At 62.5% G+C, this 56,410-nt stretch carries 58 protein-coding genes, 1 tRNA gene and 1 riboswitch (1 of these 60 cut by a window edge); of the genes, 25 read left to right on the top strand and 34 right to left on the bottom strand.

All coding sequences use genetic code 11. From position 1 onward, the window contains the following. Window positions 1-307 carry the 5' portion of a DUF427 domain-containing protein gene (locus ACWTV3_RS00295; protein WP_498476326.1) on the bottom strand. The gene continues 218 nt to the left of window position 1, outside the view, so 307 of the gene's 525 nt are visible here — the first part of the coding sequence; its start codon is at window positions 305-307; its stop codon lies beyond the left edge, outside the window. 79 nt (window positions 308-386) lie between these two features. Between ACWTV3_RS00295 and ACWTV3_RS00290 the strand changes: the two genes are divergently transcribed. Both ACWTV3_RS00290 and ACWTV3_RS00285 read left to right on the top strand, forming a co-directional pair. Then, window positions 387-1,196 (top strand): DUF1206 domain-containing protein, encoded by an 810-nt coding sequence (locus tag ACWTV3_RS00290; RefSeq protein ID WP_498476325.1) that lies wholly within the window; start codon window positions 387-389, stop codon window positions 1,194-1,196. 81 nt (window positions 1,197-1,277) lie between these two features. Beyond that, the gene (locus ACWTV3_RS00285) at window positions 1,278-2,285 is read left to right on the top strand and encodes a diacylglycerol/lipid kinase family protein (protein WP_498476324.1); all 1,008 of its coding nucleotides are present in this window, start codon (window positions 1,278-1,280) and stop codon (window positions 2,283-2,285) included. 12 nt (window positions 2,286-2,297) lie between these two features. Here the strand turns inward: ACWTV3_RS00285 and ACWTV3_RS00280 are convergent, their stop codons facing one another. Together ACWTV3_RS00280 and ACWTV3_RS00275 are read right to left on the bottom strand one after the other, a co-directional pair. Continuing rightward, the gene (locus ACWTV3_RS00280; protein ID WP_498476323.1) at window positions 2,298-3,530 is read right to left on the bottom strand and encodes an FUSC family protein; all 1,233 of its coding nucleotides are present in this window, start codon (window positions 3,528-3,530) and stop codon (window positions 2,298-2,300) included. Further along, entirely contained in the window at window positions 3,527-4,207 is a 681-nt protein-coding gene (locus tag ACWTV3_RS00275; protein ID WP_498476322.1) for a response regulator transcription factor, read from the bottom strand. The genes ACWTV3_RS00280 and ACWTV3_RS00275 overlap by 4 nt, the downstream gene beginning before the upstream one ends. Before the next feature lie 171 nt (window positions 4,208-4,378). Between ACWTV3_RS00275 and ACWTV3_RS00270 the strand changes: the two genes are divergently transcribed. The 3 genes from ACWTV3_RS00270 (at window position 4,379) to ACWTV3_RS00260 (ending at window position 5,102) form a co-directional block, all read left to right on the top strand. Next, a complete protein-coding gene (locus ACWTV3_RS00270; RefSeq protein WP_498476321.1) occupies window positions 4,379-4,552 on the top strand; it encodes a CsbD family protein in 174 nt (57 codons plus the stop codon). Window positions 4,553-4,604: 52 nt separating this feature from the next. Continuing rightward, entirely contained in the window at window positions 4,605-4,766 is a 162-nt protein-coding gene (locus tag ACWTV3_RS00265) for a DUF2207 domain-containing protein (protein WP_145963168.1), read from the top strand. A 135-nt stretch (window positions 4,767-4,901) separates the two neighbouring features. Next, complete coding sequence (locus ACWTV3_RS00260; RefSeq protein WP_498476320.1) at window positions 4,902-5,102, top strand: hypothetical protein; 201 nt, start codon at window positions 4,902-4,904, stop codon at window positions 5,100-5,102. On the opposite strand, the gene ACWTV3_RS00255 is transcribed toward ACWTV3_RS00260, so the two are convergent. Beyond that, window positions 5,103-5,804, bottom strand: a complete 702-nt coding sequence (locus ACWTV3_RS00255; protein ID WP_498476319.1) for a polyamine aminopropyltransferase — start codon at window positions 5,802-5,804, stop codon at window positions 5,103-5,105. A 45-nt stretch (window positions 5,805-5,849) separates the two neighbouring features. Between ACWTV3_RS00255 and ACWTV3_RS00250 the strand changes: the two genes are divergently transcribed. Next, complete coding sequence (locus tag ACWTV3_RS00250) at window positions 5,850-6,575, top strand: tyrosine-protein phosphatase (protein WP_498476318.1); 726 nt, start codon at window positions 5,850-5,852, stop codon at window positions 6,573-6,575. Window positions 6,576-6,606: 31 nt separating this feature from the next. Here ACWTV3_RS00250 and ACWTV3_RS00245 read toward each other — a convergent pair whose 3' ends face one another. The 5 genes from ACWTV3_RS00245 to ACWTV3_RS00225 form a co-directional block, all read right to left on the bottom strand. Further along, on the bottom strand, window positions 6,607-7,593 hold the full coding sequence (locus ACWTV3_RS00245; RefSeq protein WP_498476317.1) for an FHA domain-containing protein: 987 nt from the start codon (window positions 7,591-7,593) through the stop codon (window positions 6,607-6,609). Between the two features lie 2 nt (window positions 7,594-7,595). Then, a complete protein-coding gene (locus ACWTV3_RS00240) occupies window positions 7,596-7,859 on the bottom strand; it encodes a hypothetical protein (protein ID WP_498476316.1) in 264 nt (87 codons plus the stop codon). A gap of 208 nt (window positions 7,860-8,067) precedes the next feature. Beyond that, entirely contained in the window at window positions 8,068-8,634 is a 567-nt protein-coding gene (locus ACWTV3_RS00235) for a DUF4395 domain-containing protein (protein WP_498476315.1), read from the bottom strand. Window positions 8,635-8,701: 67 nt separating this feature from the next. Continuing rightward, entirely contained in the window at window positions 8,702-9,169 is a 468-nt protein-coding gene (locus tag ACWTV3_RS00230; RefSeq protein WP_498476314.1) for a TlpA family protein disulfide reductase, read from the bottom strand. Window positions 9,170-9,352: 183 nt separating this feature from the next. Then, window positions 9,353-10,153 (bottom strand): SDR family NAD(P)-dependent oxidoreductase, encoded by an 801-nt coding sequence (locus ACWTV3_RS00225; protein WP_498476313.1) that lies wholly within the window; start codon window positions 10,151-10,153, stop codon window positions 9,353-9,355. Between the two features lie 225 nt (window positions 10,154-10,378). Between ACWTV3_RS00225 and ACWTV3_RS00220 the strand changes: the two genes are divergently transcribed. From ACWTV3_RS00220 to ACWTV3_RS00175, 10 genes are all read left to right on the top strand, one after another. After that, on the top strand, window positions 10,379-12,109 hold the full coding sequence (locus tag ACWTV3_RS00220; RefSeq protein WP_498476312.1) for a dihydroxyacetone kinase family protein: 1,731 nt from the start codon (window positions 10,379-10,381) through the stop codon (window positions 12,107-12,109). Window positions 12,110-12,156: 47 nt separating this feature from the next. Further along, window positions 12,157-12,618 carry a ribose-5-phosphate isomerase gene (locus tag ACWTV3_RS00215; RefSeq protein WP_498476311.1) on the top strand — a complete coding sequence of 154 codons (462 nt, stop codon included), beginning with the start codon at window positions 12,157-12,159 and terminating at the stop codon, window positions 12,616-12,618. 2 nt (window positions 12,619-12,620) lie between these two features. Beyond that, window positions 12,621-13,439 (top strand): triose-phosphate isomerase family protein, encoded by an 819-nt coding sequence (locus tag ACWTV3_RS00210; protein WP_498476310.1) that lies wholly within the window; start codon window positions 12,621-12,623, stop codon window positions 13,437-13,439. Window positions 13,440-13,450: 11 nt separating this feature from the next. Then, window positions 13,451-14,167, top strand: a complete 717-nt coding sequence (locus tag ACWTV3_RS00205) for a GntR family transcriptional regulator (RefSeq protein WP_498476309.1) — start codon at window positions 13,451-13,453, stop codon at window positions 14,165-14,167. Window positions 14,168-14,356: 189 nt separating this feature from the next. Beyond that, complete coding sequence (locus ACWTV3_RS00200) at window positions 14,357-15,121, top strand: SDR family NAD(P)-dependent oxidoreductase (RefSeq protein WP_498476308.1); 765 nt, start codon at window positions 14,357-14,359, stop codon at window positions 15,119-15,121. Window positions 15,122-15,219: 98 nt separating this feature from the next. Next, entirely contained in the window at window positions 15,220-16,158 is a 939-nt protein-coding gene (locus tag ACWTV3_RS00195) for a sugar phosphate isomerase/epimerase family protein (protein WP_498476307.1), read from the top strand. A 132-nt stretch (window positions 16,159-16,290) separates the two neighbouring features. After that, window positions 16,291-17,271, top strand: coding sequence for an ABC transporter permease (locus tag ACWTV3_RS00190; protein ID WP_498476306.1), 981 nt, complete (start codon window positions 16,291-16,293; stop codon window positions 17,269-17,271). Between the two features lie 46 nt (window positions 17,272-17,317). After that, window positions 17,318-18,319 (top strand): substrate-binding domain-containing protein, encoded by a 1,002-nt coding sequence (locus ACWTV3_RS00185; protein WP_498476305.1) that lies wholly within the window; start codon window positions 17,318-17,320, stop codon window positions 18,317-18,319. A gap of 15 nt (window positions 18,320-18,334) precedes the next feature. Then, window positions 18,335-19,849 (top strand): sugar ABC transporter ATP-binding protein, encoded by a 1,515-nt coding sequence (locus tag ACWTV3_RS00180; protein WP_498476304.1) that lies wholly within the window; start codon window positions 18,335-18,337, stop codon window positions 19,847-19,849. Window positions 19,850-19,878: 29 nt separating this feature from the next. Then, window positions 19,879-20,676 carry a cyclase family protein gene (locus ACWTV3_RS00175; RefSeq protein ID WP_498476303.1) on the top strand — a complete coding sequence of 266 codons (798 nt, stop codon included), beginning with the start codon at window positions 19,879-19,881 and terminating at the stop codon, window positions 20,674-20,676. A gap of 15 nt (window positions 20,677-20,691) precedes the next feature. Here ACWTV3_RS00175 and ACWTV3_RS00170 read toward each other — a convergent pair whose 3' ends face one another. After that, a complete protein-coding gene (locus tag ACWTV3_RS00170) occupies window positions 20,692-22,140 on the bottom strand; it encodes a threonine/serine exporter family protein (RefSeq protein WP_498476302.1) in 1,449 nt (482 codons plus the stop codon). A 124-nt stretch (window positions 22,141-22,264) separates the two neighbouring features. Here ACWTV3_RS00170 and ACWTV3_RS00165 point away from each other — a divergent pair, with 124 nt between their 5' ends. Further along, complete coding sequence (locus ACWTV3_RS00165; RefSeq protein ID WP_498476301.1) at window positions 22,265-23,224, top strand: DUF368 domain-containing protein; 960 nt, start codon at window positions 22,265-22,267, stop codon at window positions 23,222-23,224. Window positions 23,225-23,263: 39 nt separating this feature from the next. On the opposite strand, the gene ACWTV3_RS00160 is transcribed toward ACWTV3_RS00165, so the two are convergent. Continuing rightward, window positions 23,264-24,289 carry a GTP-binding protein gene (locus ACWTV3_RS00160; RefSeq protein WP_498476300.1) on the bottom strand — a complete coding sequence of 342 codons (1,026 nt, stop codon included), beginning with the start codon at window positions 24,287-24,289 and terminating at the stop codon, window positions 23,264-23,266. Between the two features lie 69 nt (window positions 24,290-24,358). Here ACWTV3_RS00160 and ykgO point away from each other — a divergent pair, with 69 nt between their 5' ends. Further along, a complete protein-coding gene (ykgO, locus tag ACWTV3_RS00155) occupies window positions 24,359-24,481 on the top strand; it encodes a type B 50S ribosomal protein L36 (protein WP_197125052.1) in 123 nt (40 codons plus the stop codon). Between the two features lie 65 nt (window positions 24,482-24,546). Here ykgO and ACWTV3_RS00150 read toward each other — a convergent pair whose 3' ends face one another. After that, the gene (locus ACWTV3_RS00150; RefSeq protein WP_498476299.1) at window positions 24,547-25,596 is read right to left on the bottom strand and encodes a CobW family GTP-binding protein; all 1,050 of its coding nucleotides are present in this window, start codon (window positions 25,594-25,596) and stop codon (window positions 24,547-24,549) included. Window positions 25,597-25,685: 89 nt separating this feature from the next. Next, window positions 25,686-26,546 carry an AraC family transcriptional regulator gene (locus tag ACWTV3_RS00145; protein WP_498477918.1) on the bottom strand — a complete coding sequence of 287 codons (861 nt, stop codon included), beginning with the start codon at window positions 26,544-26,546 and terminating at the stop codon, window positions 25,686-25,688. 242 nt (window positions 26,547-26,788) lie between these two features. On the opposite strand from ACWTV3_RS00145, the gene ACWTV3_RS00140 reads away from it, so the two are divergent. From ACWTV3_RS00140 to ACWTV3_RS00115, 6 genes are all read left to right on the top strand, one after another. Beyond that, on the top strand, window positions 26,789-27,739 hold the full coding sequence (locus ACWTV3_RS00140) for an SDR family oxidoreductase (RefSeq protein ID WP_498476298.1): 951 nt from the start codon (window positions 26,789-26,791) through the stop codon (window positions 27,737-27,739). A 129-nt stretch (window positions 27,740-27,868) separates the two neighbouring features. Further along, window positions 27,869-28,891 carry a 3-oxoacyl-ACP synthase III gene (locus tag ACWTV3_RS00135; protein WP_197125069.1) on the top strand — a complete coding sequence of 341 codons (1,023 nt, stop codon included), beginning with the start codon at window positions 27,869-27,871 and terminating at the stop codon, window positions 28,889-28,891. Then, complete coding sequence (locus ACWTV3_RS00130) at window positions 28,885-31,623, top strand: alpha/beta fold hydrolase (RefSeq protein ID WP_498476296.1); 2,739 nt, start codon at window positions 28,885-28,887, stop codon at window positions 31,621-31,623. Before ACWTV3_RS00135 ends, ACWTV3_RS00130 begins: the two co-directional genes overlap by 7 nt. Then, a complete protein-coding gene (locus tag ACWTV3_RS00125; protein WP_498476295.1) occupies window positions 31,620-32,606 on the top strand; it encodes an NAD-dependent epimerase/dehydratase family protein in 987 nt (328 codons plus the stop codon). The genes ACWTV3_RS00130 and ACWTV3_RS00125 overlap by 4 nt, the downstream gene beginning before the upstream one ends. Window positions 32,607-32,649: 43 nt before the next feature. After that, on the top strand, window positions 32,650-33,549 hold the full coding sequence (locus ACWTV3_RS00120; RefSeq protein ID WP_498476294.1) for an oxygenase MpaB family protein: 900 nt from the start codon (window positions 32,650-32,652) through the stop codon (window positions 33,547-33,549). 661 nt (window positions 33,550-34,210) lie between these two features. Further along, entirely contained in the window at window positions 34,211-34,525 is a 315-nt protein-coding gene (locus ACWTV3_RS00115) for an ArsR/SmtB family transcription factor (RefSeq protein ID WP_498476293.1), read from the top strand. 45 nt (window positions 34,526-34,570) lie between these two features. Here the strand turns inward: ACWTV3_RS00115 and ACWTV3_RS00110 are convergent, their stop codons facing one another. The 5 genes from ACWTV3_RS00110 to thiM all read right to left on the bottom strand — a co-directional run bounded on the left by ACWTV3_RS00110 (window position 34,571) and on the right by thiM (window position 38,251). Next, window positions 34,571-34,834: a hypothetical protein gene (locus tag ACWTV3_RS00110; protein ID WP_498476292.1), complete on the bottom strand. Its 264-nt coding sequence runs from the start codon at window positions 34,832-34,834 to the stop codon at window positions 34,571-34,573. A gap of 275 nt (window positions 34,835-35,109) precedes the next feature. After that, window positions 35,110-35,183 (bottom strand) — tRNA-Pro (locus ACWTV3_RS00105). A 76-nt stretch (window positions 35,184-35,259) separates the two neighbouring features. Continuing rightward, complete coding sequence (locus ACWTV3_RS00100) at window positions 35,260-36,753, bottom strand: bifunctional hydroxymethylpyrimidine kinase/phosphomethylpyrimidine kinase (RefSeq protein WP_498476291.1); 1,494 nt, start codon at window positions 36,751-36,753, stop codon at window positions 35,260-35,262. Further along, entirely contained in the window at window positions 36,750-37,445 is a 696-nt protein-coding gene (gene thiE, locus ACWTV3_RS00095) for a thiamine phosphate synthase (RefSeq protein ID WP_498476290.1), read from the bottom strand. Before thiE ends, ACWTV3_RS00100 begins: the two co-directional genes overlap by 4 nt. Beyond that, window positions 37,442-38,251 carry a hydroxyethylthiazole kinase gene (thiM, locus tag ACWTV3_RS00090; RefSeq protein WP_498476289.1) on the bottom strand — a complete coding sequence of 270 codons (810 nt, stop codon included), beginning with the start codon at window positions 38,249-38,251 and terminating at the stop codon, window positions 37,442-37,444. The genes thiE and thiM overlap by 4 nt, the downstream gene beginning before the upstream one ends. Continuing rightward, window positions 38,243-38,334: riboswitch (TPP riboswitch) on the bottom strand. It overlaps the preceding gene by 9 nt. A 265-nt stretch (window positions 38,335-38,599) precedes the next feature. On the opposite strand from thiM, the gene ACWTV3_RS00085 reads away from it, so the two are divergent. Then, entirely contained in the window at window positions 38,600-40,123 is a 1,524-nt protein-coding gene (locus ACWTV3_RS00085; protein ID WP_498476288.1) for an MDR family MFS transporter, read from the top strand. Between the two features lie 155 nt (window positions 40,124-40,278). Here the strand turns inward: ACWTV3_RS00085 and der are convergent, their stop codons facing one another. The 16 genes from der to ACWTV3_RS00005 form a co-directional block, all read right to left on the bottom strand. Next, the gene (der, locus tag ACWTV3_RS00080; RefSeq protein WP_498476287.1) at window positions 40,279-41,799 is read right to left on the bottom strand and encodes a ribosome biogenesis GTPase Der; all 1,521 of its coding nucleotides are present in this window, start codon (window positions 41,797-41,799) and stop codon (window positions 40,279-40,281) included. Between the two features lie 14 nt (window positions 41,800-41,813). Next, a complete protein-coding gene (gene cmk, locus ACWTV3_RS00075; protein WP_498476286.1) occupies window positions 41,814-42,488 on the bottom strand; it encodes a (d)CMP kinase in 675 nt (224 codons plus the stop codon). Further along, window positions 42,485-43,567: a prephenate dehydrogenase gene (locus ACWTV3_RS00070; RefSeq protein WP_498476285.1), complete on the bottom strand. Its 1,083-nt coding sequence runs from the start codon at window positions 43,565-43,567 to the stop codon at window positions 42,485-42,487. Before ACWTV3_RS00070 ends, cmk begins: the two co-directional genes overlap by 4 nt. Continuing rightward, entirely contained in the window at window positions 43,564-44,337 is a 774-nt protein-coding gene (locus tag ACWTV3_RS00065) for a pseudouridine synthase (RefSeq protein ID WP_498476284.1), read from the bottom strand. Before ACWTV3_RS00065 ends, ACWTV3_RS00070 begins: the two co-directional genes overlap by 4 nt. Continuing rightward, window positions 44,324-44,944: an SMC-Scp complex subunit ScpB gene (scpB, locus tag ACWTV3_RS00060; protein WP_498477917.1), complete on the bottom strand. Its 621-nt coding sequence runs from the start codon at window positions 44,942-44,944 to the stop codon at window positions 44,324-44,326. Before scpB ends, ACWTV3_RS00065 begins: the two co-directional genes overlap by 14 nt. Window positions 44,945-44,966: 22 nt before the next feature. Beyond that, the gene (locus tag ACWTV3_RS00055; RefSeq protein WP_498476283.1) at window positions 44,967-45,833 is read right to left on the bottom strand and encodes a segregation and condensation protein A; all 867 of its coding nucleotides are present in this window, start codon (window positions 45,831-45,833) and stop codon (window positions 44,967-44,969) included. Next, on the bottom strand, window positions 45,817-46,704 hold the full coding sequence (locus ACWTV3_RS00050) for a ParA family protein (RefSeq protein ID WP_498476282.1): 888 nt from the start codon (window positions 46,702-46,704) through the stop codon (window positions 45,817-45,819). The genes ACWTV3_RS00055 and ACWTV3_RS00050 overlap by 17 nt, the downstream gene beginning before the upstream one ends. Before the next feature lie 118 nt (window positions 46,705-46,822). After that, window positions 46,823-47,758, bottom strand: coding sequence for a site-specific tyrosine recombinase XerD (locus ACWTV3_RS00045; protein ID WP_498476281.1), 936 nt, complete (start codon window positions 47,756-47,758; stop codon window positions 46,823-46,825). 23 nt (window positions 47,759-47,781) lie between these two features. Continuing rightward, window positions 47,782-48,414: an NUDIX domain-containing protein gene (locus tag ACWTV3_RS00040; RefSeq protein WP_498476280.1), complete on the bottom strand. Its 633-nt coding sequence runs from the start codon at window positions 48,412-48,414 to the stop codon at window positions 47,782-47,784. Then, window positions 48,404-50,104: a CTP synthase gene (gene pyrG / locus ACWTV3_RS00035; protein ID WP_498476279.1), complete on the bottom strand. Its 1,701-nt coding sequence runs from the start codon at window positions 50,102-50,104 to the stop codon at window positions 48,404-48,406. Before pyrG ends, ACWTV3_RS00040 begins: the two co-directional genes overlap by 11 nt. An 83-nt stretch (window positions 50,105-50,187) precedes the next feature. After that, on the bottom strand, window positions 50,188-51,894 hold the full coding sequence (recN, locus tag ACWTV3_RS00030) for a DNA repair protein RecN (RefSeq protein WP_498476278.1): 1,707 nt from the start codon (window positions 51,892-51,894) through the stop codon (window positions 50,188-50,190). Beyond that, complete coding sequence (locus ACWTV3_RS00025) at window positions 51,891-52,835, bottom strand: NAD kinase (RefSeq protein ID WP_100389195.1); 945 nt, start codon at window positions 52,833-52,835, stop codon at window positions 51,891-51,893. Before ACWTV3_RS00025 ends, recN begins: the two co-directional genes overlap by 4 nt. Before the next feature lie 54 nt (window positions 52,836-52,889). Next, window positions 52,890-53,684, bottom strand: coding sequence for a TlyA family RNA methyltransferase (locus ACWTV3_RS00020; RefSeq protein ID WP_498476277.1), 795 nt, complete (start codon window positions 53,682-53,684; stop codon window positions 52,890-52,892). Beyond that, window positions 53,677-53,829: a hypothetical protein gene (locus ACWTV3_RS00015; protein ID WP_169925785.1), complete on the bottom strand. Its 153-nt coding sequence runs from the start codon at window positions 53,827-53,829 to the stop codon at window positions 53,677-53,679. The genes ACWTV3_RS00020 and ACWTV3_RS00015 overlap by 8 nt, the downstream gene beginning before the upstream one ends. Window positions 53,830-53,831: 2 nt before the next feature. Then, window positions 53,832-54,830: an HAD-IIA family hydrolase gene (locus tag ACWTV3_RS00010; protein WP_498476276.1), complete on the bottom strand. Its 999-nt coding sequence runs from the start codon at window positions 54,828-54,830 to the stop codon at window positions 53,832-53,834. After that, entirely contained in the window at window positions 54,820-56,334 is a 1,515-nt protein-coding gene (locus ACWTV3_RS00005) for a tetratricopeptide repeat protein (RefSeq protein WP_498476275.1), read from the bottom strand. Before ACWTV3_RS00005 ends, ACWTV3_RS00010 begins: the two co-directional genes overlap by 11 nt. Window positions 56,335-56,410: the final 76 nt, after the last annotated feature.

The following is a 56,410-nucleotide window of genomic DNA, read 5'->3' as shown; positions in this document are numbered from 1 at the left end:
CCGCGACGACGTCAAAGTAGTGCGCTTCGCCTTTGAACTCGCAAAAGCTGGTGCCGTGCAGCGGCACGAGCACGCCATCGGGGAAGGCCGCGATCGGAACGTAGTAAACCGGCGGATGGCTCGTCTCGAGCACTCGAACGGCATCCGTGGTGTCGACGATCACCTGGCCGCCCAACCGCACCACTACGCGCTGGGGCATGTGCTCTACGCGGGGAGGGCGCGGGTAATCCCAGACAGATTCTTGGCCTGCCTTCGGCTTGATGGGCTTGGGGCGGGGCAAGGAACGGGGATAGCCTGCGGGAGTCATAACTCCATCCTGCATTCGGCTGCTGGGATGCTGCTGCAAACTTATCGAGCGCTCATCTGGTTCACCTACACTTGCTCGCATGAATGACGCTTCCGCCTCTAGCGCTGCGCGCAGTGCCCAGAACAGTTCTGCGCTTCGCATTCTTGCGCGCCTTGGTTTCGCTGTTAATGGTTTGGTGCATATCCTCATCGGTGCCCTCGCCATCGGTATCGCGACGGGCGGCGGCGAGACGGATGCTGATCAGTCGGGGGCGTTTAAGCAACTCGCGTCGACACCTGGCGGTGTTTTCCTGCTGTGGGCGGTCGTTATCGGCATGTTTGCTCTCGGGTTGTGGCTGATAATTTCAGCGTTCCTTATGCAACCCGATGATTCGAAACGCAAGTGGGCTAAGCGCGGCGCTGAAGCCGCCAAGGGAATCACCTACTTCGCCTTGGGCACCACTGCCCTGCAGTTCGCCTTGGGCGGGTCATCAAGTTCGTCGAGCAGCACTAGCAGCCTCAGTGCTGATCTGATGGCAAATCCCATCGGCATCGTCGCGTTGGTCGCGGCGGGGCTCGTCGTCATTGGCGTCGGCGGGTACTTCGTATTCAAAGGCGTAACGAAGAAGTTCACCGAAGACATCTCGGTGCCTAGCGGAACGCTGCGCAAGGCCGTTCTGGGTCTCGGTGTCGCGGGGTACGTTGCGAAGGGGATTGCCATTGGTGTCGCCGGCATTCTGGTCGTAGTGGCGGCCTTTACCCACGACCCAGAGAAGTCCTCGGGGCTCGATGCGGCGCTCACCAGCCTGACCGAATTGCCGTTCGGGATTGTCGTGCTGCTTGTCATCGCGGTCGGACTCCTTGCGTACGGCGTGTATTGCTTCGTTCGCGCCCGATTTGCGCGCTTGTAGAACGCTCTTTCAGGCGATGCTCGGTATTACAATCGAGCCACCACTTCAGGAAGCCATGGAGCATGGCATCGCATAGGGAGCATGATGAACGCGAAGTCTCGCGAGAAAGTGTCACCACCCGGCTCCGCCGCCGTCGTCTACAACCCCGTTAAGGTCGACCTCGACGCGATCAAGGCAATCGTTGCGACCGTCGAGAGCGAGACCGGTTGGAAGCCCACCACTTTCCATGCGACGAGCAAACACGACCCCGGGGTTGGTGCGACGAAAGATGCTCTGGATGCGGGCGCTGACGTCGTCATCGTTGCCGGCGGTGATGGCACGGTTCGTGCTGTCGCGGAGGCCATTCACGACAGCGAAGCCGCGCTCGCGCTCATGCCATCCGGCACGGGCAATCTTTTCGCGCGCAACCTCGGAATCCAGCTCGATGACATCGAGAGCGCAGTGCGAACGGCGTTCACCGGAGTCGACCACTCTGTTGATATCGGCCTTATCGACATCCGAGACGAGAACAACACTCTCTCCAAGCATGCCTTCGTGGTGATGGCAGGTCTGGGTCTCGACGCAAAAATGCTCGCCAACACCGATGATGACCTCAAGAAGCGAATCGGCTGGCTCGCCTACGTGAGCGCGATCGCCAAAGCTATTACCGACAACAGTGAGTTGCGCTTGAAGTACAGCCTCGACTCGCAGCGTTCCCGCTCCGCCCGTGCTCACACCGTGATTGTGGGCAATTGCGGCTCTCTGACGGCCAACGTGCTTCTCCTTCCGGATGCTGCGCCCGACGATGGATTCTTCGACGTCGCCGTTATGCGCCCCCAAGGAGTCATCGGTTGGGTTCAGATTCTCGTGAAGGTGCTGTGGGAAAACGGAGTGCTTCGTCGCATCAAGGGCGGCCACTTCCTCACCACCAAGGACGTTCGCGCGCTGAGCTACGTGAAAGCGAAAGAATTGACCATCCGCCTGAGCAAGCCCGAGCAAATCGAGCTTGACGGAGATGAGTTCGGAAAGGCAATCGCCTTCAAGAGCCGGATCAAAGCGGGCGGGCTCACGGTGCGGATGCCGCAACCTGCAGAAGCGCCGCAGCGCTAGCAGCCCAGTCGACTATTCTTCGTCAGCGATCTCCGCTTCGTCAGACTGCTCCGCCTCGTCAGCCAATTCTGCTTCGTCAGCGTGTTCGGCCTTGTGAGCCTGCTCAGCTTGCTCCGCCTGCTCGAGGCGCACGCTCAACGCGGCCAGGATGCGGGCGATGTCCATCGAGATCGCGGCCGAGGCGCCCATCGCGGTCGCGTTGTCGTCAGCTTTGCGCGCATCTAGTTCGGCCGTCAATGCCGCGAGAGCGTCGGTGGCAAGAGCGTGCGATTCTTCCCGAGCCTCGAGGGAACCCCAGTCGCGCAAGGCCGTCGCGACGGCTCCCAGCGCATCGCTCAGCGCGGGTCGCAATTCGGAGCGTAGTTGCACCTTAATCGGCGTTCCCCACACAGCTCCCGTGAGCACATCGGTGATGTCCCGCACATGGAACGTCACATTTTCCAAGGCCGCGAGGTCTTCGTAGTCGGCTTTCAGATCGCGGCGATAGCGGCGGGCTCGCGGGTTGGCTTTGCGGCTCTCGTCGGCGAACAAAACGGCTTGGCGCACCTCGGCCGATACTGCGACGAGCGAATCTTTGCCCGAGGCCCAGCCGTCACGTTCGGGCGGCCAGCTCTCAGCGAGAGCCTCCGAAATTTCGGCAAGGTGATCGGAGAGAACGGCGCGAAAGTTTGCCAGTTGCTGGTCGACGGCATTGTGGGTGAGCGCCGGAAAGATCAACAGATTGACGAGCAACCCCACCACGATGCCGAGGGTCGCTTGCTCAAGGTAACCGAGCGAGTAGTCGTCCGCATCCGGCCCACCGATGATGAGCACGAAGAGTACCGTGACAGGAATGTATTCCCGGTTGGCGCCGAACCACCCCGTCGCCGCGATCAGGGCCCCAGCCCCAACGGCCAACGCCATCGTGAGCACTGACGGAGAGCTGAAAATGATGACCGCGCCGGCAAGCACGATCGCGACCGCGAGACTGCCCAACGTTTGCGCCGCATTGCGGAGCGAGCCCATGAGGGTCGGATACATCGCAACGATGGCGCCAAGAGGAGCGTAATACGGGTAGTTGTCGGCGACGCCAGGAAGATAGGGCGCGATGGTCCACGCGATCGCGACGGCAAGCCCCGTTTTAGCGGCCTGCAGCATTCGGGTTCGGGTGATGTCTGACCGCATCCGCCCCGCTGTCTTCGCGACAGGCTGCAGCCGCTGCCTCGCTAGCTGGAGCTTCTTGTCGTCGACCTTAAGCCGTTTCATGCGTTGACGGCGACATCCACGCTGCCGGGCGTCGGTTCCGGATGCTCGATCCTGACGCGATCGGGGCGGAAGCCGTGCTCGATCCCCCACAGCACGGCATTTGTGCGGCTGGTAGCCCCAATGGTGCGATAGCAACTGCGAATGTAGGTCTTGATCGAGTTGATCGAGAGATGAGTGCGTTCAGCGATCTCGACATTAGAAAGCCCCTGAGTGATCAGCGCGAGCACTTCTGCTTCACGCTCCGTGAGGCCCTCTTCTCGACCGGGCCAGTCACCCACCGCAACGGATGACACGCTCGCGCCGCCGAGATGAACGCGCTCGCCTCCTGCCCGGATCGCTTCGAGCGCGGCTACCAACTTCGCCGCCGGAAGCCCCTTCGAGATATACCCATTGGCACCGTTGCTCATCACCGTGGCCACGTGGGTGGGGTCAAGGTTCCAGGAGTAGACCACAACAGCGTTGACCCGCGGGTTGGACGCGAGCGAGCGCACTGCTGCCCGATCCCCTTGAGTACCCGCAAAGGTGTCGTAGAGGGCGATATCTACATAGTCATCGACCCGCTTGTTGAGGTCGAGTTCGACGACGCGGATGCGGTTTTGATAGGAGCGCAACATCCCCACCACTCCACGGGCAACCACTTCGTAGTCGTTAACGAGGGCGATTTGAACAGCTGTCATAGAACAACGATAAAGCGGCGAAGGCGTGCGCGGAAGAAAGTTCACCCCTAGGGGTGAAGCCTCACACCTTCCGTTGAGAATACTCTCAGCATGTGGGGTGCTTGCCGCACTACGCCAGCGCTGGCGAGCACCCCACGCCAATACACTCCCCCGACGATGAGGAACTCACCCATGAGCGCATCAGACAAGATCGAGAACGCTGCCGAGGACTTCGCTGGCAAAGCCAAAGAGGCTGCTGGCAAGGCCACCGACAACGAGAAGCTTGAAGCCGAAGGCCAAGCCGATCAGACGAAAGCGAGCCTGAAGAAGGCTGGCGAGAACGTCAAAGACGCGGTTTCCGAGTAGCGCTTACCGCTACTACCGCACCCCACCTACTGCTTTCGAAAGGCACCACTTCATGAACACTCTTCTCATCATCATCGCCGTCATCGCTGTTGCACTGCTCCTCACCGGAGGACTCGTGCAGTCGCTCAACTTCCTCCTCTGGGTAGGAATTGTGTTGGCCGTCATCGCCGTCATCGTCTTCCTCGCTCGCAAGCTCACCGGCGGCAAGGTCTAACGCCAACAGTTTGTAGAGCCAGCTGAAGCAGTTCATCGGCCCTCCCCCCAGAGAACGATGCACTGAACGAGGTGCGCGCAACCCCCTGGTTGCGCGCACCTCATCTTTTAACCCGCATGCCCCTAAGGATCCCGAATGTACAGAGAAACAGGCGCTCCCTTGACGAGTACCCCGCAACCACCCGCGCTGGCTCCTGAACCTCTGTGCGAGGGGGATGCGGAGGAAATCGAGCAGCCATTCCCACCAGTGTCAGCAACCGAGCATGCGGCCCTCAACGTGGACGAGGATCCCATCACTGACTGGATTGAGGAACTGAGCCCCACGATCCAACCGTAGTCAAGCGCCGTTCGTCGCGACGTAGACGGTGTTGGATGACACCCCGCCGGTCAGAGCATTGTCAAAGTGGACCGCATGCGCTGTCGGGTTCTCAAAGACCTGGCCCAGACGCTCCATGAACTCCTCGTCGGCCGGGTCGTCTGACCAGAGCGCAAAAATTCCGCCAGCCGTGAGATGGGCCCGCACACGGCGAAGGCCCTCGACGGTATAGAGGTCAGCATGGCTCGGATCGAGCTGGTGTCGGGGTGAGTGGTCAACATCCAGCAGGATCACGTCGTAGGGCTCCGTCGGTTCAGCCCGCATCACCGCGAAGAAGTCGGCATGCGTGAGCGTCGTGCGGCTATCGCCGGTGAGCTCCGCGGATACCGGAAGCAGGCCGCGATTATGCCAGTCGATTACAGCCGGCAGAGCATCGATCACTTCGAGCGAAGCCACACGGGAATCGGCGAGAGCCGCCACCGCCGTGTAGCCGAGACCGAGACCGCCGTTGACGACGCGCAAGCTGTCGCCAGCAGCAGCAGCGAGCCCTAAGTCGGAGAGCGCAATCTCGGCAACGGTGAACAGGCTCGACATGAGATATTCCTCGCCCAGCTTCACCTCGTACACGTCGACGCCGAGCGTGGGCTCACGCCGACGACGAAGGTTGAGCTCGCCCATCGGGGTGTCTTGAAAGTCGAGTTCTTCGAAGCGGGAAATGGCCATGCGCCGAGCCTACGTGCTTTCACACTCACGACGTATGCTGAGGAAATGACAACATTGGAGTGGGACGGCTATCTCAATGCTCGCGACCTCGGTGGTTTCCCCACCGCCCTCTCCAGCTCTGGCGAGACACGATTCGGGCGCATTGCTCGCGGGCCGCGACGGGAACGCTTGACCGAAACCGGTTGGCAGGAGGCGCGGGCGTGGGGGCTGAGGTCCATCGTTGATCTCCGCTGTGCGCACGAGATCGGGCCAGGCGAGGGCGATCACGTGATTTCCGACGATGTAGTCGCCAGCGTCGCAATCGTCAATGCGCCTACCGAAGATCAGAGCGATCCCGAGTTTTGGGAGACGTGCGCTCCCATTCTCGACTCCCCCGAATACTGGGCTCACAATTGGCGGATGCAACCCCAGCTTGTGCGCGGAGCCCTCGATGCAGTCGCCAGCTCCACCCCAGGCACTCTCGTCCACTGCAGCGCGGGCCGCGACCGCACCGGGATGATCAGCGCCCTGCTTCTGGGCAATGCCGGCGTCGAACCGGATGCCGTCGCGACCGACTACGCAACATCCGTTCACGCTATGGCGCACGTCGCCAAGCTCGCCCCTGACGCGAAACCGCAAGACGTCCGCTCCCCCGACGAAGTCGACGAATGGATGCGCGACAAACTGCCCATCGTTCGCGACACCGCTTCGCGCGCCCGCGAGATCTTTGACCTGCTCGAAGTTTCGATCGCCACTCGCGCAGGGCTGCGCAGGCTCCTCATTGCTGAGTAGCCTGCGCCTGCGCGCGGTGCAGCCCGGACGTTTATCGCGTCTCGGGAACCTCTGGTCCTTCCGGCAGTACGACCGGTTCTGATTCTGCGCGATGCCGACCGGGCTGGGGCTTCTGATGGCCCATTTCTCCGCCGATGCGACCGCCGAACGGGCGACCGTGGTCGGCGTACTCTTCACGGAAGAATCCGATGCGCCACTCGCCCATTTCCATGAGCGCGCCGGTGCGCAGCGTGCGGGAGCCTACTTCTTGACCGGTGAGCGGGCGAGAGCCACCACCGACAGCGCCGAACGAACGCAGAACGTATTCGTCTTCATCGTCGTGGCGAATTTCGGCGTGGATGGGATCGAGACCGGGCAACTGCAAATCTGCAGACGACGATGAACCGATAGTGGTCACATCCGACCGCAGCTCGAACTCGCGCGGCATCTGTCCATTCCAGTTTTCAGAACCCACCACGAAGAACAACCGCGGCCGTCCGGCTCCAGAGGCATAGTGCGTCGTCGTGACCTTGCGACGGATGGTCCGGTCGAAGGTCGGAACGAGAGGAAACAGGGTTCCCGGAGGAAACTGCATCCGCGGCGTCGACGAAGCGGCATCACTACGACGTCGCAGCATCGGCGCAAGCGCTGCACGGCTTCCCAACGCAATGTGGGGCGACCCGGTGAGCACGCGCTGAGCCACCGATGGCTTGATAGCACCAATGCGGGCGATCAGCCCGAGTGGCCCCGAGAGCGAAACGGTGAGCCCGCGCTCCGCCAAGGCCTTTGCCACAATGCGGGCTTCTTTGAGCTTCACCGCCCGTGCTTGCATGAACAGCTCGGGGTTGCTCGAAAACACCTCGATGTCAGTGCCGCTCGCAGAAACGGTACCCGTCATAGTTTCGGTCTCCAACGGTGGCGACGTCGACTCCCCATCGTTAGCGGACTCGCCATTCGCATCGTCAAGGATTGGTTCGACGAGCGAGAACGCCAGATCAATGTCGAGCCTCGTTGAGGCGCTCGTCGTTGAGGTACTCATCGTTACGGGGCGGTCGGTTCGGAGCCGGATCCCTCGCTGGTGGTCACTCTCAGGGTGCCGTTGAGTTTCCACGTTGCACGGGGCGCGTCCTGACCAACGTCACGGGGAACTTCGACCGTCATGTCGATGAAGCTGTAGTCAATGACGGCACTTCGGCCGGTGAGGTACGACCACATTTCTTTACCAAGATCTGTCCAGTCCTGGATGTTGTGGGCGTCGGGGCCAGCAGCGTTGTCAGAGGCGGCGGGGTTAGTGAGATCAGACATGGTTTCGTCCTTTTCGCTCGCATTGAGAGATTGGGCAACCATCGTGATCGGTAGCCGCCCACTGTAATGCCACGATAATCGCGCACCCCAGACGGGGGAAGAGATGCGGCAGTTGTCACGGCATTCTCACTGGAAGCGTCGCTGACGACGAGGATGAGGGGGTCGGATGCTCCCGCTCCCGTCCGCTCAATGCGGAGATTAAGGCGCGCTACGCTGCGGAGCGGCTGCGTCCGATCAGACCGGCGCGCACGAGCAGCATGTACAACTGGCAGCCGAGGCAGTAGTCGAAAACCGAGTTAAGGAACGCCGCAATGAACGCGAATCCCGCGGCAACCACGAGGGCGTAGGGAATCGCGGCGAGGTGCAGCACGACGCCGATGACCGTGACGAAAAGGCCGACGCCCTGCGAGAACGTGGGCGGAGCGGGGTTTTCGAGGTGACTCGGTGCGCCCAAGCGCGGGCGAATCGCGGCCTTGAAGAACAGACCGTAGGGGTGACGCTGGATGCCCGCGAAAGCGCCCCAGGCGAACAGTGCCGTGATGGCGCTCAGGAGAAGGAACGCTGGCTGAGCGGCACGTTCGGCGAGCGTGGTGGGAAGCGACGCTGCGGTATCCAGACCCAGGCCGATCACCGTGAGCAGCAGCACGGCGGTGATCGCTGCGCCGAAACGAGGGCCACGTGGATCGATGCCTGCCTGGCCGGGCTTCGCCGCGAGGGCAGCTTTCGACGCGGAGAGCTCAGCCGCTCCGGCGGCGTTCGTGTGGGGCGTAGTCATAGGAGGTGCTCTCTGGTGCGGGCGAGGCGGGGGCTGGCGTGCGGTGGAAGGGTGGGGTGGCTCGTCGTTAGACGAGCTCGGGGGTCAGCATCCGGTGCAGCTCTGCACGGACGTCGGTGATCTTGGGGGCTCCGCCGATGCGGGCCTGCAGCACACCGTTGCCGTCGAGGATGAACGTTGTGGGCGACTGCAACAGGTTGAAGCGGCTGGCGAGCTCGGGGCGTGAAGTGACGTCGACCTCGACGTGAACGACTGAGCCGGTTCCGTCATCGAGTTCGCCGGCGAGGGCGCTCAGCTGGGTGTGGACCGTGGGGCAGATTGCGCAGGCTGCGGTGGAGAACTGGAGCAGGGTGACGCGGCTACCGAACGGGGCGACACCGTCGATCACGATGCGGTTCGCTTCGGATGCGGCGGCAGAGGCGGCGGTCGAACCGGCAGTGTGCGTTCGCTTGATACGGCCGGTGCGGTCACGCCAGAACAGGCCGAGCACAGTGGCGAATGCCACGAGGCCGACCAGCACAAACAGGGTTTCCACAGCGTTCACCTTTCGAGGTTATGGGGAGTTGGGGAGCTTCGGCGTTGTGTGACGCGAGGTTACTGACCTCACGCGCCACAGAGACGGGAAAAGCCCCACACGACTTGGTACTCACATAACAAGTCGAATGGGGCTTCAGATATTCCGAGGACGCCACAATCGCGGCGCCCTCGAAGGGGAGTGCTAGATGCTGTTGTGGTCCTTCACAGCAGCTTCCATGTCGGCTAGGCCGGGAGCCATCGCAGCGTCGACGGCGAGCGGGTCAGAAGCGTTGAGTTCCTGCATTCCACGGCCGTCGGGTGCTGAGGCATTGATCTCGTGCTCGTCGGCGGCAAGACCGGTCATGATCTGGGCGACGACGTCGGAGACGGGGCGGCGCGTCCAGTCGGCGTTCTGGCTGCTCATCATTTCGGTGTCCGTGGCGCCCGGGTAAACCGTTGCCACGTGCACGCCGGTGCCGTGCAGCTCGCGACGCATCGCTTCGCCGAATGCAGCGACACCTGACTTGGTGGCCGCGTAGACCGCGTAGAACGGCATCGCGACGAGAGCGATCTCGCTCGAGATGTTGAGGAGCAGGCTTCCGCCCGCTGCGCCGCTCGCACGCAGTTGCGGCAGCAGTGCCTGTGTGAGCAGCACAGGCGCGGTGAGGTTGAGGTCAATCATCGCGGTGGCTTGCTCCGCGGTCGCATCTTCGAGGCGACCAGCGCGCACGTTACCGGCGTTGTTCACGAGAAGGTCGACGGTCTCCCACGACTTCACGGCGTCGGCGACGTTCTGGGCACCATCCGCCTGACGCAAGTCTTGAACCAGAATTTCGGATGTTCCCCCTGCGTCTGTGACGAGGTCAGCGGTCTTCTGCAGCGTGGCTTCGGTGCGCCCGACGAGCAGCAGGTGTGCTCCCTTCGCGGCAAATTCGAGGGCGATGGCCTGGCCGATTCCTTGGCCAGCTCCGGTGATGATTCCGCGGCGGTTAGTGAGGTCCATTGCGGGGATCCTTCCTGATGTGGGGACGGATCGCGGTAGCGACCCGGAAGCGAACTCGCGTTCTGTACCGGACGGTAGCACGCCATTCTGGTATTTGCTACCAAAAGGTTCCATATTCCCTCACGCGAGAAAGCTGCATCGACCTGGCGTCACTTCCTATTTCCTATAGTATCTTTGAATGCGCGCCTGCGTAAAAATGCAGCTCAACGATGAGGAGCGAGAACTATGACCCGTTTGTGGAATGAACCAGCGAACTTTGCCGATGAAATGGTCGACGGATTCGTCCGCGCGAACACTCAATGGGTTCGAAAGACCTCCGGCGGCGTGGCTCGCTCCACCCGCTCCGAGACGCCCGAAGTTGCTGTGGTGATCGGCGGCGGCTCTGGCCATTACCCCGCATTCGCCGGACTTGTCGGCCCCGGTCTCGCCCACGGCGCCGCGATGGGTAACCTCTTTGCCTCCCCCTCAGCTCGCCAAGTGGAATCGGTTATCCAGGCCGCTCAACAGGGCCGCGGTGTGCTCCTGAGCTACGGCAACTACGCCGGCGACGTCATGCACTTCTCCACCGCACAAGCCGCGGCTCGCGCCGCCGGCATCGAGTGCCGCTCCGTTGTCGTGACCGATGACATCTTCAGCGCTCCGCCCACCCACAAAGAAAAGCGGCGAGGTATCGCTGGCGACCTTACGGTCTTCAAAGTTGCGGGCGCTGCCGCAGCGGCCGGGCACGATCTTGACCACGTTGAGCGCGTTGCCCTTCTCGCCAACGAACGAACCCGCACCATGGGCGTTGCGTTCTCAGGCTGCACGCTGCCCGGCGCATCAGAGCCACTGTTCTCCGTGCCAGAAGGGCGCATGGCTATCGGCCTCGGCATCCACGGCGAACCTGGTCTCGAAGAAACCGATGTGCCCACTGCGAACGAACTCTCAGAACTTTTCGTTGAGCGCCTGTTGGCCGACGCTGAGATTCCTGACGGTGTCATCCCCCGGGGTGCGCGCGTGGTTCCGGTGCTCAACGGTTTGGGGTCAGTGAAGAATGAAGAACTGTTCGTTCTCTTTTCTCGGATCGCCGAGCTGCTCGAAACCGCCGGCATCACGATCGTCGATCCGCAGATCGGAGAGTTCTGCACAAGCTTCGACATGGCTGGCGTCTCCCTGACCCTGTTTTGGCTCGATAACGAACTCGAAGACTTGTGGAATGCACCCGCGAATACTCCCGCCTTTCGCACCGGCTCCTCGCCGGCCGCAAACGTGGTCGCCGTCGAAGACGACAATGCCGCAGCAGCCGACACTTACATCGGTGAATCGAGCCCGGAGTCACAAGCGGCCGCAGTAAGGATCGCCCAGATGCTCTCGGCAATAAGCACCCTCATTGACGAGAACGCTGATGAACTCGGGCGATTGGATGCCGTTGCCGGCGATGGTGACCACGGCATCGGCATGCAGCGAGGCGCTCACGCCGCAGCCGAAGCAGCAGCCAAGGCGGCCGAGCTCGGCGCCGGCGCGCAGACTCTTCTGAATCGCGCGGCTGACGAGTGGTCAGATCGGGCCGGCGGAACCTCAGGTGCCCTGTGGGCCGTCATCCTCAAGAACGTGGGCGAACATTTCGGCGACACCGCCGAAATCACGTCGAGTGCCGTCAGCGCTGGAGTGAGCGCGGCGAGTGACGCCGTGATGGCGTACGGCGGAGCTTCCGTGGGCGACAAGACGTTAGTGGATGCCCTCGTGCCGTTCGCTGATTCGTTGCACGATCGGGTAGCCGCCGGCGATTCTCTCACGACTGCTTGGGTTCAGGCGGCGCAGCAGGCAACTCTCGCTACCGAGCGCACGAGCGACATGATGCCCGGGCTTGGGCGCGCTCGCTCGCACGGCGAAAAGTCTCTCGGCACTCCCGACCCTGGCGCGGTCTCGCTGTCGCTGATCGTGACAATGCTCGGCGCCCAACTCGCCGACGCGTAATCCCTCTCGTTGTTTCCCCATCCACTGCAAAGAAAGTAGAAAACACTATGTCCACGACGTGGCGCGTTGTTATCGGCTCAGATGAAGCCGGATTCGACTACAAAGAGATCATCAAGCGCGATCTCGAGAACAATCCCCTCGTATCCTCGGTCGTCGATGTCGGAGTCTCGGCTGATGCCTCGAAGAACTACCCCGGCGTAGCAATTTCTGCCGCCGAGATCGTGGCCGATGGAGACGCCGACCGCGCGATCCTCGTCTGCGGAACCGGCCTCGGCGTCGCGATTGCCGCGAACAAGGTTGCGGGCATCCGTGCAGTCACCGCTCATGATTCGTTCTCGGTGGAGCGCAGCATCCTCTCGAACGACGCTCAGATCTTATGCATGGGTCAGCGCGTGGTGGGCATTGAGCTTGCGCGCCGCAATGTACGCGAGTGGCTCACCTACGAATTCGACACAATGAGCGCGTCGAACGACAAGGTGCGCGAGATCTCCGCCTACGAGAACGCCTAACGATGACTAGTCTCGGCAGCGCCCCACCCGTGCAGGTGGGCGTGAGCTTGAAGATGTACTTCAGCCATGCGCGCACGGTCGAGTGGTGCACCGCGGTCGCAGAGATCGCCCGCACTCACAGCACTGTGCTCTCGGGCGCTGCCGAGCTATTCGTCACTCCCACCTTTCCTTCTATCCCGGCCGCACAGCAGATTTTGGATGGGCTTGCTCGCGTGGGAGCTCAAAATCTCAGCAGCGAAGATGGAGGCGCCTTCACCGGCGAAGTGAGCGGCAGCGTGCTTGCCGAAGTGGGCTGCACCGTGGTGGAGGTGGGGCATGCGGAACGACGCAGCCTCTTCGGAGAAACCGATGCAGTGGTTCGCGCTAAAACGGCAGCGGCGCTGCGCAACGGACTGCGCCCCGTTCTCTGTATCGGCGAAGCTACTCCACTATCGCCCGCCGAAGCCGCCGCTGAGTGCATCCGCCAACTCGACGATGCGCTGCGGGAAGCGGATGCCGACGATCATCGGGGCCCCATCACCGTGGCCTACGAGCCGCACTGGGCGATTGGCGCCCCCGAGCCTGCCTCGTCCGCTCACATTCAGGGTGTCTGCACTCGACTGCGGGCCTATGCCCACGCTCTCGAGCTCCGCGCTGGCTCGACCGTGATTTACGGCGGCAGTGCTGGGCCCGGGTTGCTCACTGCCTTAGAGGGCAGCGTCGACGGCCTTTTCTTGGGGAGATTCGCGCATGATCCGGCAGCCATCCGATCGATCCTCGATGAAATAGGTAGAATCGCTTCCGATCGCACATCCGACCGCCCCACCGTGGCCGGTCACTAGGGAAGGCTCCAATGACGAACGATTCGCTGTTCACATCGAACTCGTCACCGTCCATCGAGCGCCGCGGACTGCGCGATCACGTGTACGACCGCGTGCTCGATGTGTTGCTGGGGCCGGGCGTCGAGCCAGGTTCTCGCCTTTCGATCGACACTATCGCGCGCGACCTCGGCGTCTCACCGACTCCCGTGCGGGAGGCACTCGTGCAGCTGGAACGCACCGGACTCGTGACGCGAGTCGCCAACAAGGGCTACACGGTGGCCGAACCGCTCGCAGCCGACCAGCTCGAGTCGCTGTTCGATGCTCGGCTCGTGCTGGAATCAGGGTCTGCCGCGCTGGCTGCGCGCAGCCCGGAGAAGCTCCTGCCTGCCCTGGAGAAGGCCCTCGCCGAGCATGTCAAGCTCACGGCAGCCGTCCATGAGGCGTCGCTAGCCGGAGAAATCCCGCTCGAGTTGCTGCGTAACTATTTCGCCGCCGACTGGAACTTCCACCATCTCATTTTCGAACACACGCACAATCCATTCTTGATCGACATGTCCGAGGCAATCTCGACACGCGTTCACCGGATGCGTCAAACGGTCGCCACCGGCGTCAGCGATGCCGAGGAGGCCACGGTCGAACACCGCGCCATCCTCGACGCGTTCGCTCACGGCCCCGACGCAGTCGAAGAGGCCATGCGCAGTCACATTCTCAAGGTGCGCGATCGCGCCCGTGACGATTCGGTTCGCTAGAAAGCACCGATCACCGCAGAGCCAATAGTCGATTAGCGGCACCGCACAGGCGGTGCCGCTTTTGTGTGTTCGCTGACAAATCGCAATCCCGAGATTGTTTACCTTGCGCGCGATTCGAAAGATGCTATATGATCTACGATTAGATGAATCGGGCGAAAAGGCCCGTAATTCAACAAAGGAGTTGGCACAATGGATTTCCCCACCGAACGCACCGTGATCGTCACCGGAGCAGTTTCTCCCCGCGGCATTGGCCGCTACACGGCGTCGTATCTCGCTGAGCGCGGTTGGAACATCGGTGTCATCGACGTCGACCACGACGCCTCCGTTGCAGTAGCCGAGGAACTCACCTCCACTTACGGCGTCAAGGCCCTCGGTTATGGCGCAAATGTCACCGACCCTGAGTCAGTTGATGCCGCCATTACGTCCTTCGAAGCCGGCCTCCCTCAGATCGTAGCCTTGGCCAACGTCGCGGGCGTCAGCTCCCCCGTTCCTTACCTTGAGGTCACCCCTTCGGAGTGGTCGCGAGTGATGTCCATCAACCTCGACGGCGTTCACAACGTTTCGCAGCGCGTCGCACGGGTGCTGGTAGCTAACCGCATCGGCCGCATCGTCAACATTTCTTCCGTCTCCGCTCAGCGCGGTGGCGGCACGTTCAGTAAGACCCCGTACTCGGCATCGAAGGCGGGCGTGATCGGCCTTACTCGTGCTGTCGCTCGCGAACTCGGTGAATTCAACATCACCGTAAACGCGATCTCCCCCGGCCCCATCGACACCGACATCATGGGGGGCACGCTCTCCGATGCTCGCAAAGACGAGCTCACGCAAGATCTGCTTACGAGCCGCATCGGTACGCCGCGTGACATCGCGGCCGCCATCCACTTCCTCATCGGCGAAGAGACTGGCTACATCACCGGCCAGACGCTCAACGTCGACGGCGGGCTCTACCTTCACTAAAGATCGGGCGTAGCCCGGCAATCGCCGGGCTCACCGCTTCTTCTGTCTTTTGCTCTTTTGCCCGACTACGGTCGCGCCATAAACGTTAGGACGATGACGTGTCCACTTATACCGCCGAAAACTGGCCCATCACGAGCTGCATGCTGGGATTGGCCACCACAACGCGCGACGGCATCTCTGCCCAGCTTGCTGGTCCTGAGTTCTGGAAAAAAGAACTCACCAAGATCGCTAACCAGGGCTTCACCAACGTTGAACTGTCTGATGCGTGGCTCAAGCCGGCCCTTCTCAGCACCAGCGAACGTGCTGAGCTCGTTTCGATCGCGGCTGACCTCGGAATGAAGATTCCGTCGGTGCACATTCAACGCGTGAGTGTGATCGAGCCGGGCAAGGAAGCCGAAAACTTGGCGTACCAGCATGCTTCTATCGAGGCTGCTGCCGAGATGGGCATCGGCGTGTACTCCACCGGTTTGCACCAGCCGTTCAACAAAGCTCAGCGCGAGGCGCTGTGGTTTTGGAACGGCCAGGGGCCAATGGACCCGGTCGGCGATGTAGAGGTGTGGAACACCGCTGTCACCCGCATCCGCGAGCTTGCTCGTCACGCTCAGGATCTGGGCATGATCACTTCTCTCGAAATGTATGAAGACACGTACATCGGCAGCTCCGACAGCGCGATTCGTTTCGTCGAAGACGTCGGCACTGACCTCGTGGGCATCAACCCCGATGTCGGAAACTTGGTGCGTCTCCACCGCGAAGTCGAAGACTGGCGCGAGACCTATGCCAAGACACTCCCCTATGCCAACTACTGGCATCTCAAGAACTACACGCGTGATGAAGCGGCCGACCACTCGTACTACGCGACGGCACCGAGCACACTCCGCGACGGAGTCATCAATTACCGCGACGTCGTCGAACTCGCTGTTTCGCTGGGATACAGCGGAATTCTTACATGTGAGCACTATGGTGGCGATTCGATCAGCGTGTGTGGCGAAAATCAACGCCACCTACGCGGCCTGCTCGCCGAAACCTTGGCCAGCTAACCCGCTGGTCTCCCGACCCAATCACGCTCGACCCTCGACTTTAGAGAACCGGCGAATCCGTCAGCGGATGCTCGCCACAAACCAGGAGGCAATGATGACTCTCAGCATCTACCGAACCATCGGAGAGCTCGCGTGACCGCGACCGTAGCCGAGCGGCGCGTACCACGCTCGGGGTGGAGCAAATTTGTCTCCACCTATCGCATTGAGGCAGCGATGCTGGGTGCACTGGTCGTGCTTGCCGTTGTTCTGACAATCATCGAACCTCGCTTCTTGTCGTCGGCCAATATGCAAAATATCCTGTCGCAAGTAATGGTGCTGGGCATCATCGCGATCGGGCAAACTCTCGTCGTTCTTACGGGTGGCATCGACCTCTCGGTCGGTGGGATCGCTGCGGTATCGATCGTGGTGGGAGGCATGGTGATGCCCACAGCGGGCGTCGCCGTTGGCGTGAGTGTGATGTTGCTCGTGGGACTCCTTGCGGGTCTTATCAACGGCATCCTCGTGGCATACGTAAAACTCGCCCCCTTTATTGTGACGCTCGGCATGATGTCAATCACCGCATCATTGGCCTACGTCATCTCTGATGGCCGCTCGATCTTCAACCTGCCGGAGGCCTTCGCGTTCTTCGGAAAGGGAAACATTGCCGGAGTGAAGCTCTACGTCATCATCTTTGTGGTCCTCTATATCGCGGCTCACTTCTTCCTCACCCGCAGCAAGCCCGGCCGCTTCATTTACGCCATTGGCTCCAACCCTGAAGCGGCTCGCCTCTCAGGTATCCGAGTGTCGTTTTACCAGGTCATCCCCTACGCCGTCACCGGACTGCTGTGCGCATTGGCAATGACGATCGAGTCGTCGCGGCTCGGCACCATCGACCCCAACACGGGCAGCGGCTTTGAGCTGACCACCATCGCGGCCGTGGTCATCGGTGGTGCTTCCCTCATGGGCGGCAAGGGCAGCGTGCTCGGAACCCTGATCGGTATCTTCCTGATCGGTGTTCTGCAGAACGGCCTCAACATCATCGGCGTCAACGCGTTCTGGCAGGGCACTGCTCTCGGAACCGTGATCATCCTCGCTGTCGTTCTCGACCGAGTCGTTCGCGTTCGTAAGAAATAAGTTTTCACCCGCTCAATCACAGCAACACACATATCAAAGGAGAATCATGCGTGTAACTAAACCCTTTATCGCGGCAGCGGCAATGGCAGCGTCAGCATTGGTGCTGACCGGCTGCACCGTCGACGGGGCCGATTCCAGCGGTTCTAATGCCGAGATCACGGTTGCAGGATGTGACGCCGCCAACGTGGCGTACATCACTTCTGCGACGAGCGTTGCCTTCTGGCGTTCGCTGTCGGTCGGCATCCAGGATGCTGCAGCTGATGCCAACGCTGAGGTCACCGTGTATGACTCAGACAACAGCCAGAGCAAGCAGCTTCAAAATGCTCAGGATGCGATCACCTCGGGCGTTGACGCCATCATCTTGTCGCCAACCGACACCGCTTCGGCTCCCGCTGTGCTTGACGCAGCATCGGCTGCGGGCGTTCCCGTGATCATCGCGGACATCGGCACTGACAGCGGCGACTACGTCTCGTTGATCAAGACCGACAACGTTGCTGCGGCGGAGGGTGCTGGCGAAGAACTTGTCGCGGCACTTCAGGCTGCTGGCTACGACGAGGGCGAAGTGGGCATCATCGGTATTTCGCAGACTCGCCAAAACGGTAAGGACCGCACCGAGGGGTTCTCCGGCCCCGTCGAAGCTGCCGGTTACACCATCGTTCCCCTGCTCGAGTCGGCTGACTACACCCGTTCAGAGAGCCTCGGTTTCACTCAGGACCTCCTGGCCGGACACCCCGACCTCATCGGTATCTTCACTGAGCACGACGAAGCAACGCAGGGCGCCCTCACCGCAATCGATGGAGCAGACACCCCCATCGTTGTCGGCTTCGACGGCAGCCCCGACACTCTGGCATCCATCAAGGCTGGCGATGTAGCCGCTGCAGCAATGCAGCAGCCAGTGCTCATGGGTCAGGAAGCATTCACGGCAGCGTGCAGCTTCCTCGACGGCGAGACTGTTGACGCCGAGATCAGCGTAGATACGATCTTGGTGACAACCGAGAACGTGCTCGCGATCGAAGACGAAGTTCAAGACACCGTTTTCAAAGAATAAGTAACGAGGACTGGCATGACTGTTAACGTTCCGCTCCTCGAGGCTTCGGGGATTCAGAAAAGCTACGGTGCCACGCGCGCTCTGGCCGGTGTCAACTTTGACATCGGCCGGGGCGAGGTCGTTGCACTCGTCGGAGAGAATGGCGCCGGCAAGTCAACGCTCGGCAAAATTCTTGCCGGAGCTACTGAGATGGATGAAGGCACCGTCTCCGTCAACGGCATGCCAGTCTCGTTCCGCTCCACGAAGGATGCTCTCGACCACGGTGTCGCGATTGTGCTCCAGGAGTTCAATCTCATCCCCGAAATGACGGTGGCTGAGAACCTCTTCCTTACCCGCTCCACGGGCTACCGCTGGGGATGGTGGAAGAGCCGCAAAGCCCAGGTCGATCAGGCGTCGAAAGCCATCTCTGATGCCTACATGGATTTCGGCATTGATCCCGAAGCGCTGGTATCTGAGTTGAGTGTCGCCCAGCAGCAGATCGTCGAGATCATCCGGTCGTTGTCGGTAGATGCTCAACTCTTCATCTTGGACGAGCCCTCCGCCGCGCTAGGCCGCCGCGAGACTGATTCGTTGCTGCAACTCATTCGTCGCCTTCGCGAATACGGGCGTTCGGTGATCATCGTTACGCACCGTCTCGATGAGGTCTATGCCGTCGCTGATCGTATTTTTGTTCTCCGTGACGGTATTGCCCGTGGCGAGTTTGATCCGGCCACGACCACGACAGATGAGCTGATTGCAGCGATGGTTGGCCGCGCTCTCGACAAAGAGATGCACGAAGCTCGCACCATTCAAGCTCCCGGCGAAGCAGTTCTTACGGTCGACAAGCTGGTTGTTCAAGGAACATCGTCGGAGTGCTCGTTCGAGGTTCGCCGCGGCGAAATCGTCGGCATTGCCGGGCTTGTTGGCTCCGGCCGCACTGAGTTGATCCGCGCTATTTTCGGGGCAGACCCGGCGGTCAGCGGCACTGTAAAGCTCGGCGGCACGTCGGGCGTTATTCGCTCGCCTCTTGCCGCTGTTCGGGCTGGTGCTGCCATGGTGTCTGAAGACCGCAAGCAGCTCGGCCTTCACACCGCTCTCAGCATCCACGACAATATCGTGCTCTCCTACCTGGCGAAGTATGGCAAGTTCTGGCTCAATCGCAAGAAGCTCGACACCGATGTTGCCCAGCAGGTCGACGATCTGCGCATCAAGATCGGTGGAAGCTGGTTGGATGCAGGAGTGCTCAGCGGAGGAAACCAGCAGAAGGTCGTGTTGGCCAAGTGGTTGCTCTCCAAGCCTGAACTGCTGATTCTGGATGAACCTACTCGCGGAATCGACGTCGGTGCTCGCGCCGAGTTTTACCGCGTGGTTGACGATCTGGTCGCTCAGGGCATGGCGGTGCTGATGGTATCGTCCGAAATGCCCGAAGTGCTGGCGCTATCTGACCGTGTGCTCGTCATGAGCAAGGGCGCCATTGTGACCGAGTTGAGCCGAGAAGAAGCTACCGAGGAACGAATTCTTTCGTTCACTGAGGTAATGGCTGTCGCGTAAGCGTCGGCCCTGACAAGAACGGATGCCCGATGGCTCTTCCGACTGGAACGATCGTTGATCTGACTCTTCTCCTAGCAGAGGAACTCCCCTGCACTTGGCCGGGCCACATGCCCTACCAGCAGAAGACGTTCAACTTCTTTGAAGATGGCGGAACCACCGAGGCCCACCTGCAATCTCATTGCGGCAGCTACCAAACCCGGTGGCTCCTCATCGACGAGCACACCGGAACCCACATGGATGCGCCTGCGCATTTCTTGCCCGGCTCCCACACCGGCATCGACGGCGCTTCGGAGGTCGGCGACATAACGGCCGAACATGTTCCGCTCGAACAGTTGATGGGGCCCGCCGTCGTGATCGACGTTGAGTTCTTGTTGGATGCCGAGATGGCACCCGGCGTAAGCCCGGCAATTACTGCCGACCACCTCCGCGATTTTGAGCAGGAGCACGGCGAGATCGCTGCTGGAGACATCATCCTGTTCCGAGCACGCTGGGATGAGAAGCACTACCGTGCTGGTATCGACGGACGCGCCTACGCACATGACGGCGTGATCTTGAAGACTGGCCCAGCGTGGCCTGCGCCCATTGCTGAAACTCTCGATTACCTCATTGCGAAGGGTGTGCGCTGTGTCGGTACGGACGGCCCCAGCATGGGCTCGGCGCACGACGGTAGCGGAGTGCACCTCGCCGGTCTCGGCAACGGAGCGATCTTCATCGAAGCCCTTGGCAATCTCGGTGCGCTACCCACGCGCGGCGCCGACTTTATCTTTGCTCCGCTCAAGGTAGCGCGCGGCAGCGGAGCTCCCGGGCGCGCGTTCGCGTTCGTCTAAGTCCCTAACGCGCAACTAGCGCGGCGTACGCGACCGCTTCAACGCCAACATTGCTGCGCGGTCGAAGCCGAAGGTCCGGCGAGCTACGAAGCCGCCGATGGTTGTTCCCGCCGCGAGCCCGAGTCCCGTGGCCAGCGCCATCACCATGGAAGGCAACGCCTCCGTGACGCCGAATTCGGAATCCATCAGGGCGTAGATGCCGCGGTAGAGAGCGAGACCGGGCAGCAGCGCGATGATGCCGACCATGTTGGTGGCACCTTCGGGCACTTTCAGCCAGCGGTAGAAAAGGTAGCTGATGACGCCGGCGGCGGTTCCGGCGATGGCGGGCGCGAGCCCCGGCGACGCTGCGAAGGGCAGCACGAACCAGTAGACGGCGAACACGAGGGCGGCACCGATCGCCATGATGGGGAGTAGGCGCATCCGAACATACGAGGCGAGGGCGAAGCCGACGGCGATGATGGCCGAGCCGAGCATCCCGGAGATCACGCTGCGGTTGTCGCCCAGAGAGTCACCGATCGCGACAGGGATACCCAGACGCAGCGACACACTCAGCACGATCGAGATGCCGACCGCGAGGCCGATGGTCATCATCATCACTTCGAGGCCGCGGGCCGTGGCAGTGACGTAGTAACCACCGATCGCGTCGCTGGCCGCCGAGGTAAGGCCCACGCCGGAGAGCAGCATGATGATGCCCGAAATCACAATCACGGTGGGGCTATTGGAGCCAGGAATGTCGATTCCGACCGATCGCAGCCAAAACATGAAGACAGCTATAACCGTAATAACGCCGGCCGCCGCAATTTGGGCGAAGAAGGCGGGAACCGACAATCGCTCGAGCCGCTTAGTCAGAATGTCAGAGATGGCGGCGGATGCTGCGGCCACAAGCACGAGCACAAAGCTCACGTCGAACATCACGACGACACCTGCCGCGAGCAGCGCCTTGCCGGCGGTCACCATCCAGCGCCGGTACGGGTGGGGCGTGGTCAAGATGGTGCTGAGCTGTTCGCGCGCTTCGTCCACATCGCCGGGGCCGTCGGGGCTGGTGATTTCGTCGATGAGCCAGTACACGTTTTGCAGGCGCGTGTAGTCAATAGTGCGCACCTTCACGATGCGCATGATCGACATGGGGTCTTCGTTCATCCCTCGGTGAATAGACACCGTAAGAGAGGTGAAGGTGATGTCGACGTGCATCCCGCTGACGCCATAGGCGTTGCTGATGCGCAGCACGGTCGCAACAACGTCGGCGGCAGAGGCACCGGTCGCGAGCATTGCTTCACCAGCACGCAGGCAGAGGTCAATGACCGACCGCGCGTGACGCTGCGAAAGTTGCGGTTCGTGCCCGGGAATGGAGAGCAGCTGGGTGGGCGCATTGTTGGTGCGCAGGGCGCCCCCGGCCATCGCGATCAGGGATCGCCCTAGTCGCTGCCGATATGCCCGCATGCGGGAGTCATTGCCCTTACTCACCCCTCTAGGTTAGGGGCTATGGGCTGGTGCTTCGCCCATGCTGTCGTCCCCAGTTGTGGCCGTTTACACTAGACCGACTGCCCTGCCCCGGGCCAGCCCATTTTGACCAGAAAACGAGCGCGCCATGACCCGAGTACACCCCGTCATTCGCACCGTCGGCGATGCCTTGCGTGGCATGCTGATCGGCTTCGCGGAGATCGTTCCCGGCGTCAGCGGCGGCACCATCGCCCTGCTTGTTGGCGTCTACGATTCGCTCATTGACGGAGCCGGGCACCTTGCTCGCGGTGTGGCGCTCACGGTTGCGGACGGCATCCGGGGCCGCGGCCTCTCTCGCGCTGCCGCCCACTTTCGTTCGGTGCGCTGGAACGTCGTTCTCCCCATCGGTATCGGGATGCTGCTCGCCATCGTTCTGGGCGCCGCTCTCCTTGCGCCGCTCATCGAGGAGTACCCCACCGGAACCCGCGCGGTCTCCGCCGGCCTCATTGCGGCGTCGCTCATCGTGCCGGCACGCATGGTCGGAGGGCGCTGGACGTTCCGCGAAATCCTCATCGGCCTCCTCGCCGCGGGTGTTGCCGTCGCGCTCACGAGCTTGCCGAAAGCGGCGGATGCCGACCCCGCGCTGATCATCGTCTCCCTCGCAGCCGCGCTGGCAGTCTGCGCTCTCGTGCTGCCGGGAGTATCCGGCTCCTACCTGCTGCTGATCCTCGGCATGTACGCCCCGACCCTCGCCGCCGTCAATGACCGCAACCTCGGCTACCTCGGAGCCTTCATCATCGGCGCCATCATCGGCCTCGGCCTCTTCGTCTCCGCCCTGCAATGGCTACTCAAAAACCGCCGCCGCGTCACCCTCGTCATCATGACCGGCCTCATGCTCGGCTCGCTGCGCGCCCTCTGGCCTTGGCAAACCGAGGAAGGAGCAGTCTTGGCTCCCGAAGCAGATTTCGGAATCGTGCTGTTGCTCATCGCCCTTGGTGCTGTGGTCGTGCTGGGAATCTTGGCGGCAGAAGCTGCGCTCGTGAAGCGGCGGATGCTGTCACCCGACATCGTGGCCGACCCCGAACCTGACCCGCAACTCCCCCGCTAGCACCCCGGGTTTCGTGGCGCCACAAAAGCGCCCGCGGCCTTAGTGATCTGAGACGCGCATCCACTCAGGGAACGGATCGACGAACGTCGCCCAGCTGACCGGGCCCGCCGCGAATTCTTCGTCGGTGAGCGCCGCTTCATCGAGCGCTGCGATGAGCGCGTCATGATCTAAGTCGAGCCCGATTATGGCCAGCTCTTGACCACACGCAAGTAGCTCGTCATCGTCACCATCGATGGCATCAGTGGCGATCGGGTTGAGGGAGATTACCTTCCCTACGTGTTCCCACTGCGCAACAATTTGGGTGCGGGTGGCGAGCCGACAAAACCCCGCGGAACGCACTACGCGACCGAACTCCCCCGGCTCGATTCGCTCGTCGAGCAGTCGTTGAAGTCGTTGCGGATGCAGGGGACGCACTTGCTCGTAACGGAGTGCACTGACGCGCGAATCCGCCATGTAGGGCGCGAAGTCACCGTTGAGCACGCTTACCCAGCCTGCTCTATCTTGATGAGCCGCATAGTCGTGGTTCGTTTCAACGCGCTCATTTCCCGTGCCGAAAAGGGTGAGTGCGGCCCGCGGGCTCAAGTGGTTGACGAGCGCCATCAGGGTTGCCAGCGGTGCAGTGGCGCATCGTTCCCAGTTCACAAGCACCACCGTCGAGGCGTATTCGATCTGCTCCACCATCAGTTGCGCCCGCGCGACCACTTCGAACACGTCACCGTCAGCGGGGCTGCCGATCGGGAGGTGTTCGCTTCCATCAAGGTCAGCGAGAACGCACGCCACATCGATGACACACACCAGGCTGATCAAGGATGCTTTCTCATGACCGTCAGCGATTTCGCCGATCAGTTCTTTCACGATCACGTCGCGCGGCATCTCCACCACCACTTCTGGCCCCGATGATGTCTCGGTCGCCAGCAATATCGCTTGCTCAATGGGTGTGCGTGAGCGTTCAATCCACGTTGCCGGCAAGCAGAATCGCTTGGTGTGTGCCGCTAGTTGGCGGGCATAGCGCGACCGCTCCACGGTGCATTGGCCGACGACGGCGATGATTCCGGTGGGGTTCATGATGTGGGTGTGGCTCCGCTCTGTGGTGCTAACATCCTTAATGATAACCGTTCTCATCAAGGAGGAAACGTGAAAGTTCGCGCTTCGATCAAATCGCTCAAAAACCAACCCGGATCGCAGGTGGTCCGCCGCCGTGGACGCGTATTCGTCATCAACAAGCTGAACCCGCGATTCAAAGGCCGCCAGGGCTAGATGCCACGTTCGGCCTTAGCCTGTAGCCCCACTCGCGAGCCCTGGGTCACTGCCACGCTGGGGATTCAGTCGCTGAGTTTTCGGTAGCGTCGCACTCGTCGCAGGCCGGCAGCATCGGAACCGGTATCCGACGCCGCAACGTGCTGCAGCGCCGCGTGCGCAGCGTCGGCGTCGAGGTCCATTCCGATCGCGACAAGCTCGCCGACTGACGGCGGCGTTGACAGTGGGGCCACATGAATCATGCGCCCGACGACGTTCACCACGTAGCCGCGTTCGACTTTCAGGCCTCTGACCCGAACTCGACCCTTGAGACGGTACGTTCCCGCCGGGGGCTCCTCGAGCAAATCCATCAGCGCACTCGGCGAGATCGGCCCCGCCAGCGCAACGCTCGCCGACGCGGCGTGCTCATGGTGCTCGTGATGCTCCTCCCGCAGCAAGGCGGCAATCGGCAGCTCATCGGGAGCCTCTTCGGTCGAGGCGTTGTCGAACACGAGTGCGGGGTCAATTCCGCCCGCCTCTGCGATCACGATCGGGGCGTCAGCGTTGCGGGCTCGCACTCGCTCCCGGATGCGCTCTACCGTGTGAGCTCGATCGGCGGGCGGCAACAGGTCGGTCTTGCCAATCACCACCAGTGTGGCGGCAGCATAACGCTGTGGCGGATCGCGCCTGGTGTCGACGGTCGAAAAGTGTTCGACCGCGTCGATGACTTCCACAATGCCGCCAGGGCGCACCCACTGAGCGCCGCTGAAACGGATCAGTCGCCCTAACGTCATCGGGTCGGCCATCCCACTTGCTTCTACAAGAATCGCATCGAGTCGAAGTCGCGGATGCGAGAGCTTCGCCAGCGCATCATCAAGACCGCCAGCATCGGGCAGGCAGCAGACGCAGCCGCCCGAAATCGCAGCAGCTTCGTCGACCTGCCCCACCACCAAGGCCGCGTCGACGTTGAGCGCCCCAAAGTCATTCACCACAACTCCGAGCCGAGCGCCCGGCGACCGCAGCAGGTGGTTCGTCAGGCTCGTTTTGCCGGCGCCCAAGTATCCCGTGATCGCGATGACCGGTATGCGACGGTTGTCTTCGGAACGGTCACGATCAATTGATTGCCAGGGCTCCATGGGCAAAGTGCGCTCATCCCATCACTGCGGTTGAAAGACAACGTTATTGAGAATTATTATCATAATATAGGCACGCAATGACAAAGCGCCTACGCCACAGCTTGCGCGTCTATGACCCCTTGGTGCGAAGTCGCCCACACACGTGGCGAGGATCCGAAATGCTGCTTGAACTCGCGGCTGAATTGCGACGAGCTGATGTAGCCGACAGACCTCGCAGCACCGGAAACGTCCGCGCCGGTTGCGATCGCCATGGCGGCGCTGTTGAGTCGAAGTGTTTTGACGTATTTGAGTGGCGACAGCGACGTGGCGCCCCGAAAATGACGATCGAACGCGGCACGACTCATTCCCGCTTGTTGTGCAAGCTCGGCCATCGACAGTGGCTCAGCGAGGTGCGTGGAAATAAAGTTCAGCACTCCACCGAGCTGCTGAGTACCGCCGCCCAGCGTGGCCTGCAAGTGCGCCCCACCAGGCCCGGTGAGCACAGCGTAGAGCAACTCCTGCAGCCGTCCCGGCCCGAGCAGTGGCGCGGCAACCTCATCGTCAAGCAACTCCAACAGGCTTGAGAGAGCCGTGAAAACCGAGTCGCGCCACGGGGCAAGAATGAGCCCTGCGGTTTCTTCTGTAGCCGACGCAGCGTAAGGGAGCGCGGCGCGCAGACGCACCATCATTTCCACAGCGACTCGGCTTTCGAGACTCAGCAGAACTCCGAGAACCGGATGCTCGGGGCTCGCTTCACGAATCTCCGCTTCGACAGGCAACGGCATGGTCGTACAGAGGTAGTTCGACGAATCGTAGCGATGAACGTCTGCATCGAAGTAAGTGTGCTTGGCCCCTTGCACTACGAAACATGCACTCGGGCTATATACGCCGGGCAAGCGCTCCATTGGCGAGGACACTCGAAAGATCTGGAGCCCGTCGAAAGGTGTGTCAAAGGTGCCATCGTGCGGCACGTGGCGCTGAAGAGTGGGGCCTAAGGCATCAAAAGTCTTCAAAAGTCATCAATCGGAGCATCCTCGGGTAAGCGTGAGTGGATTAGGCAAGTATATGACCAAAATACCGGTTATATCTGCTCGCACTGAGGAATATCGTTTTATTGACCCCACAGGGCCCCAACCGCGATCCTCAGGAGCATCATGCGTCACCATTCGTCCTGCCTCACTCATAACGTCACCTCGATGAAGGGAAGCAACTGATGACGAGCGCACGCAACCCGTTCGGCCCCCGCGGCTGGACCCCCGACCGCATAGGCAACCTCGACGGCAGAACCTACGTCATCACGGGCACAACCGCGGGCGCCGGCTTTCAGGCGACGCGTGAACTTCTCGCCAAGGGGGCGCGCGTCGTGATGCTGAACCGAAACGCTCAAAAATCCGCCGCAACGATCGCCTCGCTGCAGGAGGAATTCGGCGCAGACGTTCCCGTCTCCGCAATCGCAATGGATCTTGCCGAGTTAGCTTCCGTTCGTGAAGCCGCAGCTCAAGTGCTGAAGCAGGTCGGGCGCATCGACGCCCTCATGTGCAACGCTGCGATTGCCCAAATTCCCACCCGCAAGCTCACCAGCTCGGGCTTCGAAAGTCAGTTCGGCGTCAATCATCTCGGCCATTTCCTCCTCAGTGGGCTCCTTTTTGACCGGATCGAAGAGTCGAGCGGTCGCATCGTCGTCGTCGGTAGCAACGGTTACAAGATGGGTCTCAAGCGCATCCAATTCGACGACCTCAGTTTCGAAAAGGATTACAGCGCCTGGAACGCGTACAGCCAGTCGAAACTCGCTCAGATGATGTTTGCCTACGAACTTCAACGCCGCGTGGCCGCAGTCGGAGGACGAACACAAGTGCAGGTCTGCCACCCGGGGGCTTCACGCACCGACCTCATTACTACGGGCGGAAGTATGCTCACGCGGATCACCTGGAAACTCATGACGCCGTTTGCACAGTCGGCCCAGAAGGGCTCATGGCCCGAGGTGATGTGCGCGACCGAAGATAACCTCGCCGCACAGACCCTCTACGGCCCTACCAAACGAATGGAAACCGTAGGCGCCATCGGCGAATGCCCGCTTGACGAAATCGCCCTCGACCGTGACGCGGCGAAGCGCCTCTGGGCAGAATCCGAAGCGATGGTCTCGCTCGAGTGGTCTCCGCGCTGAGCCCGGCGATAGCCGAGAGTTGGGGCGCGAGGGGGCACCACCTCATCGCGTCAACCTACCTCTCGGCTAACTGCCGTAAACTGGGTCTCTTGATTACTGAGCCCGCGGGGCTCGCTCGACGGAGGTTCCGTGGCCGGAAATGCCAATACTCGCTTTGCCAACGTTTCACTGCTGTCGGTAGCGAGTACCTTACCTAGCCGTGTCACAACATCCGGCGACCTTGAAACGCGCCTAGCGCCGGCGTTCGAGCGCCTTGCGTTGCCCAGCAGACTCCTGCAACGAGTGGCCGGTGTGCTGGAGCGTCGCAATTGGGCTGACGGCGAATCATCCGACGACGCCACCGTCTCAGCAGGCCAACGTGCTCTCGCCGAAGCGGGCGTGGATGCCTCCGAAGTCGGACTCCTTATTAACACGTCCGTGAGCCGCAAACACCTCGAGCCGTCGGTTGCCGTGCGCTTGCACCACGGGCTTGGGCTGCCCAGCTCCGCCATCAACTTCGATGTCGCCAACGCCTGCCTCGGCTTCGTCAGCGGCATGAACCTTGCCGCGAACATGATCGAATCGGGCCAGATCCGGTACGCGATCATCGTCAATGGCGAAGACGCCGACGACATTCAAACCAACACCATCGACCGCCTGCTCAAGCAAGACGGCGACCGTGAGGGCTTCATGAGCGAATTCGCTTCCCTCACGCTCGGCTCCGGAGCTGCAGCTGCGGTGCTCGGACGCACCGACGAACATCCGGCCGGTCATCCGATTCTCGGCGGCGTCACCCGCGCAGCAACCCAGTTCCACGAACTCTGCGTCGGCAGCGTCGACGGCATGTTCACCGACGCGAAAGCCCTGCTGAAGGGTGGCCTCGACCTCGTCGTCTCGGCGTGGAAAGAAGCATCCACCGAATGGGACTGGTCAAAGATGGACATGTACGTCACCCACCAGGTGTCGTCCGTGCACACCAACGCCATCGTCAAGGCCGCGAAACTCGACCGCGACCGCGTGCCCACCACCTTCCCCCTCTACGGCAACGTCGGCCCCGCCTCGATTCCGATCACCCTCGATGAAGCCCAAGGCACCCTCAAAAAGGGCGACCGCGTGCTGCTCATGGGCGTCGGGTCCGGACTCAACACCGCAATGATGGAGCTCGCATGGTAACTGCGCCCGCCGCCACCCCACCACTCGACCTCCCGGGGCTCGACCCGCGCTTCAGCCACATCATCGCCGCCCCCGGCAGCGGGGTGGATGCTGGGCTCACCCGCGACTGGCACTACCTCGACACCGGCGCCGAACTCGCTCTCCTCGGCGCGCCCGTCATCGGCACCATCCTCGCCGTGCACGGCAACCCGACCTGGTCGTACTACTGGCGCGACCTGCTCAACCAATCACTCGCCGCTGCCGCGGCTGGCGCGCCCGCGTGGCGCATCATCGCCGTCGACCAACTCGACATGGGCTTCTCTGAGCGCACCGGCATCCACCGCCCACTCGCCCAACGGGTAAGCGATCTCTCGGCCTTCACCGACACTCTCAACCTCACCGGGCCCGTCATCTCGCTCGGCCACGACTGGGGCGGCGTCGTCTCCCTCGGCTGGGCCGTCGACCACCCGGCGCAACTCACCGGCGTCATGCTGCTCAACACCGCCGTGCACCACGAAGCCGGCAAGCCGATCCCCGCACCGTTGCGGCTCGCCCGAGCGCGCGGGATGCTCGCCTCCTCCACCGTGCGCACCCCCGCGTTCCTCGAAACGACGTTGGCGCTCACCACTGATCCGCTCGACGCAGCGGTGAAGGATGCTTACCGCGCGCCGTATCGCACCGCCGATCGCCGCGGAGGCATCGGCGGCTTCGTTGCCGACATCCCCGCCGACGCCAGCCACGAAAGCTTCCCCGAACTCGAACGCATCGCTGCCGGAGTCGCCGCCCTCGACCTGCCGACGCTCATGCTGTGGGGCCCACGCGACCCGATCTTCAGCGACTACTATCTCGACGACCTCATCGAGCGCCTCCCCCACGCCAACGTGCACCGCTTCGAAGGCGCCGGCCACATGCTCGCCGAAGACGCGCCCTACGCCGCATCGGTGCTGACGTGGCTTGGCGACAATGCCGCCAGCATTACCGATCCTGGTTCGTCCGCGCTGTCGCCTCGCGAGGCGTTTGCTGCGGCGGCCGACACCGACGCGGATGCCGCAGAATTCGTCCCGCTCTGGCACAACCTCGACGCCCGCCGTGACGACACCGCCACCGCCGTGATCGACATGTCGACGCGCGGAAGCCGCGGCCCGCAGCAGGTCAGCTGGAAGCAGCTCGCCGACCGCGTCAGCGAAATCGCCGCCGGCCTCACCGCCATCGGCGTTCGCAAAGGCCAGCGAGTCTCACTGCTGGTCCCACCCGGGCCGACCCTCACCGCCGTCGTCTACGCGTGCCTGCGCATCGGCGCCATCATCGTGGTTGCGGATGCCGGCCTCGGCGTCAAGGGACTCACCCGTGCCGTTCGCGGATCCTGGCCCGACTACGTCATCGGCGAAGCCCCCGGCCTCGCCGCCGCCCGCACGCTCGGCTGGCCCGGAGTGCGCATCTCCACCGCGCGCCTTCCCAAGGTTTCCGCCGCCACGCTCGGAGTCTCGTACAGCCTGCGTGACCTCATCACGCTCGGCGCTAGCACGCCCATCCCGGCACCGCCGCGCGCCGAAGATGATGCCGCGATTCTCTTCACCTCGGGATCGACCGGCCCCGCCAAGGGCGTGGTCTACCGCCACGGTCAGCTCTCCGCCCTGCGCGATGTGCTCGCGAAACACTTCGAGGTGACCGCCGACACTGGCCTCGTGACGGGCTTCGCGCCCTTCGCGCTGCTCGGTCCGGCCCTCGGCACGCGATCAGTGACACCGGCGATGGATGTCTCGTCGCCTCGCACGTTGACTGCTCGCGCAGTCGCGGCCGCTGTGGAAGCATCCGGGGGCAGCATGGTGTTTCTCTCCCCCGCCTCGATTCTGAATGTTGTGGCGACCGCGGGAGACTTGACCGCGCACGACCGCACGGAGCTCGAGCGTGTGCGCACCTTCCTCTCCACCGGTGCACCCATCAGCGCGGAACTACTCTCCGCCGCCGGCACCGTCATGCCCAACGCGATCGCGCACTCGCCCTACGGCATGACCGAATGCCTGCTCGTAACCGACCTCACCCTCGACGGCATCCGCGCCGCCGCCGGTGAAGCAAACACGGGCGTCTGCGTGGGAACGCCGATCGGCGACAACCTCGTGCGCATCAGCGCCCTCGACTCCGACGGTGTCGCCACTGGCGCCCCGAGCACCGAGCCGGGCGTTCTGGGCGAGATCATTGTCTCGGCGCCGCATCTCAAAGATCACTACGACCGGTTGTGGCTGACCGATCATGCCGCTGTGCGGGAGACCGGGATCGAGGCGGATGCCGCTACCCCGGATGCCGGCAACGCAACGAACGCTGCAGCGAACCAGCCCACGCGCTGGCACCGCACCGGCGACGTCGGACATCTCGACGAGCAAGGACGTCTCTGGGTCGAAGGTCGTCTGCCCCACGTCATCGTGAGCTCGACAGGACCAATCGCTCCGGTCGGCGCGGAACAAGACGTTGAAGGTGTCGAGGCCGTGCGCCGTGCCGCCGTCGTCGGCGTTGGTCCGCACGGACTGCGCCAGGCCGTCGCGGTGGTCGAAACGATTCCGACAGCCAAGCGCCCCGGTCTCGCCAGCCCCGAGCTGACTGCGGCCGTGCGCGCGAGCACTACGCTTCCTCTGGTTGCCGTGCTCGTTGTTCCGCAGCTACCGACCGACATCCGCCACAACTCCAAGATCGACCGCTCGCGGCTTTCTGAGTGGGCCGAGCGTATTCTCGCGGGTGGAAAGCCGACCGCACCATGATCGTGCTCGTCACTGGAGCATCCGGCTTCCTCGGTCGCGCCGTCGCCGCCGAGTTGGTCGCAGCTGGCCACGAGGTGCGCACGCTGCAACGTCGGCCCTCCGGCGTGGATGGCGTCACCGACTTTCTCGGCTCGATCAACGACCCTGAGCACGTTGCGCGCGCGGCTGACGGCGCGGAAGGCGTCATCCATCTCGCCGCCAAAGTCTCGCTGGCCGGCGACCCCGGCGCATTCCAGACCGTCAACGTCGAGGGAACACGCACTGTGCTCTCCGCCGCCGAGACTGCGGGCGTCTCACGCTTCGTTCAGGTGTCGTCACCGTCGGTCGCACACGCCGGCTCCGCTCTGGCCGGGGTTAGTGCCGAACCCGCCTCGCCAGAGCACGCTCGCGGTGACTACGCCCGCACCAAGGCCGAGGCCGAACTGGTAGCGCTCTCCCGCGACTCCGACGCTATGAACGTGCTCGCCATCCGCCCCCACCTCGTGTGGGGTCCCGGTGACACCCAACTCGTGGGCCGCATCGTCGACCGCGCACGCAGCGGACGGCTGCCCCTGCTCAACGGCGGCACCGCCCTCATCGACACGACCTACGTCGACAACGCCGCATCCGGAATCGTCGCCGCACTGCACCACGCCGACACCGCCCACGGCAAGGCCTACGTTCTCACCAACGGCGAACCGCGCCCTGTCGGCGACATCCTCGCCGCCATCTGCCTCGCCGCGGGCGTTCAACCGCCACGCTGGAGCATCCCGGCCGCCCTCGGTCGCACCGCAGGCTCTGCGGTCGAGCGGGTCTGGGCTGTGCGCCCCGGAGTAGATGAGCCGCCCATGACCCGCTTTCTCGCCGAACAGCTTTCGACCGCTCACTGGTTCGATCAGCGCGACATCCGCGAGGCCTTGGATTGGGCTCCCGCGGTCAGCATTGACGAGGGACTGCGTCGGCTCGCGGCGCACTACTCCGAAACCGCCGCGCCGGTCGCCTGACGAGCACGGCTAACCTCCCAGCAACCCGGCATATCGTCAACGGATGGGAAGATTTTCTGACTCCTGGCGCTCACACCTCCTGACGACGTTCTCCGGCGAAAGCTCGGGACGCCCAGCGTGGGTTGCTCGCATCGAGCAGGGTGACGATGCGGGATTCTTTGGCCCCGACTCTGCCGCCTGGGTGGTGCACGGAGGCATGGGCACCCTTGTCGCCGGCATCCGGGCACTGCTTATGCAGACCCTGCACCCCGGAGCAATGGCGGGCGTTCACGATTGGTCGCGGTACAAAGAGGATCCGCTGGGGCGACTCTCCGGCACAATCCAGTGGCTGATCACCGTCACCTTCGCCAGCACAGAACAGTCACAGCAAGAGTCAGCCCGCGTCGGCAAGTATCACACCCGAGTCGCGGGCACCTATCTGGATGTCGACGGCGTCGAGCGCGCTTACACCGCGGGCGACCAAGAGTTGCTGTCGTGGGTGCACGCCGTTTTCACCGACGCATTCCTCGGCAGCCACGAGCTGTGGGGAAAGACCATCCCCGGCGGGGCCGACCAGTACGTGCGTGAGTGGGCAACCGCCGGCGAGCTCGTGGGAGTAGAGCAGCCACCGCGATCCCGTGCTGAGTTGAAAGCTCAGATTGATGGATTCCGCCCCGTGCTCAAGAGCGACGAGCGCGTTCTCGAAGCCGTGCGCTTCATTCGCAATCCCCCGCTTCGCCGGTCAATGATGCCCGCTTACCGAGTGCTGTTCGCCGGAGCCGTCGCTTCGCTGCCCGAGGAACACCGCAAGTTGCTGGGGCTGCGGCGATCACCTTTGCCCGTGATCTGGGCGACCGGCATCGTGCTGCGCTCCGTCGGCAAAATTCTTGGCACCTCATCCTCCAGCGAAGATGCGGCCCGCGTGCGGCTGGCCCGCCTTGAGCGCGAGCGGGATTCGGTCTGACTCACACGGCCCACACATCGCCTAGCGCCGCGGGCGGGGTACGCTCAGGGAACGAGCCACTCGGCTCACAGGAGGATAACGTCATGGCCGATAAATCACCCAAAACATCCAGCGGCAAGACTGTAGCGAGCAAGTCTCTCAAAGAGAAGCGTGCTGACAAGAAAGACAAGGCCGCCAGCAAGCGCAAGGACTAACCTCGACCGCTGGCGCGGGGAATGCTCATACCATTGCTCGCGCAATCATTCCCCGTACCGGCCGAGGTCCTGCGCCCACAGGCGCCGGGCTTCTGCACCTAAGCGCCAGCTCAGGCCTTGCCATGTCCTTGGTTTGGCTCCGTCAGCTAGCGCAGACGAAGCACGACAGCAGCACGGCTCGTCACATGCAGCACGCGGAAGATCCCTTCCAACAAGGGCGAGATCACAACCCTGACCGAACTCGGCCCACGCTCGGCCGACGGCAGCCGCGACATCGTCGAAGTGCGGTTCGCCGGCGCGCTCGAAGACGGCACCGCCATCGATGCGGATGTCGTCTGCGAGTTGCAAAACGCGTTCTAGTCGACTTCGCAGCCGCACGGGCCTTCGAGCGCGGCTCCCTACGACGAGAATGGTTATCAATAACATGCACACATTGCAATATGTTTATATGTGTGTTCGAATGAACTATGCACGTCGAATCAGGCCTAGAAGACGCGGCGCTGTTATTCAAGGTGCTCGGGAATCCTTCACGTCTCTGGCTTATGCGCCTCATCGGCGCATCGCCCATGAGCGTGAGCGCTTTGGCCGAGGCAACAGGCATGACTCAACCGCTCGTGTCTCAACACCTTCGCACGCTTCGCCAAGCCTCCCTCGTCATAGCGACGCGCACCGGCAAGGAGGTCACCTACCGAATTGCCGACTCGCATGTCGCACATGTGATCGAGGATGCGCTGGTTCACGTCAACGAGCCGAGTCCTTCCGACCAGCTCGAGAACTACTAACGAAAGAAGAACAAGATGACCGCCACAGACGTTCACGCCGAACATTCACTCGCTGAGCACACCCACGGCACCGATTGTGGGCACGAAAGCGTCACACACGGTGACCACGTGGATTACGTCCATGGAACGCATCATCACGCTGAACACGGTGACCACTACGACGAGCACGAGGCCGTCGCCGAGCACACCGTCGAGTCCCACGCGCACGGTACCGCATGCGGTCACGAAACCGTGCAGCACGATGACCACGTGGACTATGTTCACGACGGTCACAAGCACGCTGAACACGGCGACCACTACGACGAGCACTAAAAGACGGGTTCGCCAGCGCCTGGGGCACATTCTGTAACCCCAGGGCGCTGGGCGCCCCTAGCTCGGAGCGTCAACGACGAGCACTGCGTCGCCCGGGATATCCCCGGCGGAGACGTTCAGACAGAGAGACGTCTGGCAAACTGCGCTTGCTAGGGAGCGCGCCGTACATGGGGCGACGAACTTCGTCGCGATCAACGAGGTAAGGCCGCGTCTGCGAGCCCTCGGAGCACGAAAAAAGGACCATCCTGACGGACGGTCCTTTTCTCGTATTGTCGGGCTGACAGGATTTGAACCTGCGACCCCTTGACCCCCAGTCAAGTGCGCTACCAAGCTGCGCCACAGCCCGTGACAACTCGAATAGCTTACCGTGAAATTTGGGCGGCGATGTTCACTTTGGGGTCAAATGGGGAACAGAAACGAAATCAGGTCGAGCTGACCCCGTGCGCGGCAGCGAAGAACTCGCGTTCGTGCTCCGTCGACGCCACGAAAGCGGTGAGCATCGCATCCCGAATTGGCGGGGTAGCGTCTGCGGCGAGCGCCGTCACTATCGTGATGGCCTGCTCCGTGGCATCCGTGAAGGCGTCATCGGCATAGGTCGTCAACCAGTCGGCGTAGGGGTGCTCGGCGTGCGCGAGCGGATGCAGGCGCGAACCGACGTCGTGGTAAACCCAGAAGCAGGGCAATAGGGCCGCAGCGAGCACGGCGTAGTCACCGCGGGCAGCTGTCGCGAGCAGGTGGTTGAGGTACCCGGTGGTGGTCGCACTGGGCGAAGCCGCAAATACCTCACCGGAAGGAGACCACGACTCGTGCAATTGCAGCTCCGTCACGATGCAGCCCTCAGCGCTTGATGCCCAGAAGGCTTGTTCCGCAGCGGTGGGTGCCAGCCGGGCGGCTTCGGCGAGCGCCCGCGCATAATCGCGCAGGTAGAGCGCATCCTGGGCCAGGTACCAGACGAAATCGCCCCGCTTGAGGGAACCATCCCCCAGCGCCCGCACAAAGTCACCATTGTCGATCTGAGCGCGGATGTCAGCAATCTCGGCCCACCAGTGTTCCCGCACCTCCGCCGCCGTTGGCGCCGTCTCTACGCCCCCGCGAGCCCACAGCCCCGCAAAGTGGTTGATGGGCCCATGCCCACCGCCTACCTGCAGCGCTGCACCCGCGCGGATGCTCTCGCTCAACCACCGCTTCGACTCCCCCACGGCGGCAGCCCAATCGCCGGTCGCCGCAATGCGCGTCGCGAGCGCACTCGACAGCGAACAGCCCGTTCCGTGCGTGTTCGTGGTCTCTAGGCGGATGCCGGCAAACTCAGTCACGACCGGTGCGTTCCCGAAACGAGCATCCACGAGCGCATCCGGAGCCTCAGCCCCGCTCAAGTGGCCGCCCTTGGCTAGTACGCGCACCCCGTAGGAGGCAGAGACTCGCCCCGCCTGCGCCAGCACCTCGGGCCAGGTCTCGGCGGCAGGCTCCCCCGCAATAATCGCGAGCTCGGGGATGTTCGGTGTCACCAGATCGCTGACCCGCACCAGCTCGCGCAGCGCCAGCTCGGCTTCGGTATCCAGTAGGCGATCTCCACTCGTGGCGACCATCACCGGGTCGAGCACAATGAGCGGCGGCTTCACCCGCGCCAGCCACTCCTGCACGACCGCAACGACCTCGGGAGTGCCAAGCATCCCAATCTTCACCGCGTCGATCGTGACGTCGTCACTGACGGCATCCAACTGTTCCTTCAAGAAGGAGGCCGGCGGCACATGCACGCCGCTCACGCCCTGCGTGTTCTGGGCCGTCAGCGCCGTGATCGCCGCCATGCCGTAGCCGCCATTGGCCGCAATCGACTTGAGGTCAGCTTGGATGCCAGCCCCACCCGAGGGGTCACTCCCGGCGATGCTCAGTACTCGCGGTACACGCACCGCGCTCACGCCGTCTCCCCCGCCCCAGCTACAGAGCCAGCTCCGGCCCACGCTGCGGCGAGCGCCTGTGCCGCTGCTCGCGGGTCAGCCACCCCACAAATAGCGGAGACCACCGCAGCACCGTCAGCACCAGCGGCGCGCAGCAACGGAACATCCGACAGCCCTATCCCGCCAATAGCAACAGTCGGCAGTTTGCTGACTGCGACGAGTTCCTGCATGCGGGCATGCCCCAGAGCACCCGGAGCATCCTTCTTGGTCGTCGTGGGGTTCAATGCGCCAATACCGACGTAGTCGACCCCGGCGGAGCGCACCCCGGCTGCGAACAACTGGTCCTCGGTAGAGGCGCTCAACCCGACAATGGCATCCGGCCCGACAAGAGCTCTAACGGATGACACGGGCAAGTCGTTCTGCCCCACATGTACTCCTGCGACTTTGGCACCCATTTCGCGGGCCGCCAGGTACACGTCTACTCGGTCATTGACGAGCACGGGCACCTTGCGCGCCACCGCAGTGGAAACTCTCAACACGATGTCGAGAAACTCATGGGCGGGAGTGTCCTTTTCGCGAATCTGCACGACGGTCACTCCTCCGGCGACGGCCTCATAAACGAGGTCGACAAGGTCGTGTCCGGCCGCGCGTGCTTGAGCCGAGTCCGTCACGAGATAGGTCGAGAGGTCGAAGTCGTTCCGGAAGTCACTCACGCGATTACCGCCCGCTCTGCAATGTCGTCCACGGACACTTCGCTCAGGGCATCCACCAGCGCAACCGCGAAACTTCCCGGCAGTGCCGAACGTTCCGCCGCTAGATCAGCCGCTACCGTGTACACGCTTGTCGCTGCTACCGCCGCCGTCAGCGCATCCGGAGTCACCGCCGCAAACGCCGCCATGATTGCACCCAGTGCACAGCCACCACCGGTGACCTTCGTCAGCACCGGATGCCCGTTCGTCAGTCTGACAACACTCACGCCATCGGTCACAAGGTCGGTCGCTCCCGATACTGCGACAGCGCCGCCGGTCACCCGCGCGAGCATCTGAGCGGCACTGAGTGCGGCATCAACGGTGCTCGTACTGTCGACACCACGGCCGCCTTCGCCGAGCTCGGCGAGCGCCAGAATCTCTGAAGCGTTCCCTCGCACGATAGACGGCCCCAGATCACGCAGGCGATACGCCAACGGAGTGCGCACCGGCAGAGCGCCGATGGCCACGGGGTCGAGCACCCACGGCGTTCCCGCATTGTTGGCGGCCGGTGCTGCCTCCAGCGCCGCAGCGCGCTGCTCTTCGCGGCAGGTACCGAGATTGATGAGCACTCCGGATGCCACCCCCGCGAACATGCCCGCTTCCTCTGGGATATCCACCATGGCCGGCGCCGCACCCACGGCCAGCAGAGCGTTGGCGGTGAAGCCCACCACCACGCTATTGGTGATGCACTGCACGAGCGGCGACGTCGATCTCACCGCCTCGAGCGCGTCTTGCGTGGCGGTCAAAAAGTTCGGTGGCGTACGCGACATGCACGACATCCCTTCGCTAGTTCTAACTAGATCAGGTTCGACGGGTGTGTTCTCAGCCCCGCAGGGCACCCCGTGTCACAAGTTGTGCCTCCACGATAGCGGTTCAGGCGGATGCTCGGGCGGTGGTAATGCTGCCCACCCTTGTGGACCACTTCTCGTGCACAGGGCGCTCTCCCGCCCCACTTCCACCCCACCGCGAGCCGGATTGCCGCCGACTCCGAGCGATCGGGATTATTTTGCTGTCGGATGTCGTTGCACTGAGCGAGAATAAACACGACGACTGATTTGTGCGCCCTTTCGACCCCGGCTGCTGCTTCGTCCTACCGCTTGAGACACGACAGGATTTTCATGACTAGCACCGCGCCGATTACCGGCAGTATCCCCCTCACCCCACCCGGAGCGGGCTCGTCAGCGGGCGCCGTCGATAACAGCGGACGCAACCGTCTCGTGATCGCGCTCATGCTCGCGGCAACCTTCGTGGTGTTCCTCAACGAGACATCACTTGTCGTTGCTATCCCCCGCATCATGGAAGACCTCAACATCGAGCCGAGCACAGCTCAGTGGTTGTCGACGTCGTTCATGCTCACGATGGCGGTAGTGATTCCGATTACCGGATTCCTCATCCAAAGATTTACGACGCGCAGCATCTTCATCGCGGCAATGACGCTCTTCACCGCGGGTACCCTGCTCGGAGCTATTTCGCCGACGTTCTTCATCCTGATTGTCGGACGAGTGATTCAGGCCTCCGGTACCGCGATCATGCTGCCGCTGCTCATGACTACCGTCATGACTCTCGTGCCCCCGGCTACCCGCGGTAAAACGATGGGTAACGTGTCTATCGTCATGTCGATGGCTCCCGCCGTCGGCCCCACGGTGGCGGGCCTTGTACTCGCGGTCTTTGACTGGCGCTGGGTCTTCATTGTCATGATCCCCATCTCGGTCGCCGCGCTCATTCTCGGCATCACCAAGGTGCGCAACGTCACGGATCCCCGCAAGGTCTCGATCGACGTACTCTCGGTCATCCTCTCGGCCATCGCCTTTGCTGGCCTCATCTATGGTCTCTCGAGCCTCGGCGAATCAGCCAGCGGAGAAGTACTCGTCGCACCCGCTATCCCGATCATTGCGGGAGCGGCCAGCCTCGCTCTGTTCATCCTGCGCCAACTGAAGCTGCAGAAGACCGACAGCGCCCTCCTCGACCTCCGCACCTTCGCTGCCTCCGGCTTCGCGATTTCGATCGGTCTCATGATGGTCATGATGGCGGCCCTCTTCGGCACCATCATCCTGCTGCCGATGTTTACGCAAGACGTTCTCGGCCTCGAACCCATCCAGAGCGGACTCCTCGTGCTGCCCGGAAGCCTCATCATGGGCCTTCTCGGGCCGATTGTGGGCCGACTGTACGACAAGGTCGGACCGCGCCCGCTCATGATCCCTGGCGCCATCGTCGTCAGCGCGTCACTCTGGAGCTTCACGATGCTCTCGGAGAACAGTTCAGCGCTCATGGTGGTTGCGATTCACGTGCCCATGAGCATCGGACTCGCCTTCATGTTCACGCCGCTGTTCACCTCGGCACTCGGAACGCTTAAACCGCACCTCTACTCGCATGGCAGCGCCACCATCGGCACCGTGCAGCAGCTCGCTGGCGCCGCCGGTACTGCGCTGTTCATCGCGCTACTCACCGTGCAGTCCGTCGCGCTTGCCGCTGAAGGAGCCCCCGATACCGAGGCTCTCGCCGGCGGCGTTCGTCTCGCGTTCATGGCAGGTGGCATCATCTCACTGTTCGCGATCGTCGCCACATTCTTCGTCAAGCGCAACGATGCCGAGGCCGACACCGACTCCGACTCCGACGCTAACGTCGCCCCGCTCGGTCACTAACGCTGGAGGGTGACCGGGCGCCCACCGGCATCCGTTCCCACCGCACCGATCGGCAAACGCACCACGCCAAACGGCGAGTCACTCTCCTAGGAGAATGACTCGCCGTTTAGTCGCTGAGCCGAAGCTACCGCGCCGAAGCTCGGGGTCTCGAGACCCTACTTGCGCTTGCGCTTCTCACGCACGCGCATGTTGACCTGGATCGGGCTGCCATCGAAGCCGAAGATCTCACGCAGTCGACGCGTAATGAAGCGTCGGTACTGCGGGTCCAAGAATCCGGTCGTGAAGAGCACGAACGTTGGCGGGCGGCTCGATGCCTGCGTACCAAAGAGGATGCGCGGCTGCTTGCCACCACGAAGCGGGTGAGGGTGCTCCTGCGTGAGTTCAGCCAGAAGCGCGTTGAACTTACCGGTCGGAATGCGGGTATCCCACGACTCCAACGCCAGTTCGAGAGCCGGAACCAGCTTCTCCATGTGACGACCGGTCTTAGCCGAGATATTCACACGAGGAGCCCACGCAACGTGGCCGAGATCCTTGTCGATCTCACGCTCAAGCAGCATGCGACGTTCGTCGTCGAGAAGATCCCACTTGTTGAAGGCCAGCACGAGCGCACGGCCCGATTCGAGCACGAGGTCAACGATCTTGAGGTCCTGAACGCTGAGCGGCTCGCTGACATCGAAGATAACAACGGCGACTTCGGCCTTTTCCAGTGCGGCACTCGTGCGCAGCGTGGCGTAGAAGTCTGCACCCTGGGCAAGAGCAACACGGCGGCGGATGCCTGCCGTGTCGACAAAGCGCCAGAACTTTCCGCCGAGCTCAATCTGCTCATCAACGGGGTCACGAGTCGTGCCGGCGAGATCGTTGACAACAACGCGCTCTTCGCCAGCCGTCTTGTTCAACAGGCTCGACTTACCCACGTTCGGGCGACCGAGAATAGCGACGCGGCGCGGGCCACCCACTTCTTCCTTGGCCACGTTCGAGATTTCCGGCAGCACCGTGAGCACGTGGTCAAGCAGGTCAGCAACACCACGGCCGTGAACGGCGGATGACGGCCACGGCTGACCGAGGCCGAGGCTCCAGAGCGCGGCAGCATCCGATTCCTGGTGGATGTCGTCAACCTTGTTGGCGACCAAAATAACGGGCTTCTTGGTGGCGCGAAGCATACGCACGACGTGCTCGTCGGTGGAGGTGGGGCCCACCGTGGCATCCACGACAAAGAGCACAGCATCGGCGAGGTCGATCGCGATTTCAGCCTGGGCAGCGACAGAGGCGTCGATTCCCTTAGCGTCAGGTTCCCAGCCGCCGGTGTCGACGATCGTGAAGTGACGGTTGTTCCACTCGGCCTTGTAGTTCACGCGGTCGCGAGTAACACCGGGAGTGTCCTCGACCACGGCTTCACGACGGCCGATGATGCGGTTGACGAGAGCCGACTTGCCGACGTTCGGGCGACCAACGATCGCGAGAACAGGCAGAGCGGGAAGGTAGTAGATGGCATCTGGGTCGTCGGAGGCGGAATCCAGAACCTGAATGTCGTCGTCGTCGAGGTCGTAGTCACTCAATCCCGCACGAAGGGCAGAGGTGCGCTGCGCAGCCTCTTCTTCGTTCATGCCGGAGAGGCGCTCGACGAGATCCGGATTCAGCTCGGGAAAGTCGTCGTCGGCGGGCGAATGATCGGCCATGGGTAGTCCTTTGTTTACATGCTGGAGCGAACGAAACTCGCGACGGCCGTCACGGTTTGATCGAAGTCAAGATTGGTGGAGTCAATGGTGATGACTCCATCGGCGGCGTTCATGAAGTCCACGACTTTGGAGTCCTGCGCATCTCGATAACTGAGTTGTTGCGCCGTTGTCGCGCTCGATTCTCCGGAGAGTTCGGCCGCACGTCTTTCCATCCTAGCTTCTTCACTGGCTGTGAGCAGAATTCGCGCCTGAGCATCTGGTGCAACCACCGTCGTAATGTCGCGGCCCTCCACCACAATTCCGGGCTTGTCGCTGCCAGCGATGATGCTGCGGAACAGATTCACCATGTATTCCCGCACTTGAGGAACCCGGGCGATGTTTGACACGACGCCCGTGATGCGAGGTTCGCGGATGTCGTTGGTCACGATCTCCGAGTCGACCTTCACAAAGTAGTTGTCGGGGTCGATACCGATGGAGTACTCGAACCGCGGGAGCGTTTCGATCACGTCGCCGGGCCCGAGGGTGTCCACGCCGCGCTCGAGGCAGTGCAGCGCGAAACCGCGGTAGGCAGCTCCCGTGTCGAGGTAGTCAAAGCCGAGTTCGCGAGCGGTGGCTTTCGAGACACTCGACTTTCCGCTGCCGGCCGGGCCATCGACGGCCACAACAACAAAAGACGGGTTCTTATTCACGCGGAGGTCCCTGCAATCTTCCAACCGCGAGCTTTCAGCTCGCTCAACAACGTTTCTTCCTTTTCGGGCAATACCGAGATTTCGGCAAGGCCGAACTGGGCACCCGGTGAATGCTCCAGGCGCAAGTCTTCCATGTTCACATTCGCTTCGCCGATTTCGGTGAGCAACCGTGCGAGCTCGCCGGGCTTGTCGTCAACCATTACAACTAGTTGACTGAACTGCTTGCTGGTTCCGTGCTTGCCGGGGATTCGCGCTACTCCAGCATTGCCGCCCGCAAGAACTTCGGCCAGGGCGCGGCGCGATCCCGGAACATCCGGATTCTCCAGCGCGTCAATCGCGACGCTGAGCTCCGTCTGAAACTCGCGCAGAATCGCAGCGACAGGACCGGCATTGGCGGACAATATCTGAACCCACAACTCGGGGGCGCTAGACGCGATGCGAGTAGTGTCGCGGAGTCCCTGACCGGCAAGGCCGACGGCAGCATCTGTTGCGTTAGCGAGACGGTGAGCCAACAAACTCGACACAACTTGGGGAACGTGGGAAACCAGAGCCACCGCGTCGTCGTGTTCCGAGGCCGACATCAGCACGGGCACAGCACCGAGTTCAATCACGAGGTCTTCAACCGCACGACGGCGGAAGGGCGTACCGCGCCCAATCACCCAGGGACGACCGATGAACAAATCAGCGCGAGCGGAAATGGCTCCTCCGCGTTCGCGTCCCGCCAAGGGATGAGAACCAATGAATCGGTCGAGATCAACGCCGAGAGCGATGAGCTCGTCCAGAACCGACACCGCGACACTCGCAACATCCGTCACTGTGGCCTGCGGCCACGCGAGGAGTTCGCGCGCGACAACCTCGGCCGTAACATCCGGCGGAACTGCCACGATCACGAGCGACGGTTTGTCGTCAGCCTGCGGCGCGCGACCGGCGCCGTAGTCAATCGCGAGCGTCGCGCTGCTGCGCGACGCGTCGTGCAAGATCACGTCAACGCCCTTGGCGCGCAGGCCGTGACCGATGCTGGCACCGAGCAATCCCGCACCAACGATACGAACTTGCCCCGTGATGCGGCCTAGATTCACGAGCGCTCCTCGGCGTCACGGGCGATCGTCAAGACCGCGCCCAGCTCCACCTTGGTGAGATTGCGGGTCTTGCCCACGCCGAGGCTGCCGAGGTTGAGCGGCCCAAACTGGCGACGAACGAGCTCGAGCACGGGGTGACCGGCGGCCTCCATCATGCGGCGAACAATGCGGTTACGGCCCGAGTGAAGCGTGAGCTCCACCATGGATTCGTCGTTGACGGCGCGACCGATAACGCGAGCCTTGTCGGCGGCGATCGGACCGTCCTCGAGCTCGATGCCTTTGGTCAGTTGTGAGACGGTCTGCGCGCTCACGACGCCTTCGACCTTGGCGATGTACGTTTTGGTTACACCGAACGAGGGGTGCGCGAGAACGTGCGCGAGTTCGCCGTCGTTCGTGAGCACGATCAGTCCGGAGGTCTGCACGTCGAGACGGCCGACGTTGAACAGTCGCTCGTCGTAGTTGCCGGTGAATTGCTGCAGGTCGGGGCGACCACTCTCATCCGCCATTGAGCTAACAACGCCGACTGGCTTGTTGAGCATGACGTAGCGCTTAGTCGTGTCGAGCTGAATGGCCGAGCCATCCACTGTCACGCGGTCGGTCGGCTTAACGCGGCGACCGGCTTCCTCAACGACCTTACCGTTGACCGCAACACGGCCCTGGTAGATCAAATCTTCTGACACACGGCGGGAGGCGACTCCGGCTGCGGCCATTACTTTTTGAAGGCGTTCGCCCTCGGGGTGACTGGCGCCTGCGCCATTAGCGTTGTTCATCAAAACCGTCCGAACCATCAGATAAAAGTGGCGAGATGGGAGGCAATTCGGCAATGGAGTTGATCCCCAATTGCACGAGCATGAGCTCCGTTGTTTCGTAATGGATGGCGCCCGTCTCGTTGTCGGTAAACGCCTCCGTAATAAGTCCTCGGCTCAGCAGTGTACGCACTACTGAGTCAACATTCACCGCGCGCACGGCGGCAATCGATCCCCGACTGATCGGTTGCTTGTACGCAATCACCGCGAGAGTCTCCAATGCGGCCTGACTCAAGCGCGACGGATTCTGCGTATAAACAAAGTCACGCACCGCGGCGTCGTAGTCGGCGCGCACGTAAATACGCCAGCCACCGCCCACTTCCCGCAGCTCGAAACCACGACGAGGGCCCTCGCCGTCGCCATCAAAATCAGCCCGCAACGCTGTGATCGTCTTACGGATCTCGGCGACAGGAGCATTCAGTGCGGTCGCAAGACTCACAATGCTCTGTGGTTGATCGGCCACCATGAAGATCGCTTCGAGCCCGCGAGCAAGGTCGACAACGGGGCCGGCAGCGAGTTCTTCTGCGGTCGGTTCGGTATCAGGCTGCTCGGTAGGCAGTTTTTCGGTCATCGCGGTGTCAGCAGTCGCGGTGTCAGTTTCCATAATCAGCTCCCAGATTAGCGAGGCTATCGTCTGACCAGTGATCCGCCGTCCAGCGGACCGTCAATTCGCCCAGGGGTTCGATCTGCTCGAACGCCACGTTCGAGCCGCGATACAGCTCCAGCACCGCCAAGAAGCGAGCAACGATAACGCCCTTGAGCTCGGCGCCCGCGATCAGTTGGCGGAAGGTCATAGGCTCCCCCGCACGCAACAGGGCAACGACGTGAGCGGCTTGTTCGCGGATGCTGATGAGCGGGGCGTGCAAATGGTCGAGCCCCACGCTCGGAATCTCTCGCGGCGTGAACGCCAGAGTTGCGAGGGCGGCAAAATCGTCGAGGCTCAGCGTCCACACGAGCTCGGGAGTCTGGGTGCGGTATTTCTCTTCCAAGCGCACCGACCGCACTGTGCGCGTGGCTTCGGTCTCGAAATGCGAACCAAACCAATCGCTGGCCTGCTTGAAGGCGCGATACTGCAAGAGGCGAGCAAAGAGCAGGTCGCGCGCCTCAAGAAGCGCGACGTCTTCGGCATCCACAAGCTCACCCTGAGGCAGGAGTCCCGCTACCTTGAGGTCGAGCAGCGTGGCAGCAACCACTAAGAATTCGCTGGCCTGATCGAGCTCGTCGATGTCATCCGAGCCCTCGGGCGACTCGAAATCGCGCAGGTACGCAATGAACTCGTCGGTGATCTTCGAGAGCGAGACCTCAGTGATGTCGAGCTCATGCTTGGTGATGAGCGACAGCAGCAGGTCGAACGGCCCGTTGAAGTTGCTGAGAGAAACGGAGAACCCCGCCGCGGGGGTCTCGGGTTCGTCGGCGCCATTCGCCGACGGCGCCTCAACGTCGCTAGGCGACGGCGCCACGGGCGATCAGCTCTCGCGCCACCTGGCGGTAAGAGTGCGCCGCAGAGTGGTCGGGGGCGAAGGTCGTGATGGGAGACCCGGCAACGCTGGCATCCGGGAACTTCACGGTGCGACCAATCACGGTCTCCAGAACATCGTCACCAAAGTTCTCGACAACGCGCTCAAGCACTTCGCGCGAGTGCAGTGTGCGAGCGTCGAACATGGTGGCGAGGATGCCGTCGAGCTTGATCGCGGGGTTCAGTCGATCCTGAACCTTCTCAATCGTCTCTACGAGCAGGGCTACACCGCGCAGCGCGAAGAACTCACACTCCAAAGGAATGAGCACGCCGTGGGCGGCGGTGAGGGCATTGACGGTGAGCAAGCCCAGCGAAGGCTGGCAGTCAATCAGGATGACGTCGTAGTCATCGCTGACCTTGCGCAGCACGCGGGCCAAGATCGTTTCGCGAGCGACCTCGTTGACCAGGTGCACTTCTGCGGCCGAGAGGTCGATGTTGGCCGGGATGACGTCGAGGCCGGGAACGTTCGTGTGAACGATCGCTTCGGCCGGATTCTTGATCGAGCCGAGCAGCAGGTCGTAGATCGTCGGCACATCGTGCGTCGGAACGCCGAGGCCAGCCGAGAGCGCACCCTGCGGGTCAAAGTCAATGGCGAGAACGCGGCGACCGTACTCAGCGAACGACGCACCGAGGTTGATGGTGGTCGTGGTCTTACCGACGCCACCCTTTTGGTTGCACAGCGAAATGATGCGTGCGGGGCCGTGGCCGTCGAGCGGCGGGGGCTCCGGAAAGTTGGTGATCGGCCGGCCGGTTGGACCCATTGCCGGAACATCCAACCCTGCCAGCGTTGATTCGTTCTCACGCTGTTTCGTCATGCCAAAAGTTTACGTCGCGCTTTCGTTGCAGCCCGTGCTCCCACGCGCGGACACGGCAGGGTCGCCTCTACCAAAGGTTGAAGGTTTGAGAGCGCGACACGCCCAACGAGGGCGCCTGCTACCGGGCTCGCGGGTGCGCGGTCGTGTACATATCCCGCAGAGTGTCGGCGGTCACCATCGTGTAGATCTGCGTCGTCGCGACCGAGGAATGCCCGAGAAACTCTTGCACCACTCGCACGTCGGCTCCGCCCGAGAGCAAATGCGTCGCAAAGGAATGCCGAAAGGTGTGCGGCGAGATATCGATGCCCAGCTCAGCACGTTCTGCCGCCGATTGGATGATCAACCACACGTTTTGACGAGACAGTCGAGCCCCGCGCGCCCCCAAAAACAGAGCCGGCGTCGAGGCACCTTTGGCCGAAAGCGCGGGACGAGCGCGCACGAGGTACTTCTCAATCGCGGCCTGCGCAAAGCTGCCGACGGGCACGATGCGCTGCTTGTTTCCCTTACCCAGCAGGCGCACGATGTCGCCGTCAATCATGTCGTCGACGTTGAGCGCGGTGACCTCCGAAACGCGCGCACCCGTGGCGTACAGCAGCTCCAGCAGAGCGGTGTTGCGCAACGAAATTATTTCGTCGCCGGGGAACGAACTCAGCACCGCCGTCATTTGCTCTATGGTGATGGCCTTCGGCAGCCGCATCGGCTGCTTGGGAATTGCCACGGTGTGCGCAACGTCTTCCACGGCGAGCGATTCGTCGACGAAAAAGGTGTGCAGCCCGCGCACGGTCGAGAGCATGCGCGCGACCGAGGAGGCCGCGAGCGGGCGCTCGGTATCGGCTCGCAAGCTGTGCGCGAAGGCCGTGACGTCATCCGCTGCCACAGCAGCCGGTGCGACCAGGCCTCGGTCACTCAAAAATTTGAGGTAGTTGTCGAGGTCACGCCGATAGGCAGCGAGAGTATTCGCCGAGAGACCTCGCTCGATCGCAAGATGCCGCAGATAGCGCTCTGCGGCCACCGCGATCGCGTTCTTCGCTGCGGGACGCGTCGACTCGGTCATGTCGCTCAACCTACCGCGAGAAGCTATTCAGCGTAGTTGCGCGGATGCCGCGGCCACGGAGCGTTGGCGTCACCGAGCGTGCTCCACCCTCGGTCGCGGCCCAACTGCGCCGCCAGAAGCCCTACGCACAAAATCGAGTTTTGCACGCGGCGCTCCAGTACTGCTTCCACAGCGTCTTCGAGCGGAACCCAGCGAAGCTCGATTCCGGCCTCTTCGGCGTAGCGGTCAAAGACTTCACCGGTAGCGCTGACGCCCCGCGCGAGATAGATACGCACGGCCTCATTGCTTCCCCCCGGCGAGGTCAGCATTTCGCTGAGCACGTGCCACGACTCCGCTTGCAGGTCGGTCTCTTCTGCCAGCTCGCGCTGAGCCGCGATAAGCGGTGACTCGTTGAGCACATCGAGCAAGCCTGCGGGCAGTTCCCAATCACGCAGGCGCACGGGATGCCGGTACTGCTTGATCAGCAGAACCCGGTCACGCTCATCCATCGCCAGCACCGCTACGGCGCCGGTGTGGTTCACAAACTCGCGAGTGATCGCGGTACCGTCGAGCTGAAAACGCTCGCGGTCCACGTTCCACACGTGCCCCGCGAACACCGTTTCGGTGTTAAGGAGCTCGGGAGTGACGCGGTCGTCGCTCAGTTCGTTATGCATCATCCTGCTCGGTCACCTCGAAGAGGCGGTTGGACTTTTGGCGCTCAATCGCTGCGGCAATAAGGCCGCGGAAGAGCGGGTGCGCGTGGTTGGGGCGCGAGAGAAGTTCAGGGTGAGCCTGAGTTCCGACGTAGTAGGGGTGAACTTCGCGCGGCAGCTCGACGAACTCGACGAGAGTGCGATCGGGCGAGATTCCGGAAAACGTGAGTCCGGCATCCGCAATCTGCTGGCGGTATTCGTTGTTCACCTCGTAGCGGTGACGGTGGCGCTCAGCTGCGGTGGGTGCGCCGTAGATCTCTTCGACGATCGAACCGGGCTCGAGGTTGGCGTTGTAGAGACCGAGGCGCATCGTGCCGCCCATGTCTCCCCCAGCGATGATGTCGACCTGCTCCGCCATCGTGGCGATAACCGGGTACTTCGTGTCGGTATCGAACTCAGTGGATGACGCACCGTCGAGGCCGGCCATGTCGCGAGCGTATTCGATCACCATGCACTGCAGGCCGAGGCAAATGCCTAGGGCCGGGATACCGTTCTCGCGAACGAACTTGAGAGCGCCGAGCTTGCCCTCGATGCCGCGCACGCCGAAACCACCGGGAACGATGATGCCGTCGAGATCGGAGAGGTGCTTGGCTGCGCCTTCGGGAGTTTCGCACTCGTCGGAGGGAACCCAGCGGATGTTGACCTTGGCACTGTTCGCGAAGCCTCCGGCACGCAATGCCTCGGTGACCGAAAGGTAGGCGTCGGGCAGGTCGATGTACTTACCGACCAGACCGATCGTCGTCTCGTGCTTGGGGTGGTGAACAGCTTCGAGAAGCTCACTCCAGCCATCCCAGTTGACCGAGTCGGCTTCGAGGCCGATCTGGTTGATGATGTAGGCGTCGAGTCCCTGGCTGTGCAGCATTTCGGGGATGTCGTAGATGCTGGCGGCGTCCGTGGCGTTGACAACGGCGTCTTCTTCTACGTCACACATGAGCGCGATCTTGCGCTTGTTCGACTCAGAGACGGGGCGGTCGCTGCGCAGCACGAGAGCATCGGGCTGGATACCGATCGAACGCAGTGCGGCAACGGAGTGCTGCGTGGGCTTGGTCTTCTGTTCTCCCGAAGCGGCCATGAAAGGCACGAGCGAGACGTGGACGAAGAAGACGTTCTTGCGGCCGAGTTCGTGGCGAACCTGGCGAGCAGACTCGATGAACGGAAGGCTCTCGATATCGCCGACGGTTCCACCAATTTCGGTGATGATCACGTCCGGCTGCGGGTTCTCGTCGTCGAACGGACCAGCGGCCTGCAGGCGCATACGGCGCTTGATTTCGTCGGTGATGTGCGGGATGACCTGCACGGTATCGCCGAGGTACTCGCCGCGACGCTCTTTGGCGATCACTTCGGAGTAAATCTGCCCCGTGGTGACGTTGGCTGCCTGGTTGAGCTTGATGTCGAGGAATCGCTCGTAGTGTCCGATGTCGAGGTCAGTTTCGGCGCCATCGTCGGTGACGAAGACTTCACCGTGCTGGAAGGGGTTCATGGTGCCGGGATCCACATTCAGATAGGGATCCAACTTCTGCATGACGACGCGGAGCCCGCGTGCTGTCAGCAGGTTACCGAGACTCGCCGCCGTGAGGCCTTTACCGAGAGAAGAGACGACTCCTCCGGTGACGAAGATGTGCTTTGTTACTACCGCGTTTTGATTGTCCACCACGGGGTTCTATCGTATGCCACGACGGGGCATATCGTCGCCGCTTCGGGGCGTTTCGTTATCGACTTAACAGCTTGCGCGAGCTTTTAGCGATTTGCGCTCTCTAGTTCGTGCGCCGTCTGAATCAGTTCGCGCGCGTGAGCAAGCCCCGATTCGGAGTCGGGAAGCCCCGAAAGCAACCGCGCCATCTCGGCAATGCGGGCTTCCCCTTCGAGCTTATGAACGCTGGATGCCGTGACCGAGCCGTCGTCGCCCTTGATGACGCTGAGGTGGTTGTCCGCAAACGCGGCCACTTGCGCTAGGTGAGTAACAACGATCACTTGGGCGGTGCGGCTGAGCTGAGCCAGGCGCTTACCGATTTCGATCGCGGCAGCACCGCCAACGCCGGCATCCACCTCATCGAAGATGAACGTGGGCACAGGATCGTTGCCGGCGATGACAACTTCGATCGCGAGCATGACGCGCGAGAGCTCTCCGCCAGAAGCACCCTTGCCGAGCGGGCGCGGCGGCGCACCGGGGTGCGGACGCAACAGAATCGCCACTTCGTCTTTACCACTCAGTGAGTAGTCGCTGCGGTCTTCGACCGTCACGACAATTTCGGCGTTCGCCATCGCCAGATGCGTGAGCTCGTTGCTCACTTCAGCGGCCAGGCGCGCAGCACTCACCGTGCGCACCTCGCTGACGCGGGCGGCAAGTTCGATGAGCTCAGCTTGATCGGCTTCGACCTGCGCACGCAACTCATCAATGCGGGTGGAATCATTGTCGAGCTCGAGAAGGCGTTGGCTACCGGTGTCGAGAACGTCTACGACATCGTCGAGGTTCACTCCGTGCTTACGAATAAGCGCGGAAAGCTGGCTGCGACGTTCTTCGACCTGCTCCAGTTCGCGGCTGCCATCGGCATCCAGACCGGCGAGATAGCCCGAGAGATCGGTCGAGATCTCGCCGAGAGTGATGGATGCTGCCGCCAGTGCTTCGGCGATCGACGCGAGTTGTGCGTCGTGCTCGGCAACCCGCTCAAGCCCTCGTTGGGCACTGGCAAGCATCGCCACGACATCGGAGCCTTCGTCTACGGCATCCGCCGACAGCACCGCGTGGGCACCCTCAGCAGCCAGACGTAGCCCTTCGAGGTTCGAGAGTCGATCGGCGCGCTCAGTGAGCTCGACATCTTCTCCGCGGCGCACGTCGGCCGCTTCGATCTCGTGAATCGCAACGCGAAGCTCGTCGGCCTCGCGGCTGCGCAGGTCGCTCTCGGCAATCAGCACATCGAGTTCGCCCTGAGCCGCTTGCCAGCGGCGGAAGACAGTTTGATACTGCTCGAGTACGGTAGCCAGCTCAGCGCCGGCAAAACGATCGAGCGCATTGCGTTGCGCAGTGGACGACTTGAGACGAATCTGTTCCGACTGCCCGTGCACAACGACAAGCTGGTCGCCGAGTTCGGTGAGCACTCCCACGGGGGCGCTACGGCCACCCACGACAGCGCGACTGCGGCCCTCGCGCGCGACGGTGCGCACGAGAAGAAGTTCGCCCTCGTCGAGGTCGCCGCCGGCATCGCGTACGCGCTCAGCAACAGCTGATCCCGGATCGATGACCCAACGGCCTTCGACAGAGGCTTGGTTGCTCTCAGCCCGGATCGAGGTGGGGTCGGCCCGCTCCCCCAGGAGCAGTCCGAGTGCGGTGACGACCATCGTCTTACCAGCGCCGGTCTCGCCAGTGAGCGCTGTGAATCCAGGGCTCAACGGAAGGCGTGCCGAAGCAATAACGCCGAGGTCGCGAATGGAGATCTCTTCGATCACGAGTGGGGTACCTCCTCCGATGCTGGCCCACGCCATCCATTGACCGGCAGATTGAATTTCTTGACAAGACGATCGGTGAACGGGCCCTGCGACAGGCGCGCAAGGCGCACCGGCACGGGCGATCGGCGCACCACTACGCGGGCGCCGCGCGGCAAGTCGTAGGCGCGACGGCCATCACACCACAGAACACCGGTTCCCATGTTGCGCGCTAGAACTTCAACGGCAAGCGCAGAATCGGGCCCGACGACGAGCGGGCGCGCAAAGAGCGCGTGGGCACTCAGCGGCACAAGGAGCAGGGCGTCGAGGCTTGGCCAGACAACTGGTCCGCCCGCGGAGAATGCGTAGGCGGTAGAGCCGGTGGGCGTCGACATCACGACGCCGTCGCAGCCAAAGGAAGAAAGGGGGCGGCCATCGACTTCGATGACCACTTCGAGCATCCGCTCGCGACTGGCTTTCTCGACGGTCGCTTCGTTGAGGGCCCACGTTTCGTAGACAACCTCGGAATCAACCTTCACGCGCACCGCAAGGGTCATTCGTTCTTCAACGAGGTAATCGCGGGCCAAGGCACGCTCGACGGTCGACGTCAGCTCTTCGCGCTCGCTCTCGGCCAAGAACCCCACGTGGCCGAGGTTCACGCCGAGCAGTGGTGCGCTGCAGCCGCGGGTCAATTCAGCGGCACGAAGGATTGTTCCATCGCCACCGAGCACGATCACTAGTTCAAGCTCACCGGTCTCGACCTCGTTGCCGAGTCGGCGCACTGGCGAGAGGTCGGGCTCCGCTTGCAAAATCGTTTCGTAGCTATCGGGGGCCAAGACCACCACGATGCCCGCACTAATGAGTTGACGGCACACCGAGATCGCGGCGGTCAGGGACTCTGCGCGCCCTGTGTGAGCAATGACCAAAATGTGACGCTCGGAAGCATGAGAGTTCTCGGACTGCACCGTGCACCTCTCATTCGTAGTGATAGTTCGTTTCGCCATCACTCAATGATGGCCTTAGGCGATTGCAGAAACCTGCGTTAACCATTCTGTCGGATTGCTGCCTGATCGTGCGCTCAACCAGACAAGATACTCACGGTTTCCTGCGTTACCGGCGATTGGTGAGGAGATGACACCGGCGGTACCAAGCCCCACGTCCCAGGCCGCCCACAAAACGCCCATGATTGCTTCGTCCCGCAAAGCGGAGCCGTGAACGATTCCTTCACGAATGTTTGTGCGTCCCACTTCAAACTGAGGCTTCACGAGCAATACGTAGTCAGCGCTCTCCCCCACCACAGCGTAAAACGCGGGCAGAACAGTGCGCAGCGAAATAAACGAGAGATCTGAGACCACGAGCGTCGGAGTTTCGGATGTCCCGCTCAGTTCAGCCAGCGATTCAGCGGTGAGATAGCGGGCATTCTCTCGCTCGACCACCCGCACTCGGGCATCCGAGCGGATCAGGTCGACGAGTTGCCCGTGCCCGACGTCGAGCGCAATAACCTCGCGAGCACCCCGCTCGAGGAGTACCTGGGTGAAGCCACCTGTCGATGCGCCGACATCGAGCGCAAGCCGATCCGTGGGGTCAATGCCGAAGGCTTCAAGTCCCGCTACAAGCTTGTGCGCGGCGCGACTGACATAGTGATCGGTCTCAGCGACGTCAATGTCGTGCTCGTCGGTGACGGGAGTTGAGGCCTTCGGCACAGCAACGCCGGAAACAGTGACGAGGTTGTCCGCGATGAGCTTCGCCGCGTGAGTGCGCGAGCGAGCAAGCCCTCGGGCAGCGAGAGCCGCATCGAGCCGCATGCTAGCCATTGCGCGAGAACGCGTCCTTGCCCTCAAGCTGCTGCTGCAGTTGATCGTGAATCTGAGTGAACGCGGCGGCACGGGTTTCGAGCGGCTGATCCTCGATCAGGCTCAGTCGAGACATCAATCCGTCAACGGGCGATTCGTCATCCATGCTCACGAATATAGCTCCGCGGGAACCTCAAGAGCGTAGATGGCGCTCCCCGAGTTCCAAATCGCTGCCGCTCCTGCACGCAAACGGTCGATGGATGGTCCGGCCGTGGTCACGCTCAGTCGCTGACCCTCAAGGCGCACGGCCGCCGTTCCCACCGTCGTCACCACAGCGGCACCGTCGTGCGTAACCACAGTTTCGGGATAAGGCTCCAGCAGCCCGCGCAGGTCGTCAACGATCATCGTCGGACGTTCATCCGGGATGCACGCGAGTACTTGCTTGGCCTGGTCGATTCCGGTGAGTACGAGTAATGACGGGATGCCGGCACGATTCGCCCCGAGAATGTCGGTGTCGAGACGGTCGCCGATCATGAGCGCCGAGCGCGATTCGTAACGGCGGAAGGCTTCTTCGAAAATGGCCACTTCGGGCTTGCCCGCGACGATCGGCAACCGGCCGACTGCAGAGTGCACGGCCGACACGAGAGTTCCGTTGCCGGGAGCCGTGCCCCGCGCCTGCGGAATCGTCCAGTCAGTGTTTGTCGCGATCCAGGGGATGCCGGCGTCGCCACCCTTGAGAGCGAACGACGCTTCGGCGAGATCTTTCCAGCCCACGTGCGGAGCGAAGCCCTGCACGACTGCTGCGGGCGAGTCGTCCGCTGAGCGAGTGACGACAAAACCCGACTTCTCGAGTTCGCTCGTGAGACCTTCGCCGCCCACGACCATGATGGTCGAGCCGGCGGGCACGAGGTCGCGGAGCAACCCCATAGCGGCTTGCGGTGAAGTCACCACATCGTGCGGTGCGACGGTCAGCCCGAGCTCACTCAAATGCTCAGCAACGGATGCATCGGTGCGTGAAGCATTGTTTGTGATGTAGGCCACCTGAGCGCCCTCAATCGCATTTATGCTCTCGACGGCATACGGAATCGCGTCCGGACCGCGGTAGATCACTCCGTCGAGGTCAGCGAGTACGAGATCGATACCCGTCAGCGGCGTGTTACTCGCCACGTGGGGTGCTTTCGCTGTCGTTCCCGTCCGCTTCTTCAGCGCTGTCCATAGCCCCATCGGTGCCCTCAGTTTCAGAGTTGGAATCTAAGTCGGAGTTGGAATCCGCGTCAGAGGTCTCTGACGACTCCTCGTCGAACTCAATGTCTTCTTCGATAACTTCGATCATGTCGTCGTCATCGTCGCCCAGAGCTTCGGCTGCAACATCTGCTCGCGCAAACCAGGTTGCCGCTTCGTCTTCACGGCCCAGTTCTTCGAGAACAGTTCCGTACGCGCCGAACAGCGCTGGGCTGTAGGTGAACGCCGTAGTGGGGTCCAGCTGAGGAATCTGCAGCTCAACGAGCGCTTCTTCAGCCTGGCCGAGGTCAAGACGAGCACCGGACATCGCGATAGCCAGCTCAACCTGCACGGGAACCGACAGTGTGCTGCGCTTCACCGAACGGCCGAGTTCGAGAGCACGCTCGGGGCGCTCAAGGCCACGTTCGCTGTCCACCATCATGGGCAGTTGATCGTCGCGACCGGTAATACGGCGATACGTACGTAGCTCACGAAGAGCCAGCGCGTAGTCGCCTGTCGCATACGCAGTGATCGCAAGAGTTTCGCGTACGACGCCGATACGGCCGGCACGACGCGCAGCCGAAATAGCGTGCTGGTGAGCAAGCTCGGGGTCCTCCTCAATGAGCTGCGAGACCATCACGAGGTGCAGGGCAACGCCTTCAGCGTTCTCCTTGCTGAGTGTCTTGAGCTCGTTGGAGGCAACGCGGTCGAGCATCTTGGGCGTTACGCCCTCGGGGATCTCCGGGGCCTGATGGAAGGCACGAACCGAGCGGATGCCGAAGGGGTCGCGATCCTCTTCAGGTTCACGCTCACTGGCGTTACGGTCTCCGCGCGCGGGCGCACCGCCCTTGGTCCAGAGACGCTTCTCGTCGGGGCCACCGCGGCGATTGGATCCGCGGTCGGGACGGCCGCCGCGCTCGGGGCGCCCAGAGCCATCGGAACGGAACGGGCGTGCCGGCCGGTCTCCTCTATCGGGACGATCGCCGGAGCGCTGCGGCCGACCATCGCGGTCGCCGGAGCGAGGCGGTCGTGAGTCACGGTCGCCGGAACGGGGTGGACGCGAGTCGCGATCTCCCGAACGCTGTGGCCGAGAATCGCGCTCGTTGCTGCGGGGCGGACGACGCTCGTCACCTGCCGAGTAGTCGCGACGCGGTGCACGATCGCTGCTGTCGCCATCACGACGGGGGCGGCGGTGCTCGCCAGCGCCGGCGTCACGACGCGGTCGACGGTCATCGCCCTGTGGCTTATCGCGCCAGGGGCGGTCTGAATTGGATGCGGGCTTGCCGCGAGCGGGTCCGCCAGCCGCGTTGTCACGGCGTGGCCTTCCATCGCTCGGGCGTCCTTCGCCGGGGCGTCCGCCGGTGGGTCGTCCACCGGATCGAGGCGCGCCTGAACGGCTTCCGTGGGGTCGGCTGTCTCGCCGGCCGTCGTTACCTGACGAATCGCTCACAAATTGCTCCTGAATATGGGTGGAACTTAACGCAAAATGGCCACCTCTGTGTCTATTAAACACAGTGGTGGCCATT

The sequence above is a fragment of the Salinibacterium sp. AL4.1 genome (assembly GCF_059767305.1).
The sequence above is the reverse complement of the archived record's forward strand: the minus strand, read 5'-3'. Positions and strand labels throughout refer to the sequence as shown.

Excerpts from the sequence above, each read along its gene's own strand:
- ACWTV3_RS00270 (WP_498476321.1), top strand. The coding sequence starts at position 4,379 with ATGAGCGCATCAGACAAGATCGAGAACGCTGCCGAGGACTTCGCTGGC.
- ACWTV3_RS00180 (WP_498476304.1), top strand. The coding sequence starts at position 18,335 with ATGACTGTTAACGTTCCGCTCCTCGAGGCTTCGGGGATTCAGAAAAGC.
- ACWTV3_RS00200 (WP_498476308.1), top strand. The coding sequence starts at position 14,357 with ATGGATTTCCCCACCGAACGCACCGTGATCGTCACCGGAGCAGTTTCT.
- ACWTV3_RS00045 (WP_498476281.1), bottom strand. The coding sequence starts at position 47,758 with ATGACCGAGTCGACGCGTCCCGCAGCGAAGAACGCGATCGCGGTGGCC.
- ACWTV3_RS00065 (WP_498476284.1), bottom strand. The coding sequence starts at position 44,337 with ATGAACAACGCTAATGGCGCAGGCGCCAGTCACCCCGAGGGCGAACGC.
- ACWTV3_RS00215 (WP_498476311.1), top strand. The coding sequence starts at position 12,157 with ATGTCCACGACGTGGCGCGTTGTTATCGGCTCAGATGAAGCCGGATTC.
- ACWTV3_RS00050 (WP_498476282.1), bottom strand. The coding sequence starts at position 46,704 with ATGACGAAACAGCGTGAGAACGAATCAACGCTGGCAGGGTTGGATGTT.
- der (WP_498476287.1), bottom strand. The coding sequence starts at position 41,799 with ATGGCCGATCATTCGCCCGCCGACGACGACTTTCCCGAGCTGAATCCG.
- ACWTV3_RS00165 (WP_498476301.1), top strand. The coding sequence starts at position 22,265 with ATGACCCGAGTACACCCCGTCATTCGCACCGTCGGCGATGCCTTGCGT.
- ACWTV3_RS00240 (WP_498476316.1), bottom strand. The coding sequence starts at position 7,859 with ATGTCTGATCTCACTAACCCCGCCGCCTCTGACAACGCTGCTGGCCCC.
- ACWTV3_RS00235 (WP_498476315.1), bottom strand. The coding sequence starts at position 8,634 with ATGACTACGCCCCACACGAACGCCGCCGGAGCGGCTGAGCTCTCCGCG.
- ACWTV3_RS00245 (WP_498476317.1), bottom strand. The coding sequence starts at position 7,593 with ATGAGTACCTCAACGACGAGCGCCTCAACGAGGCTCGACATTGATCTG.
- ACWTV3_RS00085 (WP_498476288.1), top strand. The coding sequence starts at position 38,600 with ATGACTAGCACCGCGCCGATTACCGGCAGTATCCCCCTCACCCCACCC.
- ACWTV3_RS00115 (WP_498476293.1), top strand. The coding sequence starts at position 34,211 with ATGCACGTCGAATCAGGCCTAGAAGACGCGGCGCTGTTATTCAAGGTG.
- ACWTV3_RS00260 (WP_498476320.1), top strand. The coding sequence starts at position 4,902 with ATGTACAGAGAAACAGGCGCTCCCTTGACGAGTACCCCGCAACCACCC.
- ACWTV3_RS00120 (WP_498476294.1), top strand. The coding sequence starts at position 32,650 with ATGGGAAGATTTTCTGACTCCTGGCGCTCACACCTCCTGACGACGTTC.
- ACWTV3_RS00250 (WP_498476318.1), top strand. The coding sequence starts at position 5,850 with ATGACAACATTGGAGTGGGACGGCTATCTCAATGCTCGCGACCTCGGT.
- ACWTV3_RS00285 (WP_498476324.1), top strand. The coding sequence starts at position 1,278 with ATGATGAACGCGAAGTCTCGCGAGAAAGTGTCACCACCCGGCTCCGCC.
- ACWTV3_RS00020 (WP_498476277.1), bottom strand. The coding sequence starts at position 53,684 with ATGGCTAGCATGCGGCTCGATGCGGCTCTCGCTGCCCGAGGGCTTGCT.
- ACWTV3_RS00275 (WP_498476322.1), bottom strand. The coding sequence starts at position 4,207 with ATGACAGCTGTTCAAATCGCCCTCGTTAACGACTACGAAGTGGTTGCC.
- ACWTV3_RS00185 (WP_498476305.1), top strand. The coding sequence starts at position 17,318 with ATGCGTGTAACTAAACCCTTTATCGCGGCAGCGGCAATGGCAGCGTCA.
- ACWTV3_RS00150 (WP_498476299.1), bottom strand. The coding sequence starts at position 25,596 with ATGGAGCCCTGGCAATCAATTGATCGTGACCGTTCCGAAGACAACCGT.
- scpB (WP_498477917.1), bottom strand. The coding sequence starts at position 44,944 with ATGACCGAAAAACTGCCTACCGAGCAGCCTGATACCGAACCGACCGCA.
- ACWTV3_RS00175 (WP_498476303.1), top strand. The coding sequence starts at position 19,879 with ATGGCTCTTCCGACTGGAACGATCGTTGATCTGACTCTTCTCCTAGCA.
- ACWTV3_RS00280 (WP_498476323.1), bottom strand. The coding sequence starts at position 3,530 with ATGAAACGGCTTAAGGTCGACGACAAGAAGCTCCAGCTAGCGAGGCAG.
- ACWTV3_RS00160 (WP_498476300.1), bottom strand. The coding sequence starts at position 24,289 with ATGAACCCCACCGGAATCATCGCCGTCGTCGGCCAATGCACCGTGGAG.
- ACWTV3_RS00210 (WP_498476310.1), top strand. The coding sequence starts at position 12,621 with ATGACTAGTCTCGGCAGCGCCCCACCCGTGCAGGTGGGCGTGAGCTTG.
- ACWTV3_RS00040 (WP_498476280.1), bottom strand. The coding sequence starts at position 48,414 with ATGATGCATAACGAACTGAGCGACGACCGCGTCACTCCCGAGCTCCTT.
- ACWTV3_RS00015 (WP_169925785.1), bottom strand. The coding sequence starts at position 53,829 with ATGGATGACGAATCGCCCGTTGACGGATTGATGTCTCGACTGAGCCTG.
- ACWTV3_RS00255 (WP_498476319.1), bottom strand. The coding sequence starts at position 5,804 with ATGGCCATTTCCCGCTTCGAAGAACTCGACTTTCAAGACACCCCGATG.
- ACWTV3_RS00130 (WP_498476296.1), top strand. The coding sequence starts at position 28,885 with ATGGTAACTGCGCCCGCCGCCACCCCACCACTCGACCTCCCGGGGCTC.
- ACWTV3_RS00205 (WP_498476309.1), top strand. The coding sequence starts at position 13,451 with ATGACGAACGATTCGCTGTTCACATCGAACTCGTCACCGTCCATCGAG.
- ACWTV3_RS00220 (WP_498476312.1), top strand. The coding sequence starts at position 10,379 with ATGACCCGTTTGTGGAATGAACCAGCGAACTTTGCCGATGAAATGGTC.
- thiM (WP_498476289.1), bottom strand. The coding sequence starts at position 38,251 with ATGTCGCGTACGCCACCGAACTTTTTGACCGCCACGCAAGACGCGCTC.
- ACWTV3_RS00140 (WP_498476298.1), top strand. The coding sequence starts at position 26,789 with ATGACGAGCGCACGCAACCCGTTCGGCCCCCGCGGCTGGACCCCCGAC.
- ACWTV3_RS00125 (WP_498476295.1), top strand. The coding sequence starts at position 31,620 with ATGATCGTGCTCGTCACTGGAGCATCCGGCTTCCTCGGTCGCGCCGTC.
- ACWTV3_RS00225 (WP_498476313.1), bottom strand. The coding sequence starts at position 10,153 with ATGGACCTCACTAACCGCCGCGGAATCATCACCGGAGCTGGCCAAGGA.
- ACWTV3_RS00290 (WP_498476325.1), top strand. The coding sequence starts at position 387 with ATGAATGACGCTTCCGCCTCTAGCGCTGCGCGCAGTGCCCAGAACAGT.
- ACWTV3_RS00265 (WP_145963168.1), top strand. The coding sequence starts at position 4,605 with ATGAACACTCTTCTCATCATCATCGCCGTCATCGCTGTTGCACTGCTC.